This window comes from Candidatus Nanohalobium constans (assembly GCF_009617975.1).
GTDB classification, from domain to species: Archaea; Nanohalarchaeota; Nanosalinia; order Nanosalinales; family Nanosalinaceae; genus Nanohalobium; species Nanohalobium constans.
In genome coordinates this window covers 704625-759217 of sequence record NZ_CP040089.1, presented here as the reverse complement: position 1 = coordinate 759217, position 54593 = coordinate 704625, and the positions used below count along the sequence as shown (strand labels likewise).

The following is a 54593-nucleotide window of genomic DNA, read 5'->3' as shown; positions in this document are numbered from 1 at the left end:
GTCAATTCCAGGTCTTCCATTAGGTCCGTGTAAGTTTCTTTGCGCTCTGAAACATCTTCCTTCAAGTCTTCATAATTTTCTTTCTGCTCTCTAGCTGATTCATATGTTTCTTCTACTGACTCCAGTGCTGCAATCTTTGTTGCTGTCCATGTCTTCTTAACTTCTCGCTCCTGTTCTGTATGTTCGAACTCCGACTTACCAGGATCTCTATTGTCTTGACCTTCTAAATGACTTGCTGCCTCATCCTTCAGGTCTCTGATCAGCTGAGCTCCTCTTTCCGTGATGTCAGGGTTCTTCTCTGAATCAGCTTCTTCGTATTCTCTGATGCTTTCTTCTGCTTCGTCTCTTATGTCCTGATACTGAGATACTCTTCTTGAAAGGTTTTCTACAAGACTGATATCTCCTGAAGCTTCTTCAGAATCTCTTGATGTCAGGTGAACTTCATCGAAAAACTGAGTCAAATCTTCGCTCAGGTGTTCAAACTCGTCTCTATGATGGCTTTCCCAAGTGCTTCTAAAGTCACTCATTGCGTCAGCTGATTGAGCAGCGGACTTGTTCCTATCTCCCGTCTCTTGGAAGTGAGCATCGAATATTCCTTTATACAGTCCTTGATCCTCTGCTCCAGCACCCCATCTCATTGCCGTTCTCTCAATATGATCAAGAGAATCAGCCATCGAAACAGGGTCAGTTCCAGCAGTTTTGGTTGAGAAATCATCAATCCATTCTTGATCTCGTTCTTCAATATCTGCGTTGAAGTCTAGAGCTGTTTCATCGTCAATTCTCCAGTAGTTACCTGATTTCTCAACTTCTTCTTTGACTCTTTCCGCCTTTTTAATCTCTTCCTTTGTCTTCTCATCAAAGTCCTCTTGATTAATGTGATTAATCTGAGATTCCTGTTGAGCTACCTTCCAAGCTCTTTCTTCTCCTGACTCATCTGCCCCAACTCCTTCTTCTAAAGAAGAAACACTTTTTCTATTTGCTGTTCTCGCTCTATCCAAAGGATCTCTCTGAGATTTGATATTATCGTCTGTCAAGTCTCCAGGTTCTCTGCCTGAAGATTTTTCTGGGTTTTGACCGGTGTCTCCACCTTCTGTATTTTGTTTCTGGCTAAGTATGTCTTCTGTACTTTGACCTACATCTTCGGGGTTTTCGTCCATGTTTGGTTACACCACAAATGTATATATGATGTGTAGCTTTTTATTGATGTGGTTTTAGTGACAACATTCTAAAGCAAAAGATATTTAATACTTTTACCTATAAGTAACAACAGGTGGACTTGAAAATGCCAAATGATAACGATGATGTCAATAATATAATCGGTGAGAAAGCTGTCATTGAGGCTTTTGATACGAACCGGTGGACGGTGGAGATAACGGAGAATCTCTTTGACCTGTTTGAGGACAGCCGTTTCATTGATGATGAGACGAGAGAAAGAGTAAAGACATTACATGAACAGAAGGAAAATGCTAAAGAAGAACTCTGGGATGAAGAAGACAGATCTTATAGGGTTGAACATATCCTAAATATGGACGAAGACAAGCAAGAAGATTACGCAAGAGCATTACAGTCTAACACTCAAGAAGCTGTCAGATACGCAGCTGATTTCTTTGATTCTGTTGGCATGTATCAAAATGTAGTAGCAGATATCGGGGATGTAGTTTCAAATGAGGTCGCTGCTGCATTCGAGAATTATGAGGGTGGACCTGTAAATATTGATCCTGACTACAGTACTTTTGCCCGGCATCTTGAGCAAAACATAGATTATGATAGATTAGATGCTGATATTGATACGAATGAGCTTGCTGCGCTGGTTGCTGCTGAGTTGGGTGTTCCAGGGGTAGATGAGTCCAGGATTGCGGCAGAAATGGATGTAGATGAAGAAATAGTTGCGAGCTACCTAGATGAAGAAGAAATTGCAGAGCATATAACGGTGGACACAAGGTTCAATGGCACAGTAAATGTTGGTCAAAATACATTGGAGGCAGCAATTGAAGGAGCCGATATAGACTTTGGAAGTGATGTGGAGTACGATAGAATACAGAGAATGCTTGACGAAAGTCTGGAGGTAGAAGTAGTTGATGTAGACAATACTGACTACGATAGGATAGAAAACATTGTAGCTGAGCATGTTGGAGATAGAGAGGATACCTACGGGAAAGGATTTGCCAATATTCTTGATGGAGAAAAAACTAGAAGAGGGTATCTCAGAGATGGCGCTAAAATAGGTGTGTTTGGGCTTTCAGGGCTAGCTGCATTATTCTCTGGATTAGACTATATGAATAGTGACACAGATGATAGAGATAATGGTGGTAGTGGGACAGGTACTCAGCCAGACTTCGTTTATGGTGAAACATATGAGGGACAGGATTTTGTAGATAGTTGTCTTTCAGATAGTCAGGCTGGCAGAATAGAAGAAACTTTAGGTGATCCTGAAAACTTCAATTATGAAATTGTACAGAGCAGTGAAAGTGAATCTGGTGAAGTCATCAACATTTATGATGGTGGGACAAAAGAAGGTCAGCTTTACGATGAAGGAGTTAGATGTGAGGTGGGACAATGAACCATTGCAAGTTACTGATGGTTTCAGTATTTATGGTTGTTGCTGTAGGATCAGTTTCAGCTGATCTGGCTGCAGTATCTGAGGTATATTTTGAGAACAGTGACAGCATACCTGATTCCATAGGATTGGATGAGGGAGTTACACTTGAAGGTGCTGCAGAAGGCAGCAGCCTCACATACATTGAAATAGCTGTTAGAGACGGTCCAACAGGAATATGGGAGCCTATAGAATCAGAAAGTTGTGACAACTCTAATACCTGTAATGTCGGAGTAGATGACTACAGTCCGGACCATTCGGGAAGTAAGCAACTCCACGTTTATGCAGAAGCAGAAGGAGTAGACACACTAACTGATGTATCAAGTATGAAAGAGGTTGAATTCACAAAAGCAAGTCCTAAAGTTGATATTGATTTGAAAAGTCCTGAAGGCAGTATCGATGATGAGTCTCCGGAGTACAGTTGGGAGGTTGAGTATGAGAGACCGAATGTGGACAAGGTTACATTGGCTGTAGATGATGATAGTTCTCCCTTTGATGGTTCCTTACATAAGGAGACTTTTCAGGACTATAATTCTGAGGCTGATGTGAATAGAGTGATTGAGTATCAACCTTCGAACGATTGGAATCTTGAAGATAGGGGTGATTATACATGGGGCATCAAAGTGGAGGAAGATGGAGAAACCTATGAGGAAAAAATGTCATTCAATGTCAATCTAGATAGTAACGATGATGATTCTGATTCTGGTGACGGCGATAATGGAGACAATGACGATGATGATTCCGATAGCAGCGATGATGAGAATGATGTTCCGAATGTTGATCTTCGTAGTCCCGATGGTGATATCAGTGATCGGTCTCCGCGGTATAAGTGGATTGTTTATGATGACGATGATCATGATATGGAGGATGTTAGGCTTGTTGTGGATGATGATGGTTATCCGTTCAGTAATCCTATTCACAGCAGGAGTTTTGATGAGTATGACAGTGAGGGCGATGCGAATGAGTTTATCCGTTTCCAGCCTCCAAGCAGTTGGGATCTTGAGAGAGGTGAGGACTACACCTGGGGTGTTGAGGTTGATGATGGTGAAGACACTGATTCTGAGACGGAGTCATTTTACGTAGAGTCCAGAGATGACTATGACAGTGATCCTGATGCGGATTTCACGTACAGTCCTTCAAGTCCTGAGGTCGATGAGGAAGTAAGTTTTGATGCTGGTAGAAGCAGTGATGATGAGGGGATTGTTGATTATGATTGGGAGTTTGGGGATGGTTCCTCCAACTCCGGTAGAGAAGTAACACATAGTTTCGACAGCAGAGGAAGTTATCCTGTGACTTTGACTGTTGAGGATGACTCAGGTCAGACCGACTCCAGAACCAGGTATGTGGATGTTGATAGACCTGAAAGAGTGTGCGGTGTAAGTGAAAGAGATATCTCGCTTTCACTGGAGGACTACACTATAACGGAAGGAGAATCGACTGACGCTGAGGTCCGTGTATTCAACTCGGCAGATCAGCCACAGGATATTGAGGTCAGGTTCAAGGTTGACAACAATGTAGTAGATGAGCGAACTGTCACGGTATCATCCCATGATTCCCGGACTGTCACTGAAAGAGTTAGCCCGGATAAGGACTCGTTCATCCGTGCTCAGGTCTCCACTGAGGGAGATCCTTGTGGCAGCCTATCCTTCCCACAGCTTAACAAGCAACTGGTAGTGCTTCAAGACACTGAAGAGGACGCAAACCTTGACGTAGAAGTCGAAGACGAATACGGAGACGCAATCAGAGGAGCTGAGATCAGAGTATCAGGTCCGGAAGACAGAACCAGGTACACTGACAGAGGAGGGAACGCAGGATTCGGTCTTGAACCAGGAGACTATGAGGTAACTGTCTCGCACAGCGACTACAGAACAGAATCTGAAGACATAAGGCTTTACGAAGACGACCAGGAACAACTTGAATTCACACTCGAGAAGAGAAGATCCAGAGATACCGGAACGTTAGAAGTAACAGTGCTTGACGAGGATGGGGACTGGGTTAAATCCCGTGTCGAAGTTGACGGACCTGAAGACCAGACCAGGCTCACTGACTCACGTGGATTCACACGATTCAGGCTTGAAGAAGGAAGCTATGACATCCAGGTAGAAGAACTTGGAGGTAGATCAAGAAGCAGAACAGGAACCGTCTACATAGATGAAGACGAAGTAGAGAGAAGAACATTCAGACTAACCGACAGGGAAGATGGACTGGAAATCACATCAGTCGACTACCCGGACTCAGTCTGCAGAGGCGACACGCTTTCAGTAGACTACACAGTAAGAAACAACGAGGACTACGATGAATCTGCACAGACAACAGCCTCAGGATTCGACTCAAACATAATCACAAATACGTATGTAGTCGAGGAAGGAGACACTGTTTCAGGAACCCTCAGATTCACAAACGTCCAAGGATCAGGAACAGAGAGATTCGACATAAGAGTTCAGAACGGCACCACAGATAGAGCATCAAGAACTGTCACAGTAGAAGACTGTGCTCCGACAGAGCCACCGAGAACCGATCCAACCTCCCTATCAATGAAGCTATCCTACCCATTAGATCCGAACAAGGCTTCAGTAGGGGACACCGTCAAGGTATCAGGTTTCGTCGACGGAGTAACCAGCAGAAGCCAGGTAACCATCGATGTAAACGGTGACAGAAAGGCTAAAGTAAGCACACAGCCAGACGGATACTACCAGACGTTCATCAGGATGGACTCTATAGGCATGAAGACAGTGACAGCTACCTCAGGAGACGCATCATCCTCCCGAGAAATAGAAGTATTGCCTACAGCCAACGTAGGCTATGTAGATGCACCTCGCAAGGTATTCGAAGGTGAAAGCTACGAAATATGCTCGGAAGTAAACTCCCAGATCAAAGCCAAGGTAATACTTGTCAGAGATGGCGAAGTAGTTCAATCAACCAACGACAAAGGCAAAGTATGCTTCGATATCCAAGCCTCCGACCCAGGAACACACACATACGAGGTAACAGCCATAACTCGAGGAGAATCAAGCACATCAAAGACAACAGTCAACGTCTTGGAGACAGATGTAGAGGTATCCTCGTTCCCAAGCCAGGTAGCATCAGTAGAATCAGGGGACGGAATGGTAAAAGCAGAGCTTTACAACACTCAGAAAGAACAGACACGCTACAACCTTGAGCTACAGGACATTCCAAGTACTTGGCTAAGCCAGAGCAACCAACAAGTAGTCCTGGACTCGGGTGAGAGAAAGACAGTCTACTTCTACCTCACCCCAAGAGAGGAAGGAACTTACACGCCAGAACTAGTAGTTGACGCAGATAACCAGGATGTCTACAGAAAAGAAATAACCCTGGAAATCGGCGGACAGAACCAGCCTAGGTCAAGTTCGTTCGTTGAGAAAGTTACAGGTTTCCTAGGCTTTTGATTAAACGCCTCAAACCCTTTTTCTCCATTTATTTTTGTTACTTCTTACTCACCTTTGTCTGTAACTATCGACGAATATAAAAAAGTTGTTTCGAGTGTTATTGTATGGTGACAATTCCACAAATGAATTTCCAAAAATTAACAATACTTGCAACCTTGATACTTGCAACGACGACACTAGCAGCCGCCTCACAGGCAGAAATCACAGTTTTCCCTTCTGAGTCAAGCACGAGAATTGACTCATTCACATCTTACGAAGCCACAATTGAAAACGTAGGTCCTGTAGAAGACACATATACGTTCACAAGTTCTAACAACGAAGAAATAGACATCGCACCTCAGAGAGTAACACTTGGAGCAGGACAGGAAGAAACAGTCAATGTATGGTACAACCCTTCACAAGACCGTGAAGAAGGAACATATAGTTTCTCTGTAACTGCTGAAAGCCGAGCAACAGGCAGCACATACAACGGAGAAATTGTAGCAACAGTAATCAGAGAACACGACGTAGAAATGGAAGTAGACAGAAACAGTCAAACAGTCTGTAGAGGACAAACAGCAACCTACGACGTAGAAGTAACCAACAACGGAATCCAACAAGAAGAATTCCAGTTAAGCACAGACCAAGGAACACTATCACAAAACACAGTAACTCTGGAAGACGGAGAAACCAAACAAGTAACACTAACAACAAAATCAGACACAGAAACCAATCAAAACTTCAACCTAAGAGCAACAAGCACAACAAGCTACGCACAAGACATAGAAAACATGCAATTCAACGTAGAAACCTGCTACTCATCAGAAACATCGGTAACGCCGACAGAGCAGGAGACAGCAGGAGGCACAACAGCAGAATTCGATGTAACAATCAGAAACACAGGAACACAGGAAGATGAATTCACACTATCAGCAAACACAGGAGAATTCACAGAAAACCCTGTAGAAGTAGACGGAGAAACAACAGAAACAGTTCAACTAGAAGTAACACCTGAAGAACTAGGCAAAAACAAGATCAACATCGAAGCAAAAGGAAGAAGCAGCACGTCAACAACAGCAACACTCAAAGCATACAACGGCAACGACATGGAAATCACATATCCAACACAGTCCGTCAATGTATGTGAGAACGAAAGAGCAGAAGTACAGACAAACATAGAAAACACAGGAGAAACAACAGAAACATTCAACCTCGAGACCAACAGAGGAACACTACAGACACAGGAAGCAGAAATCCAACCAGGAGAAACCGCAGAAATAACCACGCTAGTCGACGCAACAACACTAGAAACAGGAAACTACAAAGTAAAGACAACAGCAACAGCATCAACATACGAAGAACCAGTCAAGACAGGGACAACCACAGTAAATGTAGAAAACTGCTGGGATGTATCAATGAACGTCGTACCTGAAGTAGCAAGCGCAGGAGAAAACCGTTCAGTAGTCTACGAAGTCCAACTAGAAAACACAGGAACACAGGAAAACACCTACGAACTAGCCTACGAAGGACCAGAATGGGTCAACATCAAACCAAGCAACCTGACAGTTGGCGCAGGACAGACAAGCACTGCCTACATGTACGCAGGAATCCCATTCAAGAAAGAAGGAAACGTCCAAATCACAGCAACAGCAACAGGAACCAACACCACAACAAGTCAGACAGTAGAACTAGTCATAGGCAAAGAAATAGAAGAAGCAATCCAAGACAACTCCAACCAACTAAGTAACGGAATCACAGGACAATTCAGCCAAGCACTAGGAAACCTACAAACATCAGGCAACCTAGTCAAACTAACAGCAGCTATCCTACTAGCACTAGTAATCACAGCAGCCATCCTAGTAAGAGAATGGTAAAAAGAGAGGAGAACAAATTTTTCTCCTCAATTTTTTATTTAGCTGTATCTTTCGCATTGTTGTCTGTTTCTGCTTCCCTCTTCGTATATTGTGCAGTCGTTTGATGATGAGCTGTCCTCACCACTTTTGAAGTTGCCTGGGACATCGACTGCCACATGGGTTCTTGACTGATAACTGTTACATCCGAGAGGAGGTCTCTCATCGTACGACTTATCTCCATATCCGTTGATCCCTACTCTTACCAGGTCTCCATCCTCAAGTTCAACATTGAACGAATTTGAGCCTCCGCCGCCAATATTTGCAGATTTTACCTCGTCTTTGTTAACCTCTATAATAAATTCCTGCGGGTCATGGTTACCTCCCATTTCAACCATTTCGGCATCAAAGGTGTATTCTCCTTCCCCGCCGTCAAAGTTGTTTTCAAAGTAAATTCTGCCGCAGAAGCCCGAGTCCCCGGTGTTAATTTCAAGTGTTCTGTCTTCATCACCATCTGAACTACTGACAGATGAAATAGTATGGATCACACTCTGCTCTGCTTCCAAACTCCATCCTGTCTCATCATGAATATCCTCAACTGAATCAGATAAACCTTCGTTAACTTCAATACAATCATCAAACCCTGTAATACCATACTTATCATGGAAACTGCTGTAAACATGATCGGAGCCACAACGACTGATATCTACTGTACCTATATCATTGATTATCTGCCTCTTCCAATGGGCATCTCCACTCTCGCTTCCCTCCATCTCTAAATCAAAATTCACATCATCTTCCCTTTCTCCATTCCATATATCACTCCAAGGAAACTCAACCGTTCCTTCATCCCACTTCACAGAAATCGAAGAAACCTCCTCACCATCTCTCATAAGATTGAAAGTCGGTCTCGAACCATAATCCCTAACCTCATCACCTATACTAACATCCAACTCAACAACCAGGTCGCTGCCATCCCCAACCTCAGAAGACTCTATCCGGGTACCACCCTCATCCAACTGAAGGTAATCATCAACCTCAGCGTCCCCTGGATCAGAAGAATCTTCCTCATCATTATCAATATCCAAAACCTCTTCCACGCCCACTGGCATGTCTTCCTCGTAACTATCTATGCAATCTCCCAATGTTTCAATATCATTCAGAAGGTAGCAGCTTGATAGTGTCTTCAATGTCTGAAGTTCGTTATCCGTCGTTCCAGGTATTGTTTCGGTTGAATATGTTTGAATAAGTTCTAAACCACTTTCACCGCCATCTAACGGAGTATTATATGAGAAGCCTGCAGCCAAGGCAATAGAAGTAAGTAAGATAAAAAATAAGCCTAGTGATTTTTTTCTACTTTCCATCATTCTTCACTACAAAGTTCTTCAAATTTGTCTTCAGCCGCCTCGGTGTCAGTATCTCTGAGCGCAGGACAGGTTTCAGACGGATCGCTTCCATCTTCTATATCCTCCCAACTTGTTTCAAGTGCTTCATAATCATTACTATCTAAATCAGCACTGTCTTTGTACTTCCATGTATCCCCATCTTCTCCGTCTGAGTTGGATGAGTCGCCTCTTCTTCCTTCTACTGTGGCGGATGTGCTGGTTTCTTCTTTGTAGTTGTATTCTGCTGTTATGAGGGTGTTTACGTCTGTTTCTGAGTTTTGTAGGCTTTCTTCTGGGCGGAGTGTGAAGCATTGCCATCCTTCGGTACCTTCTATCAGGTTGACGTCTACTCTTGCTTCTTCTCCGTTTCTTGCGTTGTTTTCTACGTCTGTGTTTTCTTCTGGTTCCATTTCCATGCCGGCTATTTCGTCTATTACTAGTTCAACTGTGTCTTTTTCTGCGTCGTTGAGGTTGTATTCTCGGCTTTCTGCGTTGTCTCCGTCTGTGAATGCTTGTCCGCTTCCTGTGTTTTCGACTGTTATGCAGACTTGTTCGCTTGGGTTTCCTTCGTTGCTGTCGAAGGTTATTGGTGTTGTTCCTCTTATTCCTATTTCTATTGGTGCTTCTGAGTTTTCTATTGTTGCTTCTCCGCGACTGTAGTCTTGTTCTCTGAATCTTTCTCGTGATACGAACTTGAATTCTGTGTCTGCGCGTGTTTCGTATCCGTAGAATATGTTGGCGTTTATGTCGTAGTTTACTTCACGGTTGGAGCTTAGCTGATTTGTGTTTATGCTCCAGCTTGTGCGTCCTGGGAATGAGGTATCTGATGAAGATCTCAGGTTGCCAAGTGATTTTGTTCTTTCTCCGGCGCTTTTCTGGTTGATTACAGATGGTCCGAATATTCGTGCGGCTACGTCTTCTGCTTCTGCGTCTCCCGTGTTTTCAAGTTCCATGTCTAGAGTGATTTGTTCTCCGGATGGAACGGGGTTAGGTATTGCTTCAAAAGTATTAACGTCGATGAATGTCGTGGTTGACTGGGAGTCTGTGTTGCTTGGCGTTGTGTTTGCGCATCCTGATGCTGCTACTGCTATCGTGAAAAGGATTATTAATTGTTTTGTGTTGTTCATCAGTTGTTTACGACCTCTATGTCAAGGTTTGGATTCTTCTCGTATTTATAATGTGTGGAGATAAAGATGTTCTGGGTGCCTGTTAGCTCTGTTTCTGCGTTTAAATTGAATCTTGTTTGGTCTTGTATCGGGGTTTTTTCTTGTGGGCATTCTGAGAACAGTTTTTCTGGGCTGCATTTGATTTTTATTTTGCCCTTTATGCTGCCTACTCCGGTGTTTGCTGTTTTGACTGTCAGGGTTTCTGGAGTTGTTACTGGTGAGGGTGTCTGTGTTTCTATGCTCATTTTTAGGTCGTTGTTGCTTGCTGTGGTTTTTATTGGGCTGCTTTCCTTGATTTCTGACATATTTTGGAAGTTTATTTTCAGAGGTTGGTTGTTTTCGACTGTGGAGCTGTATCTTATCTGAAGTTTGACTGAAAGAGGTTTTGAGTCGAAGCCTTCTATGAAGGATTTTCCAGGTGCTTCTACATTCCAGGTGCATCTGATGACAGGGTTTATGTCTTGGTCGGAGTTGCTGATTTTCTTGGGGTTGCAGTTTTTGCTGTCTTCCTGTACCTTTAGTTGTCCGGTGTTGAATAGGGTTATGTTCTCGGAGTTCAGGGTTGTTGGGGCTTTGTTGTAGTTGCGTATTTTTGCTTCTATTACTGTTTTCTGATTTGGATTTAGTGTGTCATCTGTTATGGAGAATTTTTCTACCTGTATTCCGTTTCCGCTTCCTCCACCAGGGTTTGTGCTGTCCATGCATCCTGATGCAGCTAGGGCTAGAATGGCTGTAAGGATTATTTTGTTATCCATTGTATTTCACCTGGATTGATTTTGAGCCTAGGTCTTTCACAAAAGTGTAGTTGATCTCTGCTTCGACTTCTCCTCTAATGCTTGGTGTATCGAATTCATCATGTTTTATCTGGCATCTGTATATTTTCTCTTTTCCTGATGCTAGGTCTACGCTTCCTTTTTCACCGCAGTCCTTGTTTACCTGGATTTTGCCGCTGGAGCTTATACTGATGTTCTGTATCTTGATTAGTCCTCTGAAGCTGCTGTCTTCGTCGTCAGTGTTGTGTGCGGTAAGGTAGATTGAGGCATTGTCCCGCTTCAGTACTGTGTCTCTCTGGTTTGACGTGCTTCCAATGACTTCCATGTCTATGCTTAGAGGACCTTCTGAAATATCGCTTCCTAGGTTAGGGCTGCCATCTGCTTCTCTGTCCTGCTTGACCTGTATCTGTTTGTATGCCTTTACTGAGTAGTTGAACGGTAACTGGAACTTGAGGTCGCATGGATAGCCCTGTAAAGGTATTTCTCCAGGTTTGTTTTGGTCTAGCATCCAGGTTAGTCTAAGCCTGTCACCTGTCTCTAACTTGTACTGGTTTTCGTTACTGCTTGGTTTTGTTGCGGAGGATCTGAAATCTTCTATTTTGAATATGTCAGAACAGTAGTTTGTCATTATTTCCGTGCCGTTGGAACCGGTATTGACTTCTCCAGCCAGGTTTCCGTTGTTCACTGCTTCGAAGTTGACTACTGCGGTGGAGTCAGCGCTGATTTGACTTGGCTCCACGTTAAGCTCTTTGATTGAAATACCTGTTCCGCCTCCTGTGTCAGCACATCCGCTTGCTATGCTGGCTAACGCAATCAATATTATTACTTTGCTATCCATACCTAAGGTTATGGAGGCTTGGATTAAAAGATTTCTGAGAAATCAGACTCTTCTACGGCTATTCCTGTATTCTGGATTGGCTGCCGCAGTCTCCCTCCAGCTCGGTTTTCTACACTCGGTAATCCAGTTTGGTTTAACAGGTCTTCTCTTATCGGCTGTTGCAGCAGCTATCCACAGTTTAAACCAAAATTTTGGTCTGGATGAAACATTTTTACTGGCAATATGTTTGTTTGTTGCTTCCTCAGGTTTTGTCCCTGAGTTCCTTGCATCTGTTTTCGTTTTTGCCTTTCTGTTCGTCCCAATCAATTTTTTTGAGAGAAAACTTTTTGCTGCCGCGCTTTTTTCACACGTCATGGATATTGTCTCTACTTTTTCACACGGTTCTCTACGTGAAGCCAATCCGTTCGTAGCCTATTTGATGAGCCAGTTTGGAATGGTTCCTGGTTTGATTATTCCTAAGGCTTTGCTGGTTTTCTTGCCGTTGATATGGGCTGATAAAAACTTTGGCAGGGTTGAGGCAGACATACTATTCAAACTGGTTTTTGTCCTAGGTGGTTCTATGGCATTAAGAAACTTCACTCTCCTGCTGCTCTAAAAGTTTGTTATTTGCAGGTTATGCCAGGTTTCTCTAAATCAACCATATCCCAGTCTCCTCTGCTGTAGTTCAAAGCTTTGTTCCCTACTTCATCAATAGCATCTATTAGTTCATCTGGTTCAAACTGCACCACAGAGTTATTGAAGCTCTTCTGTTTGGCGTCGCAGGTAAATGCCTTTGAATCATCGATTGCGGATGTCTTAACCGCAATATTTCCTTCTTCAACCACTAAGTCTGCACCATTTTCTCTACTTTCTTCCTCTCTATTTTCTTCTACCAAGCTGCTTCTATCTTTGAACCCGTTTTTTAGCACGGAACATCCGTCTTCATCATCTTGAGGTCTCCCGCAGATAGCATACTGTTTGTCTCTGTAATCTTCGCTGCTACGGTTGATGTCTTGGTCATCTAAGTCTGTCTGCACTATAGTATCCAGGTTCTCGCTGACAGGTTTGAGCATTGGACAGTTCTCTGTAGTACATCTAGTGTTTCTAACTTTGAAACTGGTTCTGTGCTCTGAAAGCTTCAATTGGTAGTCTGCTTCAGCTGTAAATGTCAAGGTCTCGCCGGTGGCGCTTATTTCCTCAGGGTCATTAAATTCGAAGTTGCAAAACGCTTTTACGGCGCTACTCCTCTTATCGAACCAACTGTCTTCCTGCCTGTCACCGATATCTTCTTTCACTGATTTATTAAGCTCAAACATGTTCTCACCGCCCTCATCAGCCTTAACAAGTCCTGAACACTCTGATTCCACGTGGTCGGTCAGGGATGAGTCTTTGAACTCAAAGCTTTCAGCATCTACCTTGTACGATACATCATTTTCGTCAGTGCTGATTCCTACTTCAAACTGTTGAGGTCTATCAATCCTATCGCCGTTTACTTCGCTAAATGTCATAGGGTTCCGAGTAGCAATATATGACTGGACAGGAGTATCCACTGCATCAGAGTTCTTCCTATCCCTCTCTATGTTCTCCTCATTCCTGTGCCTGTTGCTCATAGCATCAATCTGAAGGATCGAATGAGAACTGTAATTGTACTTTACCTGCAGCAAAGCATCAAAACTGTTACTTGGACCAGGCTGAAGCAGACCACAGTCCGCCAGACTCATGTCCTCCTCCTGCCAGTTCAATGGCTCAGCACTCTCACCAGGCAAAAGCAAGTTGTTAGCGTTACCTTCTCCAAGACCATCCACATCCTGACCGTATTTCTGCAGAGAAATCCACCCACTACTACACTGATCATCACTTCCACTGGCAAACTTGGTCTCAGTAATACGCAAACGGTAAGAAACATTCCTAGCATCAATACCCTTCAACTGATGCCTAGTATTCTTCAACAAGAAAGAAATCGGTATCCCTGTCCCGGGAGCCTGGTAAGCAACATCAAAACTTTGATCAGCACCGAAAACATTGAAACCATCAACCCTCAACTCATACGTCTCACCTACATCATTAGACCCAGGCTCCTGAGTATTATTCAACTCCCACTCCTTGATACAACCCGCATCACCAAAACAACTCAACGTCTTACCAAACTTACCTGCCTGAAAACCAATAACCTCACCAAAATCAGAAAAAGCATTGCCCGCCTGACTAGTCTCACTACCAAACATATCACCAAGAAGACCCATATAACCGCCTCCACCACTAAACATCAAGATTCCTCCACCAATCAAACCTAGGATCAATACAGGGATAATAGCTTTCGATGCTAACCTATAACCTGTAGAAAAAATGGATCTCAACCATTCAACACTGTGACGCTCATCATCATACCTTAACTCATTTCTCCTTCTAACATTACTTTCCGGGTATTGTTCTCCACCGTCTGGCACAACTGTTTGTCCGTTATGCTGGAATTTATTCTGTGCTTCCTCTTTTGCTTGTTCCTTTGCTTTTTCTTTGATTACATCCGGTAGCATTGAGTCCAGTTTTCCGGCTTTATTCACTATTGATTTTGGCAAGTATTTCTTTGCCAGTTTTAGAACTTCTTTATCTATGCTTGGGATAAATAAACCTGCGCCGCCAGTTCCAAAAATGGCTATAATGTCGTCTATAAACCACGTTAGATTTATTATAAAGTTTTTTACGTTATTAAGCCGGTTTGGACCTAGGAAAATTCTCTTGAAATATATGAGAGCGTCTCCTACTTCTATATTGAGGGGGGTAAAAGAAATAAATATTAGAAATAGTGTGTTTTCAGTAAGCCGTTGATATAGGCTTTCTTTGTTTTCGCTGTTAGGTGGTCGTTGTCTTCTGTTTCTCATTTGAAGTCATCAGCAGGCATGATTGAGTGGTTTATTCTTCTTTTTCTGAGATTATTTGCATATCATCTACTGTGAATGTCTGGTTGCTGTTTAGTGTTAAAGTGTTTTCTCTTTGTAGTGCGTCGCTGTTTATTTCTACTGTATTAAATCCGTTTTCTGGTTTTATTTGTTGGTATTGGTTGTTTATTTGGAGTTGTATTGGTTCTGCGGTTGTTGTTTTTTGGTATTGGAATCTAAGCTCTTCTTTGGTGTTGTCTCTTTGTGCGTAGTTTAGTGTTTCTTCGTCTAGGTTGAATTCGAAGTTTGTCTGTGCTGGTTTTACGTTTACTGAGTATCGTGTCTGGAGTTCTGCGTTTTGGATTCTGTAGTATGATTCTCCGTCTGTGGAGAATTTTATGGTGTTGTATCCTGTTGAGAGGTCGGCGTTTTGTGGTGTGACTGTGACTTGTTGTGTTGATCTTCCTAGCTTCTGATTGAATATTTCTTGGTTGTTGATCTGTATTTCGAGTGGTTTTTGCGGTACTGATTGGTCTAGTGGTACTTGGAATGTGAGGTTGCTGGGTCTGAAACTGTCTAGTTCGTGTTGGTACATTTGGAAGTATCCTGTGTAGTCATGGAATTTTCTGTCCTCTACTGTGACTTCGATATCTTCGATGCTGTAAACTGCTTTCTTCAGTGGGTTTGGTTGGGTGGTTCCGATCACGACCTTGTTCTCCCCGTTTTTGAAGTGTCTTTTTGATATATTGATTTCCGGTGTTGCTCCTGAAACTGTTGCGGCGCTGAAAACCTGGTTGCCGTTTACTTTTACGAATATCTCTCCTTTGGCTTCTCTTCCGAGTACTTCGAAGCTTACCTGTCCTTGACCGGGCTGTGTTGCATCGTAGTTGACGGTGATTTTGTCTCCGCTGAATAAGCCGTTTGAAAGCCTGAAATCTTCTGCGGTGTATGCCTGGACATTTCCTCGTGCCTCTCCTACCGTGAAGCTTCCGAACTTGGTGGTTCTGAAGTCCTCATTAGACTGGCCTATTGTGCCCGGGTTTTCGGACAGTAGTATCATGCTTTCGGCGTCGCTTCCGCCTAGGTTAAATCCGTCTCCTGCCTCTGTGCCAACCCATATCATTCCGAAAACTGCCAGTCCTAGAACCACTACAATCGGAAAACCGTCGTCCATAACCGGTTTTTCCCGTCCATGTTTTTATTTTACCCGTCCAATTCCAAGTGTATGAAGCTACTCAAAAAAGATAGAGAGGAAGGATTTGCCCAGGTTGAGGTTGAGAATCAGGATGATCTCTGGTTCCTGAAGGAGATAGTCCAGGAAGGTGACAGTGTCAGGATGAAGACGCAGAGAACCAAGCTCGACGGCAGAGAGAAGAAGACCTGCACCCTCACACTGAAGGTAGAGAAACTGGAGTACCAAGAGGACAGGTTGAGAGTTACTGGAGAGATCTCAGAAGGAGCAGAAGACATCGAACTAGGATACCACACATTCAACATCGAACCGGGAAAAAGATTCAAACTGTACAAAAACTTCACCGACGAAGAATGGGAAAACCTTCTGGAAGCTGAGCAGAAAGAACCTTACACAGTACTGTTCTGCCTGGTACAGAAAGGAGAAGCCGACTTCTACATAGTGGAAGAATCAGGAATCAAAGACCTATCCAAGATGGATCAAAACATCCCAGGAAAACTCTACGATGACCAAGACAGCGGAGCATCCTTCTTCCAAGAAGCCAAAAAATATATCGAGAGAACAGCCGAGAAAGTTGACAAAATAGTACTAGCGGGTCCAGGATTTTCTAAAGACCGTCTGGAAAACATGCTGAATGATCAAGTCAGTGAAAAAATCATGATGCAGGATACATCGGTAACAGGAAAGACAGGGCTTCACGAAGCAATTAAGCGTGGGGCTTTAGATAAGGTTGTTAAAGACTCCCGTATCTCAGATGAATCCGCCATAATGGAAGAATTCTTGGAAGAGCTGAGGAAGGATGGGCTAGCCTCTTATGGAGAGCCTGTCGAGGACTTGGTTGAGATGGGTGCTGTCGAAGAACTACTGGTTACGCCTAAAAAGAAGAGGGAGGACAAAAAACTGGTGGAAAAAGTAGAGCAGCAAGGTGGACAAGTGCAGGTAGTCCATACAGACCATGAAGCAGGGGAAAGACTGGAAAACTTTGGAGGCATAGCCGCTTTACTAAGATTCAAGCCATAAAATTAGTCTTCAGGTCTTGACTCAAGAGTTAGAGGAATATTCATCCGTTCACCGTTTCGAATAATAGTTAATTCAACTTCTTCATCTACTTCGGCATCCTGAGCCAGATAGTTCAGTATATCATCCAAGTCACGCATCTCCTCTCCGTCGATACCTACAACAACATCCCCGCCTACGACAAAGGTCCCTGTTTCAAGCCGAACTGTCTCTTTCCCGCCTTGGAGCCCTGCTTTGCTGGCAGGACTGTCTTTAGAGACGTTCATTACAAGGAAGCCTTTCGTAGAGTTTGTCTCCATTTCTTTGGCTAGGTCACGGTTCATGTTGGTGCCTGAAACACCTATCCATGGGTGTTCGGCATCACCATCGCTGATGATGTCAGGTGCTACTCTTTTTACAGTGCTAGCAGGTACTGCGAAGCCTATCCCTGAGAAGCTTCCAGTGTTGGTTTCTATAGCTGTGTTTACACCTATGACCTCTCCTTCTGTGTTGAGTAGTGGGCCTCCACTGTTTCCAGGATTGATCGATGCGTCTGTCTGTAGTACATCTCTTATACGAAACCCTTCAAGCCCTACCTGTTGAACTGGTAGACTTCTACCTTTTTGAGAGATTATGCCTGAGGTCATTGAACCTCTTAGTCCGAAAGGATTGCCGATCGCAACTACTTCCTGACCTACACGGACATCTGATACATTACCGAGTTTTAATGGCTGTAAATTATCTTTTTGAACTTTCAGAACTGCTAGATCGCTGTAAGGGTCTGTCCCTACTATGGTGGCTTCTCCGGTTGTTCCATCGGTAAAGCTGACTTCAACATTATCTGCGTCGTCTACTACGTGTTCATTGGTTATTATGTGTCCTCTGCGGCTGTAGACAAAGCCTGATCCTTGAGAAGACTCTTCGCCTTGTGCTGAAATATACACGACTGATTGATCTGCTTTCTCGAATATAGGTGCCAGGCTCTGGTCGCTGCCATTTACGTACACAATCTGTGTATCCGCATCGTTCTGATTCTCCAGATTTTCCTCTAAACTGTCTAACTGGCTGCTCATCTGGGTGTATACAAGCCCTGAGCCAAGGGCTCCTCCAGCAAAAATCGCAGCAACAATCAAAAATGAAACTCTATCGGCACTAATATCCATAGTAGTAGTTGAATCTTCGATTTTTTTAATCTTCGAAAATACTTAAGCCCTCAGCATCCAAATACTGAATGTGAAAAACAAAATCTTTCGACTCACCCCTCTTGGAAGAGCCGATGGACAGATAAGAGACTTCCTAGAAAACAAGCTGGAGGATCACCAGTTTGAACGGTACAACAAAGCACTGATGAAGTACAGAAACTTCAAACTGATCCAGCAGTTCATAAGAATACTATTCTACGCCTCCATAATAACCTCCGTAGCCGCCACATTCAACCTAAACCTATCCCTAATCAACCAGATAGCATCCTACCTAGGATTCACAGTAATACTCATAATCTACGGAATAGTAAACTACCTAACCATGATCTACAGAGAAGAATACCACGTACAAAGAGATATACTGATAGCTACAGCATCAGAAAACAGGTAAAACAAATAAGACGCCGGAGCTGGCTACGAAAATCTCAAGAAGATTTTCTAGACGCAACTTTGAGAGTTGCTTGAAACAATTTGATCTTACAAATTGTGGAACAGAAATTCTTTCAGAATTTCAAGACTTGAAAAATCCCAGCTCAGAAAGTAGTGGGAAACGCCGGAGCTGGGATTTGAACCCAGGAGAGGCGGGTATGCCTCACCGGTTCTCAAGACCGGCACAATTAGCCAGACTCTGTCACTCCGGCAAATCTCTCGATTTGCTGTGGGTCGAGAAAACTCTTTTGAGTTTTCGACCTCCGGCATAACTGGAAATCCAGTTAGCAGATTTGGATGGATTCTAAAGAACCATCTCTCGTAGAAAGTAATGACCTGTAGAATCTTTAAATGAGGAAAGGATAGAGTAAAGAAAAATTTTATTCCATTAGTTCGATTTCAATGTCTACGCCTTCTGGTACATGTACACGCATGACCTGTCGAAGTGCTCTTTCCGAGTCTTTGACATCAATAAGTCTCTTGTGAACATGCATCTCGTATCTTTCAATAGTGCTGCTTCCTTCTCCGTCAGGAGCTTTTCTGGTTGTGATGTTCATGTTCTTTGTAGGCAACGGTACTGGTCCTGAAATCTCGGCTTCGTACTCATCGCCAATCTCTACAATTTCTTCTGCCAGGTCATCAACTTTTTCCTGACTAGTGCTTCTAAGCTTTACACGCGCCTGCTGCATATCAAAACATACTGAAGTTAACTATTATAAATGGTGTTAGATTATTCTCGTTCTCTCTGAAGTTCCCTATCTATATCTCTAGTAGAGTCATTCAAGGTAGCATCGTAAAAGTTATCTTTATCCTCCTCTTCCTTTGGCATACTAGGGTTTTCAGGATCTATAAAATCATAGTATGGACTTTGTCCAATAATTGTGGTCTCATATTCCCTTTCTCCATCATATTCTATACGATCAGATATTGGAGCGCCGTCTAAGATTTCTTTTGGTAACACGCCTTCTTCTTGAGCGATTTCATTGGCTATTCTCTTTCTCTGTTCATAAGAAATATCAGGTCCAGCAGGATTGCAGTATTTTCCTCTTAAACCAATAGTGAGAAAAGGGTTGTCTCTTTTGTCTTCTACTCCTATGTTGACTTCTTCCGAGTTGTCTATTATTATATCTTTCTGAATTCTAGCCGTTTCATAGTCTAATATTTCGGTTTTTTCAGAATCAAAGTATTTGATGGCGAACTTATCTTGTTTATCGCCAGCTCGGCTCTGAGACAAAAGAGTTGTCAAGTTTTCAGAGCTATATCCAAATCTGCTCAATGTGTTGAGCAGTCTGTAAAGTCTAGGCTGAGCAGGAGGTTGTTCAATTTGGGAGATAGCCTCCTCCAATGTTTCTTCTATTCTATCTTCGGTAAAAAATTCTTTCGTCCAGTTGCTATCTGGCGAGGTTTGTTCTTCACCAAATAGATTAATCATATGTTATGTATTAGTAGTGACAATATTTAAATGCTGGGATAAGTGTAGAGAATGAGATAGTGAGATAAGTAAAGAAGGTAAGAGAGAAAGAAATTTATTCCTTCTCGTTGACTTCTAGTGCTTGTCCTGCACCGACTGTCTGTCCCATGTCTCTGATAGCGAATCGTGCCATCTGTGGGATGTCGTCGTTTTCTTCGATGACTAGTGGCTGCTGTGGTGTGATTGTTACCTTTGCTGCCTGACCCTGTTTGATGTAGTCTGGGTCTTCTTCGAGTGTCTCTCCTGTCTTTGGATTCATTGTCTCGTGAAGATCTGTGAATGTACAGCTGACTTGTGCTGTGTTAACGTGGAATACTGGTGTGTATCCTTCGCTGATGACATTCGGGTGGTTTAGGACGATGACTTGTGCCTTGAATGAATCTACGACTGTTGGTGGGTTGTCTGCTGGTCCTGCGACATCTCCTTTCTTGATGTCGTCTTCTCCGACTCCTCTTGTGTTCCATCCGATGTTGTCGCCAGGTTCTGCACTTTCTACTTCTTCGTGGTGCATTTCGATTGTCTTGACTTCTCCACCGATGTTTCGGTTGAGTCTGTCACTTGCTGGCTGGAAGACGATGTCGTCTCCCTGTGAAAGGTCTCCTGTCTCTACTCTTCCGACGGATACTGCTCCGATACCGGAGATTGTGTATACATCTTGGACAGGGATTCTTGTTGATAGTTCGATTGCCTTTTCAGGTTCTTCGAAGTCGTCTAGTGCGTCGACTAGTGTTGGACCACTGTACCAGTCCATTTCGTTGTTTTCTACTACTCCTTCTCCGTCAAATGCGGAGATAGGTACGAAGTCGATGTCACTTGTGTCGTATCCGACCTGCTGGATCATTTCGGAAACTTCGTCTTTGATGTCGTTGTAACCGTCTTCTCCGTAGTCAGCAAGGTCCATCTTGTTGACTGCGACTGCTAGCTGGTCGATTCCCAGTGTCTTTGCAAGGTATGCGTGTTCCTTGGTCTGTGGCTGGATTCCGTCGTCTGCAGCTACTACGAGTACTGCTGCGTCTGCCTGGGAAGCTCCTGTTATCATGTTTTTGATGAAGTCACGGTGCCCTGGAGCGTCGATGATTGTGAAGTGGTAGTTGTCAGAATCGAATTCCTGGTGAGCCAGGTCGATTGTAACTCCTCTTTCACGCTCTTCTTCAAGGCTGTCCATTGCGAATGCGAAGTTGAAGCTTTCTTTTCCTGCTTCTTCAGCAGCCTCCTCAAGCTTGCGCATCTCTTCTTCTGGAAGGTTTTCAGTATCCCACAGAACTCTACCGATTGTAGTAGACTTTCCGTGGTCAACGTGTCCGATAAATACGAGATTAATGTGTGGTTTGTCTGCCATAATTAAGGTTTCACCTATAGCGTATAATAACCGATAACCCGCTAAAACTTTAAAAAGGACCGGTGGTTGAGATTGTAAAGTTTCTTATTCTGGGTCTGACCTTCTTTCTCCTAATTCCTGTGAGGAAGGTATTTCTGGATAAGCGTCGTCTATTCTTGATCTGTAAGAGTCATCTTCATTTTCTAATGCTGCTTCTATGTACTCGTCCTTTGTATCATAGCACTCAAGTACTCTGTCTATCGAATCTTCGGTAAGTTCGTGGTCTTTATCCTCTGCTACAGCTCTAGTTCTTGAAAGTAAGGCTTCTGGATTTTCTCCAGGAAAGTCTTGTCCTTGATGAATCTCTTTTGCAAAATAGTGGGATACTTCATCGTTTTCCACATAGATAGGGTCTACATCTTGTTCATTACTTCCTTGGCTGGTTGATGGTCGTGCCGTATTTATATCTTGAGCAGTTTCTTCAGATCTCATGAATCCTTCTGTAAGGAGTTCATCTTCTGTTTTTGTTGAACCGAGATAGGGTATTTTATCTCTCCAATTGAACATACATTAATTTGTCACTTTTTAGTTATAAAAGTTTGTGTTTTTGGTCTTGTCTGGTGGAAACTTTCTTTAGTTTTCAATAATAGTTATTGGTTATGGCTGTAAGTACTGAACTGCCTGAGGAGCTTGAACGTTTTGTTGAGGAAGAGGTTGAGCGTGGGCGTTATAACTCGAAGTCTGAGCTTTTGCGTGATGCCTTGCGTTTGAAGATGGTTGAAAGAGAGTTTGATACAAGAGGTATCGAGGGCAGAATTGGAGAAAAGTTGGAAGATGTTTTGAAGGATGTTAATGTTGAGGATGCTGAATCTTAGAGTAAAGTAGAAGAGTAAAAAAATTATTCTTGGTCTATGTATCTGTTCGCTTCGATTGAGACGTGTATCATCTCTTCTGCTATCTTTCTGTCTCGCTCTGCTGTGGCTTTGTAGCCTTCCTTTAGCCGCTCTTCCAGGTTTTCTTCATCTGTCTCCTCTAAGTTCATAGACTATGCTCTATTTTATGGGTTCTATCTCCAGGTTTTCTATTCTTTCGAAGTGTTTCGTGTTTGTGGTTACTACTGGGTCCTGTTCGAGCAGTGCTGTGGCGGCTATTATGCAGTCCTCTCTGTCGATTCTTTCTCCTTTATTGGCAAGGTTTCCGGATATCTCCCCTGCCTTCTTCATCACTTTTCTGTCCGCCTGGATAATGTTCTTGGAGTTAAGTACGTTCAGCACCTGCTTTCTCTCTTTTTCCGGCTTACTGGATCTAGCAACTCCTTCGTGAAGTTCCAGAACCGTAACTGAGGATATCTTCTCCGGTTCGCCTTTTAGATTCTTTAATTTGTTAATTGCTGCCTTGTTGCCGTCCAGAAGTTCTATAATGAATGAGGTGTCCTGGATCACTCTTCATCACTTAGCTTCTCCGCTATCCTGTCGCTTCTACCTCTTGATCTCTGTCTACCTTCTTCTACAGCTTCTCTAATTTCCTCTGTCTCGTTTTCCCAGATGCCAGCTACTTCCAGCCAGGACTTTTCACTCGTCACATTCTTAACTACGTCCGAAAAGCTTTCTCCTTCACTCTTCAGTTTCTTCAACCTGCTGTAAGCCTCGTCATCAAGGGAGATATTTCTAGTCGCCATACATACACACTATGTGTGTAGATTGAAATAAGTTGGGTAGTTTGGATCGATTTGCAACATTGTAGTCTGAATAGAATGTAGAATTGAAAATGAAAAAATGAGGGAGGAAAATGTTATTCCTCTAGGCTTGGCATTTCCTGCTTCATGCCTTTTCTTTCTCTGATGTCCATGATCTTTTCTTCTTGTAGGTTCATTGGCATTGCTTCGAAGATCATGTCTTTGGCTGAGAAGAAGCCTTTTCCGTTGGTTGCTCCTTTGAGTGCGGCTTCGAATCCGAACATTTCTTCTACTGGGAGTTTACATTTGAGGATTGTGGAGTCTCCTTCTTCTTCCATGTTGAGTACATCTCCTCTACGGTTGCTGACTTCTGTCATTGCGTCTCCCATGACTGTGGTTGGTACATCGATTCGCAGGATTCTTACCGGTTCGATCATTCTTGGTGTGCTTTGTAGGAATCCTCTTGTCATTGCGTCTCTGGTACATGGAACCATCTGTGAAGGTCCTCTGTGGATTGCGTCTTCGTGCAGGCTTGCGTCGTGAAGCTTGACTTTGAGTCCGATTACTGGTTCTCCTGCCATCGGTCCTTCGTCGCAGAATTCGTGGAAAGCATCAACTAGGTATTCTTGGATTTCTCTCAGGTTCTTGATACCTCTGGATGCGTTGATGAACAGGTTCTCTTCGTATGCGTCCATGATGTTGTCTGCTTCGTCCTGGTCTAGCCCTGCGTCTACTAGTGCGTCTCTTACTTCTGTTTCGTCGTCTGCCTGTGCTTTGAGTTCTGCGTAGTCTTCTTTGAGGAATTTACGGACTTCTTCGTCGATTGGTTCGACGCTGATTTCTAGTTCGTTGTGCCGGTTTGGTGATTTACCTGACACTGGTTCGCTTTCATCTTCGATACCTTCTCTGAAGACAACGATTGGTTCGGAGACATTGATGTCGATTCCTTTTTCTTCAAGGTGTCTTTCGATCTTGGCTTCGATGTGGAGTTCTCCGAGTCCCGATACGAGTGTTTCTCCTGTGTCTTCGTCGATGTCAACCTTGATTGTATTGTCTTCTTTCGCTCTCTTCCTGAGTGTTTCGATCAGTTTTGGAAGATCACTTGTTCTCTTTGGTTCAATTGACTTTGTGACAACAGGTTCGAATACATGTTCGATTTGCTCGAATGGCTGGATTTCTTCGTCTCCGTCTAGAACGAATGTTTCTCCTGTTGAGAAGTCTGGTCCTGTGATTGCTGCGATGTTTCCACATGGTACGGAGTCTACTGTAAGTTTTCTTGGACCTGAGTAGATTCCGACCTGCTGCGCTCTCTCTGTCTTCTGACTTCCGATCCCGTACAGTTCGTCTCCTTCGTGGACTGTTCCGGAGAAAAGTCTTGCTGTTGCTATTGTTCCTGCGTGTTCGTCGTCTTCGACGTTTGTGACGACTCCGACCGTTCTTCCATCTTGGTCGTGCTCCATCATGTCCTGACCAACTTCGCTGTTGACATCGCCAGGCCATACCTTTGGAATCCTCCATGCTGCGGATTCTCGTGGGTTTGTCAGATGTTTTACTACCATGTCGAGTACTACTTCTTCGATCGGTACATCTTCTCTGAGTCCTTCGTGGTCTCCTTCGTTGACACGGTCGATTAGGTCTCCGAAGTTGATTCCTGTTTCCTGCATGTAAGGCATGGAGATTGCCCAGTTCATGAGTGCGGATCCAAATGCGACTGTTCCGTCTTCTACACTCATCTTCCATTCTTCAGCTGTTTCTTCATCAGCGTACTTTCTGAGTGCTGCATTGACTCCTCTAATGATTTCTTTGAATCTTTCCTGCATCTCTTCAGGAGTTAGCTGCATCTCTTCGATTAGTCTATCAATCTTGTTGATGAATAGGACTGGCTTGACGCCTTCTTTCAGTGCCTGTTCCATGACTGTCTCTGTCTGAGGCATTACGCCGTCAACTGCGTCTACAAGGACTACTACTCCGTCGACTGCACGCATTGCTCTTGTAACATCTCCTCCGAAGTCAACGTGGCCTGGAGTGTCGATAAGGTTGATCAGGTAGTCGTCGTCGTTCCATTCGTGGACCATTGAAATGTTTGCAGAGTAGATTGTGATTCCTCTTTCTGCTTCCTGGTCGTCAAAGTCCATGAAACGCTGGTCTCCAGCGAGTTTGTCCGAGATCATTCCTGCTCGGGCAAGAAGGTTGTCTGTTAGTGTTGTTTTTCCGTGGTCGATGTGTGCTGCGATTGCGATGTTCCTGATGTGTTCAGGATCTTCAATTACACTTTTTATTGCGTCAAGTTCTTTGTCAGACATTTTCGAAATTCACCAATTGGTTTATAACTAGAAATCCTCTTGCAAGATTTAAAAAAGGCTTTAGCCATAGGTCGTTTTCTTCAGAATATCAGCTTTGTTATGAGGTAAACAAGGCTTAATGGTAGTCCAACATAGAGAAAGTATCTGAAGTATGCTCTACTAGTGCTTGCCTCAATTTCGGAGTTACTGGTGTTCTCAAATTTAATTTCCCCCGAATTTTCCTTAATCTTCTCTGGCGCAGATTTAGGTATCATCCCGCGATATTCACATTCTCTGCAGAGCCATTGATCGCTTTTTGAGATGATTCCACCAATCATGTTTGTTCTACTGCTATCAGGCTCAACTTTCGTTGAACCACAGTTGGGGCAGAATCTAATCTCGGAACTCATTAAGTAGTAGAAAGGAATGAAGGAAATAAAAGAGCAGGTCTTATCGTGCGCCTTCTGCTTCTCTTTCTTTACGCTCTTTGGTTCTGACGGCTCTTATTTCGTTGTTGCCGTCTGCTGCACCGATTAGTTCGTTAGTCAAAGTCTCGACTGCGTCTTCGCTTTCTGCTAGTCGTTTTTCGTATGCTCCTTGGACGAGTAGTCTTAGCGCTACATCTACTCTTCTCTGAGGAGCCATGATGACTGCTTTTCTTGCTCGTGCTCCTCCTCTCTGGTAGGTAACTACTTCCTCTACGGGTGCAGAGTTCTCAATAGCATCTACGAGTACCTGGATTGGGTTCTCATCGGTCTGCTCGTAGATGTTGTCGAAGACTTCTTCGATTATATTCCAGAGTTTCTCACTTTTTCCGGTGTTTTTACCGGATGTGATGTAGTGTTTGTTTCCTCTGTGACCGGCTACATACATGTGAGTTAGCAGCCGCTCTGTGATTGGTACTTCTGCTTTGTAGAACTGTCTTTCAGTATGTCTTCCTTTGCTTCTCGGTGAGAGGATGTTTTCTAGGTTGATGTACCTTACTAGTCCGTCGTCGCCGATTTCTACTTCTTCTGCGTCGTATTTTCCGAATGTGAGTACTTTGTCTTCTACTTCTATTTTTGCTGGATTGCTCATTTTATGATCACCGTGTTGGTTTCTGCTGGTTTCCAGCAACTAGTTCTTTTAGGCTGACACCGTTTACTTTGATTACTTTGTATCGGACGGTTGGAATGTCTCCTTTTGGTCCGGAGTCTGCTCCACCGATTCCTTCAATCATTACTTCGTCGTGCTCGTCGATGTGATCGATTGCTCCGTCTCCTGGAACAAATGCTGTCAACTGTTTACCGTTTTTAAGAAGTTGTACACGCACACATTTACGCAGTGCGGAGTTAGGCTGTTTTGCCTCGATTATTCTTTTTTCTAGTACGATTCCTCGTCCCTGTGGTGATCCTTCTAGTGGATCTGCTTTTTCCTTCAGGTTGAGCATTCTTCGTTTATAGTCTTTGTCGCTCCAGCGGTAACTCTGCCGCTTTTTCCGCATTTTCCGTGCGTTGTACAATCCCATATCCCAACTAGATAACTTAAGTTTTTTATACCCGGTTAATCAATTCTCAGTTCCTTGCTGTTAGGTATGCCCCTAGTAGTAGTTCCGCTATTCCGGGGTAGAGTAGAAGTGGTTGGATAGTTGCTCCAGCTGTTATCAGAAGGGTGGAGGAGAGTATCAAGACTGCGGGGAGTAGATTTGTGCTTTCTTTTTTGATGCTTATTTCCTGTTTGCCTTGTTCGTTGCTGTTTTCTAGGTATGAGTTTATCTTGGACGGCAGTCTGCTTATCATGTCTTTGTTGTTTATGAGGTCGATAGCTAAGTCTTCGCCGATATCCTCGGGACTGTTTTCATCGTATAGTACTTCCTTTATGGTGTCTTCGTACTGGTCTGAAATCTTGAAGTCCGGGTAGATTGTTAGTCCGATTCCTTCTACAGTTACTAGGTTTTTGCCTAGGAGTGTTAGGCTTGAGGGCATGTAGATGCCGTGTTTACTTATTTCTACGAACAGGTTGAACATTTCCTGTGTTATGCTGTTCTGTTCCAGTGTCGTGTTTCTGACAGCCATTATCTTCTGGTTGACAGCTGCTTTCACGCTTTCCTTGTCATAATCGTCGGTGGTTCGTCCAATCTTCTCCAAACACTCTACCATTCCTTCTGCATCTTCTCGGATTAAGTATAGCAACATTATCCCTAGTGTTTCTCGTGTTTCTTGGTCAATTTGTCCCATCATGCCGAAATCAAGGTAGACCAGTTTTTCTTCCTTGGTTATCAGGAAGTTTGATGGGTGTGGGTCGGCGTGGAAGAATCCGTCCCGCATCGACTGTTTTATTCCGGCTTCGATAGCTGTCTCCGCGATTTCTTTAGCATCTATATCCCATTCATCCAATTTTTCCTCATCTGTGCATTTTACTCCGTCGATGTACTCAAGTACAATTACTTTCTCAGTGTTGAGTTCTGGATATGTCTTGGGTGCTGTTACTCCATCCATCTGTTCCATGTTGTTGCGGAATGTCTGGGCATTCACTGCTTCCTTCTTGAAATCCATTTCTTCTCTAGTCCAGTTAGAAAACTCCTTGGTAAAGTCATGTATATGCATGTCTGAGAGTCTTTTGGAGTGTTTCTCTGCTTTCCTGGCCAGATAGTCTATTATCTGTAGATCGGTTTCAACCTTGTCTTTTATTTCAGGTCTTCTGACTTTGATTACTACTTCTTCGCCGGAGTTTAGGGTGGCTTTGTAGACCTGTGCAATTGATGCTGAGGCGATAGGTTCTTCTTCGATGTTCTGGAATTTTTCTGTTCCTATTTCCTCTTCTATTATTCTGTGGGCTTTCTCATTGTTGAATTCTGGTGCATGGTCCTGAAGTTTGCTTAATTCTTCTGTGTATTTTCTTGGCAGTATGTCTGGTCTTTCTGCGAGGACCTGCCCAAACTTGATGAATGTGGTGCCTAACTCTTCCAGTGTTTCTCTGAGGGCTTCAGGTCCTGGTCTTGACTGTCTCCTAGCCTTCAAACGGTGAGAAAGAGGGAGGTGTTTGATTAGTTTGGTTTCTGTAAGAAGGTGTCCTGCTCCATTTCTAACTATTATCTGGAGTATCTCCTCGAATCTTTCGAGGTTCTGTAGTTCTTGTTTTGGATGTCTCACAGAAAGACTGTTTGAGATGCTGGAATAAGAATACTTGGAAGAAAATGTGTTGCTTACTTGACGGTTACTTCGTTGACATTGTGCGTCCTTTTCAGGATGTCTCTGATTGAGTCGATGTTTTCTCCGTCTCTTCCGACTAGTTGTCCTTTGTTGTCGTTTGAGACATTGATTTCGACTGTTTTACCGTCTTCTGTGTCTTGTATGTCTAGGCTTCTGATATCGACGCTTACTAGGTTGTTTACGAATGCTCCTAGGTTGTCTTTGTATTCAAATATCTTGACATTTTTGCCTAGTTGGTTCTGTACTTTTTTGACTACTTTTCCGCCTTTTCCGATTGCCATTCCTGCTTTTCCTTCTGGTACGATGAAGTATGCTTCATCTTCCTTCATCATGCAGTCTCTGGCTTCTACATCTGTGAGTGATTCGAACATGCTTAGTGTTCTAATCATTTCTGTGTCGTAGGTTGCTGTTGCCATTTATTTGATCACGCTAGTGTAAGAAAATCTGTGCTCTGTAATTGTTAAATTGTCCCTAGGTTTTATAAAGGGTTGGAGGTTATTGACCCTCCTCGCCAAATTTAGGTTTTAACTCGACATTGCCGGTACCCATTGGAACGGGCTGACCTGTGACAATGTTTTCGACCACTCCGTCAAGAGGATCTGTCTCGCCTCTAAGAGTTCCTTCACGCAAGTGCTTCTTCGTCTCTTCGAAGACAGCTCGTGCCAAGAGCGATTCCTTGTCGCCAACGATTCCGTAACGGGTTGTTCCTTCGAGTTCTCCGTCCTTGGTCATCATGTCTGCAAGAAGCATGATATGTCTATCATCGATACCAATTCCCTGCTTCTCCAGTGTAGCATTGGTCTCATCGATAATCTTTCTACGCAAGGCTTCGACCCCTAGAACTCTCTTAACCTCGAATAGGTGGTTGGATGTGGTTCTTGTGTCGTCCACTTCCTTCATCTTCAAAGTTTTTCTCAGTGCTGTGCCGGCTGTCTGAAGCTGCCAGTCACCGTCATCTTCGTTAATAACAACCTGTTCGATTCCCTTTAGTCCTTTGATTCTTGCTTCTTCTGTATCGTTCTTCAGATCCTTCAGGTCTCTTAGGTCGTAGTCATCTTCTGAAGAGGTCAAGATGATCTTGTTGCCTTCAATCCTGATCTTGGCTTTTCTGACATCTTCTTTGACTCTCTGCTTGACATCTTCCATGTCAACATCGTAGTCCTCAAGCAGATCCTCGTTGAGAACATATTCTACTTCCAGCTGCATGATGTCAAGTGTATCCTGTTTGACCAGATCCTCGAACTTGATCTCACGCAGTTTCCGTGCTACTTCCTTGGCACCTTCTTCATCGTTGAAGTCTTCAGCTAGGTAGACATCCATCGCCGGTGTCTTTGGCTCTCTTCTAGCGTCTACAATCTCGATAAGTCTTGGAAGTCCTGCGGTAAGGCTTACCTGTGCTCCTCCTGCTTCGTGGTATGTCTCCATCGTAAGCTGTGTAGCTGGCTCTGCAAGAGACTGTGCAGCGACGATTCCGATAGATTCACCGGGTTCGTATTGCATCTGTTCGTATCTTTCTTCGATTTTTTCTCTTGTCTCTCCTGTCAAGCCCAGTTTCCGGTACTTTGGAGGAAGTTCTTCTGTCCTGTCTTTCCAGTGTAGTTTTTCTGCCATTATTCCGAAACACCTCGTGTTTCTTGGAATGCCAGAAATTCGTGTTTGAATTTCGTCATTTTATTCACCTTGGTTTGTGGAAATGTTTGTTGAGATTTTACCTCTGTCGGACTTGCCTGGATCGATTCCGTCTTCACCTGCACGGAACTGGATGATGTCTCCCTGTGCGTTGCGGACGGATTGGTCGTATTCGACTTTGAGGTCCTGTAGTGCGTTGGAGACACGCCTGTACATGTATCCAGATGTCTTGGTACGGAGTGACTTGTCCATCAGTGCCTTTCTCTGGCTCATCTGGTGGAAGAACATCTCCTGTGCATCCAGTCCTTCCAGGATACTGGAGGATACGAATCCTTTGGATTTAGCTGAAAGCTCACCTTTCTTGAAGTGTGAAAGGGTTCTTCCTTTGTATCCTCTTTCGATTCTCTGGTCTCTTACGGAGTTCTGTCCGATGACTCCTGCCATCGCTACAAGGCTCTGCATTGAACCTCTTGCTCCGGAGTCTGCCATGACGAATGCACTGGAATCTTCATCGAAGTTGTCTGTGATGATTTCTCCTGCCTCTGTGAAAGCACCGTTGAGTGCTTTGGTAATCCTGATCTCTCTAGACTGCTCTAGAGTCTTACCTGTGATTGCCTCCATCTTACCTTGTTCGTATTCCTGAAGCAGATCTTCTGTCTCGTCAAGTGCATCGTCGATTTCTGCTTGAATCTTCTCTGTTGCTTCGTCTGATACTTCTAGGTCTTCGAGTCCGATGCTGAATCCTCTCTTTGTCAGGAAGATTGCTCCGACTCTTGAGACACGGTTGATGAATTCTGCAACCATGTCGCTTCCGTATTCGATGCTTAGCTGCTGGATGATTTCTCCACCGTAGTCACTGACTGCGTCGTCGTCAAGTATTCCTTTGACGAGTTCACCGTCTTCGATTACTACTTCGTTGTCTTCTCCTTCATTGATTGTCAGGGAGATGTCATCTGGGATGAAGATTGATACAAGGTCTCTTCCTGAGACTGTGTCTCCTTCTGGAAGGTCTCTTGTGTGTTCTCCTGCTTCAGCCAGGATGTTGAATGCTTTCTCTCTGTCAAGTTCTTTGTCTTCCTGTGTCAGTAGGTAAAGTCCTGATACATAGTCCTGAAGCATACCGATGATCGGTCCTCCCATCTTTGGAGATTTGACATGTTCCTGGACCTTCATCAGTTCTTCTGCTTCTGCCCGTGCTTCCTCCGTCTGTGGGACATGCAGGTTCATCTCGTCACCGTCGAAGTCTGCGTTGTAAGGTGCACAGACATTCAGGTTCAAACGGAATGTTCTATGAGGAAGAACTCTGACCTTGTGAGCCATTATAGACATTCTGTGCAGAGATGGCTGACGGTTGAACAGTACTGTATCACCGTCTGAAAGATGTCTCTCAACTTTCCATCCTTGTCCTGGTTCAATTGCTTCCATTATTTCTTCTTTGTTTTCTTCAGTCAGTCTTCTCCTGTTGCCATCGGGCTGGAATACATAGTTGGCGCCTGGATGGCTATCTGGACCGTTTTCAATCCATTCCATCGCCTGATCGTAGTTGTCCTCTGTGATTTTCTTCGGAACTGTCAACTTTTGTGCGATTACATACGGCACTCCGACTTCGTTGATCCCAATGTTTGGATCTGGAGTGATTACTGTACGGGCGGAGAAGTTGACTCTCTTTCCGATCAGGTTCTGTCTGAAACGTCCCTGCTTTCCTTGGACTCTTTCAATCAATGATTTGAGGCTTCTGCCGGATCTGTGTCGTGCTGGGGGCACGCTGCTCATGTCGTTGTAGAATAGTGTTGCAACATGGTACTGCAGCAGTTCGTGAAGGTCGTCGATGATGAAGTCAGGCGCCTCGATCTCGATGTTGTTCTGAAGTCGCTTGTTAATCCTGATGACATCTACTAGTTTGTGTGTGATGTCGTCCTCACTTCTTTCACCTGTCTCCAGAGTGATTGAAGGTCTCATCGTTACAGGAGGTACAGGTAGATGAGTGAGTACTAGATCTTCCGGTCTACATCCTTCCACTCCTAGCTTGGCTGCCATCTCGTCAGGTATTTCTGAAAGCCATTCCTGGATCTCCTGAGGTGTAATCTTCTCACCGTCTTGATAGTATGTGTATGGTTTTTCGAAGTCGATGTCTGAGATTTCTTCTCCTGTCTCAGGGTCTTCGTTCATCCTGTTGCTTTTTCTCAAGCTCTTGTCTTCGTCCTTGAGTAGGCATGAAACACTGCCGTCGTCGTGGACATTTGTGAATCTGAGAAGGTTTCTAACTTTCTTGGAGTAAAGCACATGGACTACTGGCCGTGAAAGGGTAATTAGGCCGAAGTGTCCTTTACATTCCCTTATTTTTCCTCCACATGTCTGGCAGGTCATTCCTGGGTCGATGACTCCGAGTCCTGGATCCATTACTCCGTCTTCTACAGGGTATCCGTCTGCGTCGTAGACTTCAGCCTGATCAATTTCCTTTACTGCGATGTTTTGAAGCTTTTCTGCGCTCATTACTCCGAAGTCAAGTTCTTTAATGCTCTTCATGAATAATCACCTCTAGTTGTCCTCCAGTTCGATCTCTGTATCCATCATCATGGATTTTAGCTCGTTCATCAGTAGGAGGAATGCATGTGGGATCTCTGTCTCGTCCAGATCTCCGGATTCACAGTTTGGACAGTACTCTTCATTCTCTTCTCTGTCATGGATCGCTATCTCTCCACAGTTCTCACAGACCTTGATTTCTGTCTCGTCTGCTCCGAATCTTTCCTTGAGTAGCAGGGATGCTCCGTGTCCTACGAAGACATCCTTTTCCATCTCTCCGAGGCGGAGTCCACCTTCCTGGCTTCTTCCTTCGGTCGGCTGCTTGGTTAGAAGTGTGACAGGTCCTCTTCCTCTTGCGTGGACCTTGTCTCCAACCATGTGGCTTAGCTTCATGTAGTAACCTGGACCGATCATGATCTCTGCTTCCATCTCTTCACCGGTTACACCGTTGTACATCGTCTCTTTACCGGAAGATTCAAATCCTAGCTCTTCCAGTTGGTCTCTTAGTTTGTCTTTGTCTTCGTTGTGGTATGCTGAACCGTCTACTGGCTCTCCACGAAGCGCTCCGACTTTCCCTCCGATTAATTCGATTATCTGTGACACTGTCATACGGCTTGGGATAGCGTGAGTCGACATGATCATGTCAGGGGTAATTCCCTGCTTTGTGAATGGCATGTTTTCTTCCGGTGCAAGCATTCCGATTGTACCTTTCTGTCCGTGTCTTGTTGCGAACTTGTCACCGAGTTCCGGGATTCTGTACTCTCTCATCTTTGTCTTGATGAGTTTGTCTCCGTCTCCTGTCTCTGAGACCATTACTTTGTCGACTTTTCCTTGTTCTCCGTGTCTGACAGTTAGAGAGGTTTCTCTTCTGTCTGCCAGTCCCATCTGTACTTCTTCTGCTCCTCCGGATCCAAGGAATTTTGGTGGAGATGTCTTTCCGACTAGTACATCGTCTGAATCTACTTCTGTTTCTGGGTTGGCTAGTCCGTCTTCGTCTAGGTGGCCGTAGACTTCTTCTCTTCTGTATCCTCTGACATCTTTGTCTGGGATTCCGATCTCGTCTTTCTGTCCTCCCCAGTATCTCTGAGCTTCTGTCTTGTAAGTACGCATGTAGGTTGATCGTCCTGTTCCTCTTTCGACTGAGGCTTTGTTCATTATGACTGCGTCCTCGATGTTGTATCCGTCGAAGGATGCTAATGCGATAACCATGTTCTGTGCGATCGGATGGTCTCCGAGAATACTGTTGAATGTATTTGTCTCAACGATAGGCTGCTGAGGGTATGTTAGGATGTTTGATCGTGTTTCAAATCTTTGGTGGAAATCTCTTGTAGGCATTCCCAGGCTCTGTCCTGACATCTTAGCACCGAAGTTTACACGGTCACCACGATTGTGTTCAGGATAAACAACTAGGGAAGCAGATAGCCCGTTGATGATCTCTGGGTCGATGTCTAGGTGTGTATGTTCTTCTGTGATTTCTTCTCTTTCCATGGCGACATAGGCGTTCTCCTCTTCCTCTGCGTCCATGTACTCGATTTTTCCTTCTTCCTCGAAGTCTTCCAAGGTAACTTCTCCTTCAGCCAGTTTTTCAACATCTTCTTCTGTAAGCTGAGGTTCTCCGTCCTCAACGATGATTACAGGTCTTAGTACTCTTCCTGCATCTGTGTTGATCCGGATCTCATCCTTGTCTTCTGCGTAGTAGATTGAGACTTCTTTCTGGATATCTCCCTGTCGTCTTCTATCGATGATTTCTTCTCTTATTTCTTCAGGGTCGTCGATATCGCCAAGGATTTGTCCGTCTAGGAATACATCTGTCATCAGTGAAGCACCTCACTGAATCGTGTCTTAAGATTTCCAATTTTCGATTTAAGCTTCATAGTATCAATTTTGCTCATTTTAATCAACCTCTATTCGACCTCGATCCCTGTTTCTTCAAGCTTCATCTCTAGAGAGTTTTTCTCCATCTTGCTCATTCCGGTTGAAACATTCGCGGACATCGCTAGGTGGGTTCTCAGTCCGATGTTCATACCTTCCGGAGTCTTGATTGGACAGATTCTACCCCAGTGTGTTGGGTGAAGGTCTCTTGCCTCGAAGTGCTGTCTGTCAGCTGAAAGCGGTGAGACGATGTTTCTGAGGTGTGCCAGCGTCTTGATACGATTGTTTCTCTCCAGGCTCTGGCATACTCCTGTTCTTCCTCCTACCCAGTTTCCTGTTGCCATTGCTCCCATAATCTGTTTGTTGAGCGTGTCTGATACAACTGTGGACTGAAGGCTTGGTAGTCTTCCTCTTTTTGCACTTTTCTGGAAGTTGTATTTCATTCTTGCGACCAATCCCCATTTTCCTAGGAAAACAGATCTGAACTGCATTTCTAGGAGTTCTCCTGCCAAGTTTAGTCTTTTGTTGGCATAGTGGTCCATGTCGTCTTCTGTGATGTCGCCTTTTCCGAGCGCGATCACATTTCTGATCATGGATGCAAGAAGCTCTGCCTTGTCTTCTCTCGAGTCTGGTTCCTGTCCTAGGTGTGGTAGAAGATATTCGTCTAGTATTTTGTCGACTCTCTCCTGGACATCTGATGTGATTCCTGCCTGTCTTCCTACATATTCATATGCTTCTTCCTGGTTCGAGGCATCTACCTCGTACAGGTTGAGGTATACATCTGAAGAGTATTCTTCTCCGATCGCTTCTACGATTTCCTTGTCAGTCTCGTAGCCTAGAGCTCTGATCAATGCGATCGCTGGAGTATTCTTCACATTAGCGAATGAGATCTCTACAATATCCTTGTCTCTGACTAGTTGATGTCTCTGGACATATCCTGAGTTCTCAGAGTTGATTCTACAGGTCTGTTCTCCATCGTCTTCTTGGTAGATCGGCTTGTTGTCTGCCATTTCTTCCATGGAGACGATTGTCTTCTCGGAACCGTTAATGATGAAGTATCCTCCTGTATCTTCCGGATCTTCACCATTTCTCCGCTTTTCTTCGTCGTCCCATTCTGAGGTCCAGCAAAGGTCGGATCCAATCATGACTGGGATTTCTCCGATTGTGACTTCTTCGGATTCCTGTTTGACTCCTTCGAAGATCGGTGTCATCTGGACCTTGATCTCTGAGGAGTATGTTAGGTCTCGCATTCGTGCTTCTCTAGGTGTAATTTTTCTTACAGAACCGTCTGCTTCGTTGATCTTAGGTCTTTCGATATCAACATCTACTATCTTTATGACGAGGTCCTCTCCGTCTGGAAGTTCTGGTTCGATTGAACCAACTTCGTTTAGAATCGCTTGAATCCTTTCTTCAACAAAACGGTTGTAGGATTCAATCTGGTGTTTTACAACATTTCTATCAATCATCTGCTCTAAGAACTCTTCCTTCATTATTTTTTCACCTGAGAAACTCGGTTATCTTTCGATAACTCTTCTGTAGTAAGTGGTTTTTCCGGCTGTAGGACTGTCTCTTTCTATCTCTATAACATCGCCAACTTCGACATCCATCTGCTTTAATGCGGCGTCAGTGCGCTCTATCTTCGGCAAATCACTTTTGTCCGCATCATATTTCTCGAGAACTTCTTCGATCTCGTCTTCAGTCATTTTGCGATGGTCTGGAACAGCCCGGTGGTCACGAATGTCTATCGCCATGGTTGGAAATCAACTCTTGACAGCCTTAGAAAACTGTTTTAGCTACATATAGGACCGCTCGAGTAAACTTTAAATAGGGTGGGGAAAACCACCGAAAGGTATATAATGAGACCTATTTCCAGAGAGCAGAACTCTTCCTCAAACTGGTTATGTCATCTCCAACAACCGTATGATCCAAAATACCGATATCCAACTTTTCTCCAAGATTAATTAACTCTTTGGTAAACTCTAAATCCTCTTCAGTAGCATCAGCTTTACCTGAAGGATGATTATGCGCCAAAATCAATGCAGAAGCATTAGACCTCAGACCTTCTTCAAAGATTTCACGCATCTCAAGATCCACTGAAGAAACACTGCCATCAAACTCCTTTTCGGCCACTATTTCGTTCCCGGAGTTCAGATAGAAGACTCGTGCCCTCTCACTCTCCAAGAACTTCATGTCCTCAACCTGAGACTCGACATCACTGAAACTCTCAATCCTCTCCTTCTCGGTCCTCTTCATCCTTCTACCCAGCTCTCCAGCAGCCAGTAACTGACCTGCCTTCACTCTTGAAATGCCATCAAAATCCTTCAACTCATCCAAACTCCTGTCAGCCAAACCATCAAGAGAAACCTCATCCAAGATCTCACCCGACAACTCCTTCACATTCTTACCCTGGATCCCAGTCCTAATGATAATCGAAAGAAGCTCGACATCCGAAAGAGCAGAAACGCCTCGTTCTTCTAATTTCTCTCTAGGTCGCTCCGACTCTGGTAGTTCCTTGACTGTGTAGTCCATGATTTAGAATAGAAGATTAGATGGATAAAATGGAAGGGAAAGAAGAGTTAGAGATTAGTTCTGTCCTGCAATGTTGCAACTTCACCAAGTGCAGTTTGAACCTGTTCGATAGGTCTAAATTCATCTCCTGGTTCTTCTATCATCTCGTAAGTTTCTGAATCATGAACTTCGTCCCAGGCTTGTACAGCCTGCTCAAAGTCGTTATAGGTAAATTCACCGTTGAATGGTTGTGTAGACTCATAGACCGAATTTACTTGATCTCCAGGTATTTCCTGAGTTGCTATTTCGTCTGATGTTGGCCTGCCTAGAATTTCTCTTACTGTATCCAGTCTTCCCCCTTCCTCAGTTTGTTCTGCCAAATCTTCACAGTATTCAGCTGCTTCTCTGAGTGCAACAGGCATCTGAAATACTAAAGGTCCAGGATTTGTAGGTTCGCTCATTGAACTTGGACCGTAGTTCACTGCACCATGAGTTAGTCCAGACTCAGCTCTTTGAAGGTTTTCTGATGATTCACGAAGTTTATTGGTATAGTCGTTCTGTCCCATTTTAATCGCCTTATTAGATCCAAATAAATAAACTTTTATATATGTTGTCATTGATAAGTGATATCTGGAAGATAGGGTTTATCTCTCTTAATTTTATCTAACTATTAACATTCATGGAAAAACTAATTCAAAACCCGGATTTCTCAGAAGCAGAAGAAATTCTCTCGGAGTATCTGAAGAGGGAGTACACTGTCCAGATTAATGGTCTCTGCGCCGTCAATTATCAGGGTAGGGCTAAGTCGAAGCTTGATAGGGGTGAGCGGTTGGTGATTAAGAAGCAGGATTCGGCGATTCTGGTGCATGGCCCGGATAACTATCAGCCGAAGAACTGGCAGCCGGAAGTCGATTCCTACACTGTAGAAATTGATGAGGAAGAAAAGCACCTGATTCTGGAGGCGAAGAGAACTAATCCGGAAGAAGTAGTTGAGATCCGTTTTGAGGAGATTGAATTGTTGACAGTTGATCAGATGGTGGACAAATCTGAGTTGAAGGTTTCTGGTGATGAAGTAGATATTCACGAAGCCATAGAAGAGGAACCTGGGATAGTTGAAGAAGAGCTGAAGGTTATTGAAAGGGAGAAGGAGACTCCGGCCGGTTTCATCGATGTGTTCGCCCGAGACAGTGATGACAGCTATGTAGTTATTGAAGTTAAGCGCAACCCGGACTACAACACTGTTCTCCAGCTACAGAGATATGTCGATGAAATAGAGGATGAATTTAAAGGAGGTATCCGAGGTATACTTGTTGCACCAAAGATGACGGATAAGGTGTTAGATTATCTAGAGGAAAGAGATCTGGAGTTTGTCGACGTGGAAATGGCGGATGTGATAAACTCCTATGAAGCTATTGACAACAGTCAGAAAGGTTTGAGTGACTTTGGTGCGGATTACGAGGTTTGATCCAGAGCAGGGATATCTCGTAGAGAAAAAGAGTAAAATTGTTTAGAAGTCTTCGTGAATCCAGTATCTCTCTACATGGTCAGGATTTAGCCAGTGGATTTCGTCGTCTCCGTCGACTTTAACCATTCCGTTCTCCAGAAAATCAGTGTTGTGGAGATGTAGTTCTCTGTCCTCACCTGAACTCAGTCTGATCATGATTTCACCGTTCTCGTGTAGAGCATCCCGTAAAATATCGTACACTTCAAATTCACCTGGAGAAAACTTCAAAGTGGAAACTCAAAAAGATTCCCTGCAACAGAAACCAGTATGTGTGGGATAGCAGGAGCAGAAAACCAGGAAACAGTAGAGAAACTTGTCAATGAGATGCAGCATAGAGGCAGCTCCTGCCAAACACAAAAGACAGAAAACTTTACTCTAGGCCATGTACTGCACTCTGTAGTCGGAGAACTGGAACAGCCGATCGAAGAGGAAGGTATTCTTTCCGCAAACTGTGAAATATACAACTGGCAAGAACTGAACAGAAAAAATGGCTGGGAGACAGAGAATGACGCAGAAACACTTCTTAAAGTTCTGGAGGAGAAAGGAGTAGAGGGTTTAGAAGAGATAGATGGAATATATGCATTTGCCTATATTCGAGACGGCGAATTAATTTTAGCTCGAGATCTTTTAGGAGTTAATCCGATCTGGTACAGTGAAGACCCTTTTGTATTCGCCTCAGAAAAACAGGCACTGGAAAAACAAGGTGTGGAGTCGAGAGAACTTCATCCTAGGCAGATTCTAAAATACGATATCGAAGAGGAAGAGATGAGTTTTGAGCAGCGAGAATTCTTTGAAATAGATGTCAAGGAGGAAAAGGAATTAGAGCAAGCTGCTGAGGAAATTAAGGAAAAATTCTTGGAAGCAGTTGAGAAAAGGATTCCTGAAGGCGGTGTAGGACTCCTATTTTCTGGTGGTGTTGATTCCACATTGATTGCGGCAGCTTTACAGGAACTGGGCAAAGATTTCACAGCTTATACTGCTGGAATACAGCATGGGAATGTCAATGCGCCTCGTGATATGGACTGGGCAGAAGAAGTCGCAGAAGATATGGGCATAGAGCTGGAAAGCTATGAGGCAGACCTAGAAGAAGTAGAGAGGGAAATTCCCAAAATTACGGATTGGATTTCATCTACTTCAGTTGTGAAAAATGGTGTCGCACTGCCATTCCACTTTTCGCTGCAAAATTCCTCAAAGAGCGAAAAAGTGGTTTTCTCAGGTCTAGGCTCTGAACAGCTTTACGCAGGTTACCACAGGCAACAAGGTTACTTGAACAAGGAGTGTCTCTCTGGTCTGCGATCAATTTTTGAAAATGATCTATACAGAGATAATGTCGTCAGCTTCAGGAACGGCTATGAAATAAGGCTTCCATTCCTTGATCAGGAACTTATTGAGCATGCTCTAACTATTCCAGAAGAGTACAAAGTGAAGGACGATTACAGGAAGTATGTGTTGAGGAAGGCTGCTGAGAAACTTGGGGTTCCGGAGAAAGTTGCCTGGAGAGGTAAAACTGCTGCTCAGTATGGCAGTAACTTCGATAAAGCTATTTCCAGATTAGCGAAGGATAATGACTACGATCACAAGCAGGAATACTTGAATAGTTTCCGTGATAAGTTGAATAGGAAGCTGGTGGCTCTTACATCGGGAGGCAAAGACTCAAATGCAGCACTTTACCGTATTCAGAGAAGAAACAATAAGATTTCATGTCTACTGACTTTGAGATCGGAGAACAAGCACAGTTACATGTTCGACTCCAAGAAGGAGAGGAAAGATATTGAATGGCAGAGCGAACAGTTGGATATTCCTCTGGTTGTGCAGGAGACTGAAGGCGAGAAAGAAGAAGAGTTAGAGGATCTCAGAGAAGGTTTAAAGAGAGCCAAGCAAGAGTACGGAGTTGAAGGAGTAGTTGCTGGAGCTATAGCCTCTACTTATCAGCGTGACAGAGTCGATAGAGTTGCAGAGAGGTTGGGCTTGAAGGTTTTTGCTCCGCTGTGGCAGGAGAATCAATCGAGATATATGAAATGGCTTATCCGTGAAGGTTTCGAGGTTGAGATCACTGATGTCGCGGCACGAGGTCTTACAGAGGAGTGGGAAGGCAGAGTTCTAAAAGAGGAGAATATTGATGATTTATTGGATTTGGCTGAGGAGTACAGATTTAACGCCGCCGGTGAGGGCGGCGAGTATGAGACGAAAGTGGTTGGTTTTCCTAATCAAGTTCAGTGATTTGTATTCCAAATTCTTCAGTCCAGGTGTTTTTTCTGTTTCTTGAGTGTTCTCTGTTTCTGGCAGTGCGTATGCCGTATTCTGCGAAGATGTTTCCTAGTCCATGATTCAATATTTTCTCCGCATATTCTTCGGCGCTTTCCCTGGAGTCGAAAATGTTGTTAGGTAGATCATACTTGTTTGGCTGATCTTTGTTTTTTGCTGACATTGGTTCGTAGACTGTAACCCAATTTCCATCATTGTTTCGTACTATATCTAACTTCGAATGATGCGTTATAGGATCCTCCATCATTACATAAGCGCTTCCGGAATCGCTCTGAAGTTTGATCCAATCTTCGGGAATACTTGACTCAGATTTTAGCTCGTTTTCAGAATTTCCAGAGTACTCTTGTGCTGGCAATATAACCCCTGGGAGAATAGTTTGATTCTACTTGATTAAAAATCGAACCGAAAAATTAAGTGTCGAAGTTTCCAATTATTCACTAAGTACCTCAGTTATAGGAACCTTGGCTCTTCAAATTCGTGACTTTGAATCTCGTCTCCTTCTTCATCGAAATAGAAACGAGCCAGGAACTTCTCATCCTTCAGCATCTTCGGCACCCAGTACTTATCATCAGGCCACATATCCTCGTAAGGCAGATTCTCGGTTTCAAACCATTCTGGCCTTGCTTCCTCTGTCTCTTCAGGTTCTCCAGAAAAACCTGAAGCCTTGAATACATGGACGAACTGGAAAGGATCTTCGCCGAATATAAACTCTAGTTCACCGACTTTTTCAACATCTTCTGGAGCCAACTTCAGTTCCTCTTCTGTCTCTCTAATTGCACATTCTTCCGGTGTTTCGTCGCCTTCAAGCTTGCCGCCTGGACCATTGAACAGTCCTTCGCCAACACCTCGCTTCTTCTCGATAAGCAATGCCTCTCCATCTTGGATTATGAACAGCAATGTGGCCTCGGTAGCCTCTTCCCTAAATTTTTCTCTTTCCATTACCTTAGAATTTTGTCTGCAGCTTCGTAAATATTTTCCGTCAGTAAAGACTCAATTGTGTTCTAACTTGACTTTGTCTCCATCCTCTAAATTAAATTTTTTCCGCAACTCAATAGGTGCCACAACCTCTGCAACAGACTTGGGATGATCAGTAAACTCCAGTCTAAGAAGACCACACTCAACGCCTTCAATCTTGCATGGTGTTACATCCACATCGCTTAGCCGTTCACCGTCTTCGTAGATTTCTCTAATTTCTAAGGTTTCAGAGTTCTCCTCGAACGCCTCTCGTGTTTTTTCCTCGACTTCCAGGTTTAATGTTCCGGGAAACGGCCTGAATCCCAGTGTTTCATCAAATGCTTCTTGGTAAACTTCCTTCCCAATATAGTACTCTCCGTCACCCATGCCAGAAGTCACTGTTCCTTCTAGCTCCAATTATATCACCATTGAAATCAGGAAAGCAATGAGAATCGAAGCAGTCAGTACTGCTTGGACAATGGAAGAACCTAGAACTCCGATAGTAGCGTACACAGCTGCTTTCAAACTATCTCTTTCGCCTCCATGAATCAAGTATTCACGGATTAGAACTGTTAAAGCTACTCCTGCAGCTAAACCAAGTGGATTACCTGCAGTCACTATAAATCCTATTAATCCTCCTATTCCCGCAGCAAGGCTTGTCTTACTCGATGCTCCTCCATATTTAGCTGCTATAGAGCCAGCAAACCAATCGACCAGCAAGGTAAAACCAGCAGTTAAGATTCCAAAAACTGTGAACAAGATACTTGGATCTTCTGTACTGAAGAAATAGATGATTACTCCGGCTAGTGAGAATAGTGCGCCTGGAGCCATGGGAACAATGCTGCCGATCACCCCTGCAAAAAGCAAAATTATTACAATTAGAGTTGTTATTTCCATAATTTCAATTGGTGTAGAAGGTTTTTGAGAATGGTTGCGGGTCCGGCGGGATTTGAACCCGCGACGACCGGCTGCCTTTATTCGAAGAGCGAAGCTCTTCTCGATCCTCGTCCCAGATGGGGCTTGAGGTTTAAAAGGCCGGCGCTCTGCCAGGCTGAGCTACGGACCCAACAAACTTCTGAAAGTTTGATCATCAGAGACCATTCAAAGAATGGTCTTCAAAGTCTAGATTGTTTCCTGTGTGAATTCGCCGTGTTGGATTGCTTCTACGGCGTGGTAAGGGATGAATATTTGGTCTGCTTTGACGAGTTGTGCTTTCTCGTTTTCGTTGAATATGTATGGGTCTGTTATTTCTACTCCGTTCTCTGTGCGGGTGACTTGGTCTTCTGTTTCTGTTAGGTAGTCGCCGCTCTGTGAGAGAACGATGACTGAGAAAGCTTTTTCGTCTTCCATGGTTTATTCTTTGCGTGGCTTGGCTTTGTCAAAGTCGTTTCTTTTCTTTGTTTTGCCGAATCCGCAGGAAGCACATTCGCTTTTACGTAGGTGGAAAGATTTTTCTCCACATCTGCGGCATTTGCCGTGTACTTTCTTGTTTCGTTTTCCTTTGTTCAGTGCCATTAATTAGTTCACCTATTCTGGGCTGACGAACAGTACATTGTCTCCACGGACGAATAGTTGACCGTAGTCTGTCTGTCCATCTTCGCCTGTTACTCTAGCGTCTTCCAACCAGATGTTCAAGTGTTTGTCAAAGGCCTGAAGCTCTCCTGAAACCTGTTTTTCTTCATCTCCGTATCCTTTCAAAGTTACTAGTACTCTTCCGTCTTTTGCTTCGTTTAGTACATCGAATGGCCTTCTATTTTGATCTCCCATACAGTTTATACACCTGTAACCGTGGATTCCGCGTCAACTTTAATAAACCCTTTCAGATTCAGGGATATCCCTGATTGGTTCTGCGTGTTTTTATAAGATTTCACAGGTTCTCTATAATATATTATGGCAGTTTGGCAAGATAATTCGACCACAAAGAAGACGGGAGGTAAAACCCGCAAATACCGGAAGCACAAGAAACACCAGAAAGGCGGAGAGTTCTCCGAGCCACAGACAGGAGAAACCACTACAATCAAGAAACGGACAAGAGGAGGAAACCAGAAGACAGTAGCAAAAAGCTCCGACACTGCGAATGTAGCAGCTGACGGCGAAGTAGTAGAAGCGGAAATTGAATCAGTCGAAGAGAACCCGGCAAACAAAAACTTCGTAAGAAGAAGTCTGCTGACAAAAGGAACAGTTATCCAGACAAGCGAAGGAAAGGCAGAAGTAACTTCACGCCCAGGACAGGACGGCGTAGTCAACGCCAAACTAATCGAGTAAACCTCTTTTTACTCTTTACTTACCTTCACATTTTCCTGAGTTATTCTGTTTTGAAGTTAAAGAGAATAGAGAAAAAATTAGGTTGTGTTTCTTATCTTCTGGTTACTAGCTCCTTTAAATTGGAGGAGATCCTCATGAAAAGGCTCTTCTCCTGGAAGTCAACCGGTATATGCTGACCGGTTTCATCCACAAAATCGGATGCCATCAAATACGAATAACCTTTGAAACCTTTAAATACTCTTTGATTTAAAACGCTTAGAATGTTTAAAACAGTTTTTAGAGGTTTCTAAGCTCTCCTTTATATGTGCCGCAGATTTAGTTCAAGAATATCTTCGTCCATCAGTTCATGTTCTACACCGACTTTCTGCTCAGGGAATTTGGAGCTCTCGCCTGTCACCTTCGCCTTTTTGAAACGGTCCTTCATATCGCCTGGCAGTATCTCCAATGCGTCCTCGACTGCGTCGCCCTCTGTAAGGATTAAAGGCTCATCCTTGTCAGGATCCTCGCCTTTCTCCTTCATGTAGACGCGGATTAAGCCTAGACCTTTGAAAATTTCGTCTTTCAAATTTTCCAGGTTTTTCTGTTTTTCGGCAGAGATCAGTAAATCATACTTATCCTCATACTCCTTCCTTGTCTCGGAGTCCAGCATATCAGCTTTGTTAACTACAGTTATTGCCGGAACATATTTTCTGTTCCTCATCAGTCCGTCGACGAAACGGTCTAGGTCTAGTTCTTCTCTTATTATTACTTCGGCATTTGTGTAGCCTCTCTGCTGCATCATCTGCTTGATAGTCTCTTCTTGGATATCCAGATCGACTGTGGTGGAAATATTTATTCCTCCACGTCCTTTCTTCTCAACTTTCATATCTGGTGGATGCTTGTTTATCCGGATTCCGGCGTTGTACAGCTCGGACTTAATCTCGTCTTCCCTCATCTCTTCAGGATCAAGCATAATTACAACAAACTCAGCGTTCCTCACAACTGAAAGAACCTGTGTTCCGCCACCTCTTCCATCTGCAGCACCGCCTATAAGCCCTGGAACATCTAAGACCTGAATATTTGCTCCCTTGTGCTTTAGCATTCCTGGATTGACATCTAGTGTTGTGAACTCGTATGCTCCGGTGTCTGAGTCAGCATTAGTCATATTGTTGAGAAGCGTGCTCTTTCCTACTGATGGGAATCCTACGAGTGCGACTGTTGCATCTCCTTTCTTCTTGACTGCGTAGCCTGAGGTGTCGCCGGTTCCTTTCTGCTTTTTCTGTTTTTCCTCCTTCAACTCAGCGATTTGACCTTTCAAACGGCCTCTTTCTGTCTCCGTTGCCTTGTTCACAGGAGTCTTCTCAAGTTTCTCTTCCAGTTCCTGGATGCGGTCGTCGATACCCATCTCTAAGTAGAAAGGACTTCTGGAGTTTTAAATTAGAAAGGAAAAACTAGTAGAGAAAAGTAGTTTTTTTGGGAAAAGATGAGTTTTATTCGACTTGTTCGATGTCTCCGTCTCTCCCGATGTTGAGTTGGATGTCGTCTGCCCATTCTCGGACATATGCTCCGGTGATGTGGACTTCTGCTCCTTCTTCGATTGCGTCGATTTCTTCCTCCCATAGTGTCAGGTCGATAGTTCCTGTCTCGTCCTCGAATACTACGGTTGTGATCCGTTTCTGTCCGTACCGTGTTGATACGGCTCGAGGTGTTGGAAGTTCTTTAATTGTTCCTTCGATTTCAACATCATCTGCTTCTGGATTAAGTTCCTCAACTGTCATTTCAGCCATTATTTACCACTACAAGAACTGTTAACCCGATGAGTCTTAAAAAGTCTTCCCATGCTTCAACACAACCGTCAAAAACCCTCCTAACCCAGAGAAATACATGAAACTGCCCTGGAACCAGAAACAAGAAATAGAAGAACTACAGCAAGAGAAGAAGGAACTTCAAGAGAAAATAGAAGCACTGGAAGAAGACAAGGAAAGCTTCAAGGAAAGGTTCCGAGCAGAGAAAGAACGCCGCTCCAAACTCTCAACACAGAAACAGGAGGCAGAAGAAAAAATAAACAAGCTGGAGCAGAAGATCCAGAACCAAGGCACAAGCAGAGACGATTCTACGGATATGGAGGGTCAAGAGATAGAGAAAATCTCTTTTAAACAGGGAAAAAGAATTTTGAATAAATTGAGGTCTATCGAGTCTCCTGAAAATGATCTCTTAACTATTTACTCTCCTCAAACAGTTCGGAGATTAAGTGATCAACAGGGTCTCAAGTCGTCTATTTCCAAAGAGAACTTTGAGTTTCTGTCTGATGATAAAGGCTTCGCTGCTTTCATGGATGAAGACTTTCTACAGGTTAAATTCAAGATGCGAGCGTTCTTCAAGCCTAAATGGGTGGTTTCAGATAGCTTTGATGCTTCAAAGATTTTTTCATTTGTCGAGAAGAAGAAAAAGTGGGCTGCAGTCTCAGCAGGCGAAACAACAATATTTGAAGAGAAGGATGGTGAGATATTAGTTAGAGAGGAAGTTTCTTCGCGTGTTGACAGCAAACAGAAGAAAGGCGGTTTCTCACAGGGTCGTTTTGAGAGAAAGCGTCAGGAACAGATAGATGAGCACCTTGAACTAGTGGAAGAGAAGATTGATGAGGATACTCTCCTGGTTGGTGAGAAATCCCTATGCAAGAAGCTTCCGGGCGATTTCCTTGGCGGTTTTGACGGCGATAGAGGTTCTGTAGACGCACTTTACAACTTCCGCTTGGTTCTAAAATAGATTTTAAAACAGTCGTCCGGAGACTAATTTTTTATGGTAGAATCTGATGAGGAGAAAATCCGAAGGATAAATCAGGAACTTAAGGAGTACTATGGAGAGCCAGAACAGCCGACAGAGATGAGTGGTATCGACTACCTGGTCGAAACAATCCTATCCCAAAACACAAATGACATTAACAGGGATAAAGCCTTTCAGAACCTGAAAGAGAAATACGGCGACAACTGGAAAACAGTAGAAAACGCAGATTATGAAGAGTTGACTGATACTATCAGAATTGCAGGGCTAGGTCCTACTAAGGCAGAAAGAATACAGAAAGCACTGGAAATCATAAGAGAGGATCAAGGAGAATACAGCATCGACTTTATAGAGGACATGAGCATAGAAGAAGGCAAGAAATGGTTGACAGAAATCCCGGGTATTGGTCCTAAAACTGCAGCAATAATCCTCTGCTTTCACTTCGACAAACCGGTTATGCCAGTTGACACACATGTCCACAGAGTCTCCAAAAGACTAGGAATTATACCAGAAACTGCTTCTAGGACCAAAGCACACGACATACTCGAAGAAAAAGTCCCTGATGACATAAAATACGAATTCCACCGATTACTGATCGACCATGGCAGAGAACACTGCAAAGCACAAAACCCAACATGTGAAGAGGGACCACTGGGTGAGGAATGTGCGCCGATTGGAGAAAAGTGAGCTCCTCCTTTATATTAAGACATTTATTGGTTTATGCCGCCCTATAGGGATACCGATAGGTATAATTACTATGCTGGCAGCCATAGTATCTGCCAATGGTTTTTCCCTCTCGATTCTTCCCATTGCAACGCTTGTAACATTGGTTTCTTTTTATGTTGGTTTTGCCCCAAACGACTACTTTGATTCAGAGACAGATGAAAATAATCCTAGAAAAGGCGGGATACAGGGAGAGGTCGTTGACCAAAGAAAAGAGATGATAGCAAAGTGGGTAACAATATTTTCTATAATATCTGCCTTCATTCTATCACTTATTCTTCCTAGGACTGCAAGTATAGCATTAATAATCCTGACAATACTCAGTTTGATGTATTCAGCGCCTCCAATAAGATTAAAAGGAAGACCTTTTCTTGATTCCTTCGTAAACTTCTTGATGGCCTATGCAACATTTGCCATAGGTGTTGGATTAACTGGAGCTTCTTTCAGCGATATAATTCCAGGAGCTATGTGGTTCTCACTTATCTATGGAGGAGGAGGTCATGCGCTAGCCGCAGTAATGGATTATCAACCTGATAAAAGAGCTGATATAACAACCATAGCAGTTGAATCAGGTAAGAAAATACCTATCGCACTATTTCAACTATCTATTCTGCTTGCACTTGCATTAGAGGCGTGGAGTCAGGAAACAAAAATTTTCCTACTACTGACATTTCACGGTCTAACATTAGCAGCTCTTAAACCACAGAGAGAACATATTGAGAGACTCGTGTATATAGGAACGGCAATTATGATGATATATGGAACAATATGGATCTACCTAAGAATCTAATTTCCCAATAAATATGAACAAAAATAAAGAGAGAAAAATGAATAAGCGGCTAGAAAACTCGAACTAATTATTCCAGTTCGTCTTCTAGGTCTTCTGGGATGCCGCCTTCGCCATCTGCTTGCTGTTGCTGCATCTCTTCGACAATGCTCTGTGCTTCTTCGTTTACTTCTTCCTGGTCGATAACGTCTTTTTCATCGAGTACAGAGAGAAGTGCGTGCACAGTAAGTTCTACATTACCGAGTTTTTGCTGCATCATCTGCATAGCTTGCTGAGCGTCCATCTGCTGTGGTTGATCTGCCATAAATAAATTTACACCTCAAATAGAGAAGTCCAAACAACTAGCTCGAACCTCCTAAAATCAACATATACCTCCAACCTTTTTAAACCAGCGAACTTTTTACGGTTCTCCAAGAACATTCAACTTCCTGTTCTGCTTTCCTCACAGCGTCCAGATAATTTCTCTCGGCCGCTAAAAGCTCATTTCTAGCATCTACTCTTCTCTGCACCTCATCTTTATCTACTGATTGAGCCTCTTTCGCTAAAACCTGCGGATCTTTCCCCAGTAATTCATCATCGTATTCTTCAGAATCATCTTGCCACTCATCTATAGTTTCATAGGCTCTAACAGCTACTCTATTGAATTCGGTTGCCTTTCTGAACTGTTCCTCGCCGTCATACATCTCAACAGCGGTTTCCAGCTTAGAAGCATACTCGCTGAGAACCTCTGCTAATGCTTCCAAATTCTCAACTCCAGCATCAAAAACTCTGCCTCTTCTAGGATCCTCAACAGGATAATCCATATGTAACTACTTCAAAGAAACAAATAAAAGAATTATGTTATAGAGAAGTCCGGGCACCACAAGCCTGACATTTCATAATCTCAACGCCCTTCTCCTTCTTAATCTCTGTATCAGGACGCCCGCACTCAGGACAATACACATACTCATCAACATAATTCTCCAGACGCCCCTGAACATTACCACGGCGGAACTCTCCATTAAGAACCAGTTCATCGCCTTCAATATGTCCAGCAGTACCAAGCTCATTCTGAATAAAGTTGGACAGAACCTTCTCCTCCCTGCCCAGCTTCTCAGCAATACCGGAGAAATCCTCAATAATCGTCCGGGAACCATCCTTCCTCGTCTTCAACTCAGGGACTTCAAATCTCTCTTCCTTCTCCAAGTCATCAGGAGTTTCCTCCTTACCTTTTTCGAGTAATTCATCGTAGTTGTTCATAGTTCTCTTACTGTGGGTGATCTTCTTAAGTTGGATGCTCTTATATAGAAGAGTATAAAGAGGATCTCTATCAACTACTCATAATTAGTTGTTTATTTTATCTTTTAGTTTTCTTAGTGCCATGCGATTTGCTCTAAAGTTGGCAGAGTTAGTTTGCAATTTTTTGTCATTCATCTTTCTAGTGTTATAATCTTTGGATAGCAGAAAACCCAAATTGTGAGTTGCTCCCATCACGACTACTGCACTCCCTTTATGGTTATTAAGTTTCTTGTCTATGTATGATTTATAGGATACATCTCTCTTGAATGTATGATCAGCCAGTAATTTGATCATCTTGTCTGGTTCTGAAGTTTCTCCTTTTTTCTGTAGTTCCTTTATCTTCTCTCCTTATTTCTCCTCCATAGGCTGGCGATGGATATATCTTATCAATTTTATTCCTGTAATTATATGATTCAGATAGTAAGCAGTGTAGGCTAGGGGATAAATGGACAGTTTCTCCTTTGTATTTTAAGGAATTTTTATCTAATCTGGCTTCACCTTTAAGCAGTTGTTGTAATAAGTATTCCCATCTGTCTCTATGTTTGATTTGGTATGAAATGGACTCAGGGAATACTTTGATGTTTTTCCCTTTCTCTAAAGATCTAACTATTGATTTTTTGTATTCAGGGGTGGCTTGACTGTGAGTATTGTCATTTACATAGTATATTTTAGTATCTCCTGAAGAACTGAAATAATCCTCAACTTTGTCCAATACAGGCATGATAGTTAATTTCTATGCAAACCTAATTAGGTTTTTTGTCGGCGTGATAATCTTCTATCTAGCTATATTGCCAATTAAGTCATAGTTTCTTTATTTTGCCGGGTTGTGGTTCGTAGCAGGTTCCGTCGCTGAGTAGGTTGTTGATTGTTTCTTCTAGTTGGTCTTCTGGTTCGTCTATTTCGTTGATTATGTCTGCGTAGTCTGCGCCGTCGCCTTCGTCGAGGTTTTCTACTGCTTGGAGTACTTCTCTTTCGAGGTTTTCTCTGTCTTCTTCTGTTTCTGCTTGTGTGAATGTTTCTCCGAAGCTTTGTAGTAGTGCGTCGACTTCGTTTTCGTTTAGTTTGCCGGCCATTTCTTTGTTGATTTCTTCTTGGTCTTTACCGCTTTCTTTGAGTTGTTTGACGGTTTCGTGTATTGTGCTCCATTCTTCCTGTGTTTTTTTGTAGCGGAGTTGGTGGAGTAGTTCTGCTTCGGGATTGGTGTGGGTCAGGATTTCTCCGTCTAGGTAGATCTGGCCCTGGTACTCTCTTACTTTGCCGACTACTTCGATGATGTCTCCTTCTTCGAATCCTTCCATTAGTTCGAGTTCGTTGAAGAACTTGACTTGTGTAGTATCGTTTCCGTCGTCTAAAGTAATGCTGCCGTATGTTTCGTCGTCGTTGATGAATCGGTCTACCACAGTTGCGACGATCCGTGCACGAGACAGTCTCTTTCCTTCCGGAGTCAGTAGGAAGTTTGGTTCGAAGCCTTCTCTCTGAAAGTATTTTCCGGTGTTCAACTCGTGTGTGTTGGTGATCTTTGCGACCTGTCTCTTCTGCTGTGGCATGTTTGTTACTTTGTCAAAAAGACTTTAGTACATGACCTGTGTCAGGGTCTTAGCTTGCCGCTCCCCACTATTCGAGCAAAGTTTTATAAAGTTTTACTTAGTATACTTGTCTATGAGTTCGGTTGTCAGTTTCAAAGCTCCGGAAGACATGATTGAGGAATTAGATGAATCTGTGGAGGAAGGAAATTTTACCTCCAGGGGGGAACTTCTAAGGAGTCTGGTCCGGAATATGGAGAACAAGAAACTTTCTGAGAAAGCCAAGGAAGATATTGAAGAAGCTAGAGATCAAGAAGGTCAGCCTATAGATGAGCTATAAAGTAACCCGGACAAAACGATTCGACGAAAGGCTCACCGAACTAGAGAAACAAACTCAGGATAGAATCATTTCTAAACTGAAAGAATTCCAGAAACAAATCAAAGACTATGGTCTAGATCCGAAGCAGCATAACAGCACCAAATTCATAGCAGAAAAATCTACCTGGAGACTCAAAATAGGAGATTACAGAGCATTCTTCGACATACTAGAAAACGAAATAAAGTTTACAACAGTACTTCCAAGAGACAAAGCATACAGATAAAACTTCTAGATCTTCTGAATATGTCCTTGCTGGGGCTCGAATAGTTCTCCTTCTCGCTTCAACTTTTCAATAATTTCCTCAGCTTTGTCCTCCTCAATTCCATCTTCCTGAGCATGCTCAAGTACTTCCTCGATCTCAGCTGAGTCATCGTCCCCGGCCAGTGTATCGATCAACTGTTTGATGGTTTGCAGCCGGTTTCTCTGGCTGTTGGATACACCGGATTCGATGATGTCGATGTCGAAGTCGCCTGTCTCTGGATCCATTCCAACCTGCTTCAAACAGTAAGTCAATAGATCAATCGCTTTCTCGGCGTCGGAGACATCAACTTCTTCCTTTAGTTGTGCTCTTGCGGCTGCCTCGGAGATCCTGATCAGTGCTTCAAGCTGTCGAGCGGTTATCGGTACACTTCCTTCGTCTCCCTTGGAACGCATATTTACATAGAACTCCTGAATCTTCTGACTGGCTTCCTCAGTCAGCTGTGGTCGTACATTTTTCTTGGCGTACGCGATGTATTTTCTCAGCTCCTCCTGCTGGATTTCCGCATCCGTGTCCTCTGGATCTATGTGGTTCTGCAGAATCGTCCCTGCCAATTCCTTGTCTTTCTCCTCATCCGGCTCATCCAGAACAGGGAATATCATGTCGAAACGGGAAAGAAGTGTGTCGCCGATGTTAATCTGTTCGGGGATCGGTTCGTAGGGATCGAAACGCCCAAACTTAGGGTTACCAGCAGCCAAAATACTTGTCTCAGCATTCAAGGTAGCCTGGATATTAGCCTTGGAAACCGAAATCTGCTGCTGTTCCATCGCCTCGTGGAGGCTAGAACGGTCTTCTGCTGCCATTTTGTCTATTTCGTCTATGGCGGCCATTCCTTTGTTAGCCAGGACTACTGCACCGGCTTCAAGGCTGAACTCTCCTGTAGATTCTTCTTTAACGACAGATGCTGTGAGTCCTGCGCCTGTGGAGGATTTACCTACTACATAGCGTCCTTTTGGTGCTAGTTCTCCTGTGAATTTAAGCATCTGGGATTTACCGGTTCCTGGTTCTCCGATTAGTAGTAGGTGGAGGTCTCCACGGCTTTTGACTCCATCTTCTCTTGTTTTCTTGACTCCTCCGAATATTTGTAGTGCTATGGCCTCTTTGATTCGGTCATGGCCGAAGATCGATGGTGCAATAGAGTTTACTATTCTTTCGTATATGTTGCCTTCTTCTGCCATGGCTCTGATCTCTTCCGCTTCGTCTCCGGATAGTTCGAACTCTTCAAACTCTTGCTGTGTGGGTTCGACATGGTTGGCTTCCATGTAGATGTCGAATTTCTTGGAGTTCTTTTTCAATGGTCTTTCACGCATTATACCGGTTACTTCGACGACATTACCTGGTACAATTTTCTTCTGGAAGTCAGGATCAACCAAGTCGCCCTCTAATCTTACTGAAAGTGATGAGGGCTGCTCAGATCCTTCCCTTGACTCCGGATCTTCTTCCAGTGTCACCATCTGTGTATCTGTCATGTTTTTCTCGATAGCATCAAACTTTTTGCTGCCACAGTCACACTTGTAAGGTGACTTCAGCTCAGAGGAGTCCTGTTCTTTTTCGTATCTGTCACCACAGGCTGTACATTCAAATATTGCGGATACTACTTCCGGTTTGACTTGTGAGGCTCTTTTTATCATGCCTTCTACTGGTATGAATTTGCCTATGTGTTCTGATCTCAGGTTCTTGAGTAGTACCTGGTCTTCTTCAGGCATGTTGACGAATCGGACTGAGAAATCTTCGCCAGTCACTTGTTCGTGGCTTTGAACACCTTCTTCTGCAGCATCCACTCCAGAAACCGGGTTTTCACGGAGATAGTCAGTAAGTTCAAAGCTGAACATGTCAAGTTTCTCAAACTCTACTACGACGCTGTCTCTCCCGTCTTTAGCGGCTTCTACGACTTCCTGGAAGTATCTCTCTGAGAAGAATTCCTCGAACTCGGTCACTGCCTCCCCGTAATCCATAATCACCATTGCGCTGACAAATGATAAAAATAATGAAAACTCTCCGCATCCCAACCGTAAATATGGCAAACGCGGAAACACTTTCAGACGACGATATAACGGAAAAACTAGAGGAAACGCAGATATGGAGCCGCAGCGACAACAAACTGGTGACCCGAGTAGAGTTTGACAACTACAAAGACTCGGTATTCTTCGCCAACACAGTATTCACGCTGGCAGAAGCCCATTTCCATCATCCAGAAGTCACTGTAGAGTACGGGGCAGTAGAAATTGACTTATGGAGTCATGAAGAGGACGGTATTACAGAGGCTGATTTTGCACTAGCTGAAGAGATAGAACAGAGATTGGGCGAGATAAAATGGAGTTAAGAGTTCCTGAAGGAGCTAGAAGAGACTTCGTAGCAGGATGTCTGGTCGTGGAAGACGGGAAACTTCTCCTGCTTGATCACAGCAAATACGGCGTCTGGCTGCCGCCTGGAGGACATGTAGAGGAAAGAGAGACTCCTGATGAAGCAGCTAAGCGAGAAACAATGGAGGAAACAGGACTTGAAGTTGAACTACAGCATTCTTCCGGCGTTGTTGAAGAGGAGTTTATCGATATTCCGCGGCCTTTCAATGCAAATCTGCATAAGGTTGAAGACGGCCATTGGCACTGTGACTACCTCTACCTGGCCAGAATCAAAAATGAGGAAGAAGCTACTCATGACCATGAACACGATGGAGTGAAATGGTTCAGCAAAGAAGAACTAAGTGATGAAAGTTATGATATTCCTGAGTATGTTCGTGAAGCAGGTAAGCAGGCTAT

At 43.7% G+C, this 54593-nt stretch carries 62 protein-coding genes and 2 tRNA genes (2 of these 64 cut by a window edge); 17 read left to right on the top strand and 47 right to left on the bottom strand.

The window, feature by feature from the left end:
* Positions 1-1157 carry the 5' portion of a midas domain-containing protein gene (locus LC1Nh_RS04660; RefSeq protein WP_153550545.1) on the bottom strand. Its footprint begins 559 nt before the window's first position, so 1157 of the gene's 1716 nt are visible here — the first part of the coding sequence; the start codon lies at positions 1155-1157; its stop codon lies beyond the left edge, outside the window.
* 125 nt (positions 1158-1282) lie between these two features.
* On the opposite strand from LC1Nh_RS04660, the gene LC1Nh_RS04655 reads away from it, so the two are divergent.
* The 3 genes from LC1Nh_RS04655 (at position 1283) to LC1Nh_RS04645 (ending at position 7856) form a co-directional block, all read left to right on the top strand.
* Positions 1283-2560, top strand: coding sequence for a hypothetical protein (locus LC1Nh_RS04655; protein WP_153550544.1), 1278 nt, complete (start codon positions 1283-1285; stop codon positions 2558-2560).
* Positions 2557-6003 (top strand): PKD domain-containing protein, encoded by a 3447-nt coding sequence (locus LC1Nh_RS04650; protein ID WP_153550543.1) that lies wholly within the window; start codon positions 2557-2559, stop codon positions 6001-6003. The genes LC1Nh_RS04655 and LC1Nh_RS04650 overlap by 4 nt, the downstream gene beginning before the upstream one ends.
* 104 nt (positions 6004-6107) lie before the next feature.
* Positions 6108-7856 carry a COG1470 family protein gene (locus LC1Nh_RS04645; protein WP_153550542.1) on the top strand — a complete coding sequence of 583 codons (1749 nt, stop codon included), beginning with the start codon at positions 6108-6110 and terminating at the stop codon, positions 7854-7856.
* Positions 7857-7894: 38 nt separating this feature from the next.
* Here the strand turns inward: LC1Nh_RS04645 and LC1Nh_RS04640 are convergent, their stop codons facing one another.
* From LC1Nh_RS04640 to LC1Nh_RS04620, 5 genes are read right to left on the bottom strand one after another with little or no spacing between them, the layout of a single operon-like run.
* Entirely contained in the window at positions 7895-9196 is a 1302-nt protein-coding gene (locus LC1Nh_RS04640; protein WP_153550541.1) for a hypothetical protein, read from the bottom strand.
* A complete protein-coding gene (locus LC1Nh_RS04635; RefSeq protein ID WP_153550540.1) occupies positions 9196-10344 on the bottom strand; it encodes a hypothetical protein in 1149 nt (382 codons plus the stop codon). The genes LC1Nh_RS04640 and LC1Nh_RS04635 overlap by 1 nt, the downstream gene beginning before the upstream one ends.
* A complete protein-coding gene (locus LC1Nh_RS04630) occupies positions 10344-11138 on the bottom strand; it encodes a hypothetical protein (protein WP_153550539.1) in 795 nt (264 codons plus the stop codon). Before LC1Nh_RS04630 ends, LC1Nh_RS04635 begins: the two co-directional genes overlap by 1 nt.
* Positions 11131-11994, bottom strand: coding sequence for a hypothetical protein (locus LC1Nh_RS04625; protein ID WP_153550538.1), 864 nt, complete (start codon positions 11992-11994; stop codon positions 11131-11133). The genes LC1Nh_RS04630 and LC1Nh_RS04625 overlap by 8 nt, the downstream gene beginning before the upstream one ends.
* Before the next feature lie 42 nt (positions 11995-12036).
* Complete coding sequence (locus LC1Nh_RS04620; RefSeq protein ID WP_153550537.1) at positions 12037-12348, bottom strand: hypothetical protein; 312 nt, start codon at positions 12346-12348, stop codon at positions 12037-12039.
* On the opposite strand from LC1Nh_RS04620, the gene LC1Nh_RS04615 reads away from it, so the two are divergent.
* Positions 12347-12589 carry a hypothetical protein gene (locus LC1Nh_RS04615; protein WP_153550536.1) on the top strand — a complete coding sequence of 81 codons (243 nt, stop codon included), beginning with the start codon at positions 12347-12349 and terminating at the stop codon, positions 12587-12589. The genes LC1Nh_RS04620 and LC1Nh_RS04615 overlap by 2 nt on opposite strands.
* Before the next feature lie 7 nt (positions 12590-12596).
* On the opposite strand, the gene LC1Nh_RS04610 is transcribed toward LC1Nh_RS04615, so the two are convergent.
* A complete protein-coding gene (locus tag LC1Nh_RS04610) occupies positions 12597-14549 on the bottom strand; it encodes a hypothetical protein (RefSeq protein WP_153550535.1) in 1953 nt (650 codons plus the stop codon).
* Positions 14550-14883: 334 nt separating this feature from the next.
* Entirely contained in the window at positions 14884-16023 is a 1140-nt protein-coding gene (locus tag LC1Nh_RS04605; protein ID WP_153550534.1) for a hypothetical protein, read from the bottom strand.
* 51 nt (positions 16024-16074) lie between these two features.
* On the opposite strand from LC1Nh_RS04605, the gene LC1Nh_RS04600 reads away from it, so the two are divergent.
* Positions 16075-17061, top strand: a complete 987-nt coding sequence (locus LC1Nh_RS04600) for an mRNA surveillance protein pelota (protein ID WP_217907020.1) — start codon at positions 16075-16077, stop codon at positions 17059-17061.
* Between the two features lie 2 nt (positions 17062-17063).
* Here LC1Nh_RS04600 and LC1Nh_RS04595 read toward each other — a convergent pair whose 3' ends face one another.
* On the bottom strand, positions 17064-18200 hold the full coding sequence (locus LC1Nh_RS04595; protein WP_153550532.1) for a S1C family serine protease: 1137 nt from the start codon (positions 18198-18200) through the stop codon (positions 17064-17066).
* A gap of 70 nt (positions 18201-18270) precedes the next feature.
* On the opposite strand from LC1Nh_RS04595, the gene LC1Nh_RS04590 reads away from it, so the two are divergent.
* The gene (locus LC1Nh_RS04590; protein ID WP_153550531.1) at positions 18271-18630 is read left to right on the top strand and encodes a hypothetical protein; all 360 of its coding nucleotides are present in this window, start codon (positions 18271-18273) and stop codon (positions 18628-18630) included.
* 160 nt (positions 18631-18790) lie between these two features.
* Here the strand turns inward: LC1Nh_RS04590 and LC1Nh_RS04585 are convergent.
* From LC1Nh_RS04585 to LC1Nh_RS04565, 5 genes are all read right to left on the bottom strand, one after another.
* A tRNA-Ser gene (locus LC1Nh_RS04585) sits at positions 18791-18880 on the bottom strand.
* Positions 18881-19048: 168 nt separating this feature from the next.
* On the bottom strand, positions 19049-19357 hold the full coding sequence (gene rpsJ / locus LC1Nh_RS04580; protein WP_153550530.1) for a 30S ribosomal protein S10: 309 nt from the start codon (positions 19355-19357) through the stop codon (positions 19049-19051).
* 41 nt (positions 19358-19398) lie between these two features.
* A complete protein-coding gene (locus LC1Nh_RS04575; protein WP_153550529.1) occupies positions 19399-20100 on the bottom strand; it encodes a hypothetical protein in 702 nt (233 codons plus the stop codon).
* A 94-nt stretch (positions 20101-20194) separates the two neighbouring features.
* Positions 20195-21478 carry a translation elongation factor EF-1 subunit alpha gene (gene tuf, locus LC1Nh_RS04570; RefSeq protein WP_153550528.1) on the bottom strand — a complete coding sequence of 428 codons (1284 nt, stop codon included), beginning with the start codon at positions 21476-21478 and terminating at the stop codon, positions 20195-20197.
* 84 nt (positions 21479-21562) lie between these two features.
* The gene (locus LC1Nh_RS04565) at positions 21563-22024 is read right to left on the bottom strand and encodes a hypothetical protein (RefSeq protein WP_153550527.1); all 462 of its coding nucleotides are present in this window, start codon (positions 22022-22024) and stop codon (positions 21563-21565) included.
* A 92-nt stretch (positions 22025-22116) separates the two neighbouring features.
* Here LC1Nh_RS04565 and LC1Nh_RS04560 point away from each other — a divergent pair, with 92 nt between their 5' ends.
* Positions 22117-22332: a type II toxin-antitoxin system ParD family antitoxin gene (locus tag LC1Nh_RS04560; protein ID WP_153550526.1), complete on the top strand. Its 216-nt coding sequence runs from the start codon at positions 22117-22119 to the stop codon at positions 22330-22332.
* A gap of 23 nt (positions 22333-22355) precedes the next feature.
* On the opposite strand, the gene LC1Nh_RS04555 is transcribed toward LC1Nh_RS04560, so the two are convergent.
* The 16 genes from LC1Nh_RS04555 to LC1Nh_RS04480 all read right to left on the bottom strand — a co-directional run bounded on the left by LC1Nh_RS04555 (position 22356) and on the right by LC1Nh_RS04480 (position 37703).
* The gene (locus LC1Nh_RS04555; protein WP_153550525.1) at positions 22356-22499 is read right to left on the bottom strand and encodes a hypothetical protein; all 144 of its coding nucleotides are present in this window, start codon (positions 22497-22499) and stop codon (positions 22356-22358) included.
* 10 nt (positions 22500-22509) lie between these two features.
* Positions 22510-22899, bottom strand: a complete 390-nt coding sequence (locus LC1Nh_RS04550; protein ID WP_153550524.1) for a PIN domain-containing protein — start codon at positions 22897-22899, stop codon at positions 22510-22512.
* Positions 22896-23135 (bottom strand): antitoxin VapB family protein, encoded by a 240-nt coding sequence (locus LC1Nh_RS04545; RefSeq protein WP_153550523.1) that lies wholly within the window; start codon positions 23133-23135, stop codon positions 22896-22898. Before LC1Nh_RS04545 ends, LC1Nh_RS04550 begins: the two co-directional genes overlap by 4 nt.
* A 113-nt stretch (positions 23136-23248) precedes the next feature.
* Positions 23249-25435 carry an elongation factor EF-2 gene (locus tag LC1Nh_RS04540; protein ID WP_153550522.1) on the bottom strand — a complete coding sequence of 729 codons (2187 nt, stop codon included), beginning with the start codon at positions 25433-25435 and terminating at the stop codon, positions 23249-23251.
* Positions 25436-25515: 80 nt separating this feature from the next.
* Positions 25516-25824, bottom strand: coding sequence for a hypothetical protein (locus tag LC1Nh_RS04535; RefSeq protein ID WP_153550521.1), 309 nt, complete (start codon positions 25822-25824; stop codon positions 25516-25518).
* A 40-nt stretch (positions 25825-25864) separates the two neighbouring features.
* On the bottom strand, positions 25865-26491 hold the full coding sequence (locus LC1Nh_RS04530; RefSeq protein WP_153550520.1) for an uS7 family ribosomal protein: 627 nt from the start codon (positions 26489-26491) through the stop codon (positions 25865-25867).
* A gap of 7 nt (positions 26492-26498) precedes the next feature.
* Positions 26499-26921: a 30S ribosomal protein S12 gene (locus LC1Nh_RS04525; RefSeq protein WP_153550519.1), complete on the bottom strand. Its 423-nt coding sequence runs from the start codon at positions 26919-26921 to the stop codon at positions 26499-26501.
* Between the two features lie 46 nt (positions 26922-26967).
* Positions 26968-28545 carry an ABC1 kinase family protein gene (locus LC1Nh_RS04520; protein WP_217907019.1) on the bottom strand — a complete coding sequence of 526 codons (1578 nt, stop codon included), beginning with the start codon at positions 28543-28545 and terminating at the stop codon, positions 26968-26970.
* A 53-nt stretch (positions 28546-28598) separates the two neighbouring features.
* Positions 28599-29021 (bottom strand): NusA-like transcription termination signal-binding factor, encoded by a 423-nt coding sequence (locus tag LC1Nh_RS04515; protein ID WP_153550517.1) that lies wholly within the window; start codon positions 29019-29021, stop codon positions 28599-28601.
* 79 nt (positions 29022-29100) lie between these two features.
* Positions 29101-30216, bottom strand: coding sequence for a DNA-directed RNA polymerase subunit A'' (locus tag LC1Nh_RS04510; RefSeq protein ID WP_153550516.1), 1116 nt, complete (start codon positions 30214-30216; stop codon positions 29101-29103).
* A gap of 60 nt (positions 30217-30276) precedes the next feature.
* Positions 30277-32760: a DNA-directed RNA polymerase subunit A' gene (locus LC1Nh_RS04505; protein ID WP_153550515.1), complete on the bottom strand. Its 2484-nt coding sequence runs from the start codon at positions 32758-32760 to the stop codon at positions 30277-30279.
* 12 nt (positions 32761-32772) lie between these two features.
* Positions 32773-34572: a DNA-directed RNA polymerase subunit B gene (gene rpoB, locus LC1Nh_RS04500; RefSeq protein WP_153550514.1), complete on the bottom strand. Its 1800-nt coding sequence runs from the start codon at positions 34570-34572 to the stop codon at positions 32773-32775.
* An 89-nt stretch (positions 34573-34661) separates the two neighbouring features.
* Positions 34662-36119, bottom strand: a complete 1458-nt coding sequence (locus tag LC1Nh_RS04495; RefSeq protein WP_153550513.1) for a DNA-directed RNA polymerase subunit B'' — start codon at positions 36117-36119, stop codon at positions 34662-34664.
* 24 nt (positions 36120-36143) lie between these two features.
* Entirely contained in the window at positions 36144-36380 is a 237-nt protein-coding gene (locus tag LC1Nh_RS04490; RefSeq protein ID WP_153550512.1) for a DNA-directed RNA polymerase subunit H, read from the bottom strand.
* Positions 36381-36492: 112 nt separating this feature from the next.
* Positions 36493-37158, bottom strand: coding sequence for a RadC family protein (gene radC, locus LC1Nh_RS04485; protein ID WP_153550511.1), 666 nt, complete (start codon positions 37156-37158; stop codon positions 36493-36495).
* 47 nt (positions 37159-37205) lie between these two features.
* Positions 37206-37703 carry a hypothetical protein gene (locus LC1Nh_RS04480; RefSeq protein WP_153550510.1) on the bottom strand — a complete coding sequence of 166 codons (498 nt, stop codon included), beginning with the start codon at positions 37701-37703 and terminating at the stop codon, positions 37206-37208.
* 113 nt (positions 37704-37816) lie between these two features.
* On the opposite strand from LC1Nh_RS04480, the gene nucS reads away from it, so the two are divergent.
* Positions 37817-38602 (top strand): endonuclease NucS, encoded by a 786-nt coding sequence (nucS, locus tag LC1Nh_RS04475; RefSeq protein WP_153550509.1) that lies wholly within the window; start codon positions 37817-37819, stop codon positions 38600-38602.
* A 42-nt stretch (positions 38603-38644) separates the two neighbouring features.
* Here nucS and LC1Nh_RS04470 read toward each other — a convergent pair whose 3' ends face one another.
* Positions 38645-38842: a hypothetical protein gene (locus LC1Nh_RS04470; protein ID WP_153550508.1), complete on the bottom strand. Its 198-nt coding sequence runs from the start codon at positions 38840-38842 to the stop codon at positions 38645-38647.
* 66 nt (positions 38843-38908) lie between these two features.
* Between LC1Nh_RS04470 and LC1Nh_RS04465 the strand changes: the two genes are divergently transcribed.
* Positions 38909-40861 carry a diphthine--ammonia ligase gene (locus tag LC1Nh_RS04465; protein WP_153550507.1) on the top strand — a complete coding sequence of 651 codons (1953 nt, stop codon included), beginning with the start codon at positions 38909-38911 and terminating at the stop codon, positions 40859-40861.
* Here the strand turns inward: LC1Nh_RS04465 and LC1Nh_RS04460 are convergent.
* The 8 genes from LC1Nh_RS04460 to LC1Nh_RS04425 all read right to left on the bottom strand — a co-directional run bounded on the left by LC1Nh_RS04460 (position 40845) and on the right by LC1Nh_RS04425 (position 43627).
* The gene (locus tag LC1Nh_RS04460) at positions 40845-41261 is read right to left on the bottom strand and encodes a hypothetical protein (protein ID WP_153550506.1); all 417 of its coding nucleotides are present in this window, start codon (positions 41259-41261) and stop codon (positions 40845-40847) included. The two genes, LC1Nh_RS04465 and LC1Nh_RS04460, sit on opposite strands and share 17 nt — an antisense overlap.
* A gap of 95 nt (positions 41262-41356) precedes the next feature.
* On the bottom strand, positions 41357-41845 hold the full coding sequence (locus LC1Nh_RS04455; RefSeq protein ID WP_153550505.1) for an 8-oxo-dGTP diphosphatase: 489 nt from the start codon (positions 41843-41845) through the stop codon (positions 41357-41359).
* A 51-nt stretch (positions 41846-41896) separates the two neighbouring features.
* Positions 41897-42277: a DUF120 domain-containing protein gene (locus tag LC1Nh_RS04450; RefSeq protein WP_153550504.1), complete on the bottom strand. Its 381-nt coding sequence runs from the start codon at positions 42275-42277 to the stop codon at positions 41897-41899.
* A complete protein-coding gene (locus LC1Nh_RS04445; protein ID WP_153550503.1) occupies positions 42278-42757 on the bottom strand; it encodes a DUF456 domain-containing protein in 480 nt (159 codons plus the stop codon). It abuts the gene before it with no gap.
* A 37-nt stretch (positions 42758-42794) separates the two neighbouring features.
* Positions 42795-42926 (bottom strand) — tRNA-Lys (locus LC1Nh_RS04440).
* 56 nt (positions 42927-42982) lie between these two features.
* Entirely contained in the window at positions 42983-43210 is a 228-nt protein-coding gene (locus LC1Nh_RS04435; RefSeq protein ID WP_153550502.1) for a hypothetical protein, read from the bottom strand.
* A gap of 3 nt (positions 43211-43213) precedes the next feature.
* Positions 43214-43375 (bottom strand): 50S ribosomal protein L37e, encoded by a 162-nt coding sequence (locus LC1Nh_RS04430; RefSeq protein WP_153550501.1) that lies wholly within the window; start codon positions 43373-43375, stop codon positions 43214-43216.
* A 12-nt stretch (positions 43376-43387) separates the two neighbouring features.
* On the bottom strand, positions 43388-43627 hold the full coding sequence (locus tag LC1Nh_RS04425) for an LSm family protein (protein WP_153550500.1): 240 nt from the start codon (positions 43625-43627) through the stop codon (positions 43388-43390).
* Positions 43628-43750: 123 nt separating this feature from the next.
* Here LC1Nh_RS04425 and LC1Nh_RS04420 point away from each other — a divergent pair, with 123 nt between their 5' ends.
* Complete coding sequence (locus tag LC1Nh_RS04420) at positions 43751-44125, top strand: 30S ribosomal protein S8e (protein ID WP_153550499.1); 375 nt, start codon at positions 43751-43753, stop codon at positions 44123-44125.
* 298 nt (positions 44126-44423) lie between these two features.
* On the opposite strand, the gene LC1Nh_RS04415 is transcribed toward LC1Nh_RS04420, so the two are convergent.
* Together LC1Nh_RS04415 and LC1Nh_RS04410 are read right to left on the bottom strand one after the other, a co-directional pair.
* Complete coding sequence (locus LC1Nh_RS04415) at positions 44424-45509, bottom strand: OBG GTPase family GTP-binding protein (protein WP_153550498.1); 1086 nt, start codon at positions 45507-45509, stop codon at positions 44424-44426.
* A gap of 85 nt (positions 45510-45594) precedes the next feature.
* Entirely contained in the window at positions 45595-45891 is a 297-nt protein-coding gene (locus tag LC1Nh_RS04410; protein WP_153550497.1) for an OB-fold nucleic acid binding domain-containing protein, read from the bottom strand.
* A 97-nt stretch (positions 45892-45988) separates the two neighbouring features.
* Between LC1Nh_RS04410 and LC1Nh_RS04405 the strand changes: the two genes are divergently transcribed.
* Genes LC1Nh_RS04405 through LC1Nh_RS04395 form a run of 3 tightly spaced genes read left to right on the top strand, consistent with a single transcriptional unit; the run spans position 45989 to position 48398 of the window.
* On the top strand, positions 45989-46870 hold the full coding sequence (locus LC1Nh_RS04405) for a Vms1/Ankzf1 family peptidyl-tRNA hydrolase (protein WP_153550496.1): 882 nt from the start codon (positions 45989-45991) through the stop codon (positions 46868-46870).
* A gap of 33 nt (positions 46871-46903) precedes the next feature.
* Complete coding sequence (locus LC1Nh_RS04400; RefSeq protein WP_153550495.1) at positions 46904-47572, top strand: endonuclease III domain-containing protein; 669 nt, start codon at positions 46904-46906, stop codon at positions 47570-47572.
* Positions 47559-48398 carry a UbiA family prenyltransferase gene (locus LC1Nh_RS04395; RefSeq protein ID WP_217907018.1) on the top strand — a complete coding sequence of 280 codons (840 nt, stop codon included), beginning with the start codon at positions 47559-47561 and terminating at the stop codon, positions 48396-48398. The genes LC1Nh_RS04400 and LC1Nh_RS04395 overlap by 14 nt, the downstream gene beginning before the upstream one ends.
* A 67-nt stretch (positions 48399-48465) precedes the next feature.
* On the opposite strand, the gene LC1Nh_RS04390 is transcribed toward LC1Nh_RS04395, so the two are convergent.
* The 5 genes from LC1Nh_RS04390 to LC1Nh_RS04370 form a co-directional block, all read right to left on the bottom strand.
* Complete coding sequence (locus LC1Nh_RS04390; protein WP_153550493.1) at positions 48466-48699, bottom strand: hypothetical protein; 234 nt, start codon at positions 48697-48699, stop codon at positions 48466-48468.
* Positions 48700-48778: 79 nt separating this feature from the next.
* Positions 48779-49198, bottom strand: coding sequence for a hypothetical protein (locus LC1Nh_RS04385; protein WP_153550492.1), 420 nt, complete (start codon positions 49196-49198; stop codon positions 48779-48781).
* A 37-nt stretch (positions 49199-49235) separates the two neighbouring features.
* Positions 49236-49634, bottom strand: a complete 399-nt coding sequence (locus tag LC1Nh_RS04380) for a translation initiation factor IF-2 subunit beta (protein ID WP_153550491.1) — start codon at positions 49632-49634, stop codon at positions 49236-49238.
* Positions 49635-49947: 313 nt separating this feature from the next.
* On the bottom strand, positions 49948-50394 hold the full coding sequence (locus LC1Nh_RS04375; protein WP_153550490.1) for a hypothetical protein: 447 nt from the start codon (positions 50392-50394) through the stop codon (positions 49948-49950).
* A 79-nt stretch (positions 50395-50473) separates the two neighbouring features.
* On the bottom strand, positions 50474-51220 hold the full coding sequence (locus LC1Nh_RS04370; protein ID WP_153550489.1) for an OB-fold nucleic acid binding domain-containing protein: 747 nt from the start codon (positions 51218-51220) through the stop codon (positions 50474-50476).
* 112 nt (positions 51221-51332) lie between these two features.
* Here LC1Nh_RS04370 and LC1Nh_RS04365 point away from each other — a divergent pair, with 112 nt between their 5' ends.
* Together LC1Nh_RS04365 and LC1Nh_RS04360 are read left to right on the top strand one after the other, a co-directional pair.
* Positions 51333-51536 carry a ribbon-helix-helix domain-containing protein gene (locus LC1Nh_RS04365; protein ID WP_217907017.1) on the top strand — a complete coding sequence of 68 codons (204 nt, stop codon included), beginning with the start codon at positions 51333-51335 and terminating at the stop codon, positions 51534-51536.
* Positions 51526-51798: a type II toxin-antitoxin system RelE family toxin gene (locus LC1Nh_RS04360; protein ID WP_153550487.1), complete on the top strand. Its 273-nt coding sequence runs from the start codon at positions 51526-51528 to the stop codon at positions 51796-51798. Before LC1Nh_RS04365 ends, LC1Nh_RS04360 begins: the two co-directional genes overlap by 11 nt.
* Positions 51799-51803: 5 nt before the next feature.
* On the opposite strand, the gene LC1Nh_RS04355 is transcribed toward LC1Nh_RS04360, so the two are convergent.
* On the bottom strand, positions 51804-53798 hold the full coding sequence (locus LC1Nh_RS04355; RefSeq protein ID WP_153550486.1) for a minichromosome maintenance protein MCM: 1995 nt from the start codon (positions 53796-53798) through the stop codon (positions 51804-51806).
* Positions 53799-53851: 53 nt separating this feature from the next.
* Here LC1Nh_RS04355 and LC1Nh_RS04350 point away from each other — a divergent pair, with 53 nt between their 5' ends.
* Together LC1Nh_RS04350 and LC1Nh_RS04345 are read left to right on the top strand one after the other, a co-directional pair.
* Complete coding sequence (locus tag LC1Nh_RS04350) at positions 53852-54157, top strand: 4a-hydroxytetrahydrobiopterin dehydratase (RefSeq protein WP_153550485.1); 306 nt, start codon at positions 53852-53854, stop codon at positions 54155-54157.
* Positions 54148-54593, top strand: partial view of an NUDIX hydrolase gene (locus LC1Nh_RS04345; protein WP_153550484.1) — the 5' portion only. The gene runs 25 nt beyond the window's last position; 446 of the gene's 471 nt are visible here — the first part of the coding sequence; it begins with the start codon at positions 54148-54150; its stop codon lies off the right edge, out of view. The genes LC1Nh_RS04350 and LC1Nh_RS04345 overlap by 10 nt, the downstream gene beginning before the upstream one ends.

What these genes read in the sequence shown, in the direction of transcription:
- LC1Nh_RS04355 (WP_153550486.1), bottom strand. Translation starts at nt 53,798, where the DNA reads ATGGTGATTATGGATTACGGGGAGGCAGTGACCGAGTTCGAGGAATTC.
- LC1Nh_RS04415 (WP_153550498.1), bottom strand. Translation starts at nt 45,509, where the DNA reads ATGGGTATCGACGACCGCATCCAGGAACTGGAAGAGAAACTTGAGAAG.
- LC1Nh_RS04515 (WP_153550517.1), bottom strand. Translation starts at nt 29,021, where the DNA reads ATGGCAACAGCAACCTACGACACAGAAATGATTAGAACACTAAGCATG.
- rpoB (WP_153550514.1), bottom strand. Translation starts at nt 34,572, where the DNA reads ATGACAGATGTATTCCTAGACGGACAAATCCTTGGCGATATCGACGAC.
- LC1Nh_RS04650 (WP_153550543.1), top strand. Translation starts at nt 2,557, where the DNA reads ATGAACCATTGCAAGTTACTGATGGTTTCAGTATTTATGGTTGTTGCT.
- LC1Nh_RS04430 (WP_153550501.1), bottom strand. Translation starts at nt 43,375, where the DNA reads ATGGCACTGAACAAAGGAAAACGAAACAAGAAAGTACACGGCAAATGC.
- LC1Nh_RS04575 (WP_153550529.1), bottom strand. Translation starts at nt 20,100, where the DNA reads ATGATTAATCTATTTGGTGAAGAACAAACCTCGCCAGATAGCAACTGG.
- radC (WP_153550511.1), bottom strand. Translation starts at nt 37,158, where the DNA reads ATGGACTACACAGTCAAGGAACTACCAGAGTCGGAGCGACCTAGAGAG.
- LC1Nh_RS04405 (WP_153550496.1), top strand. Translation starts at nt 45,989, where the DNA reads ATGAAACTGCCCTGGAACCAGAAACAAGAAATAGAAGAACTACAGCAA.
- LC1Nh_RS04600 (WP_217907020.1), top strand. Translation starts at nt 16,075, where the DNA reads ATGAAGCTACTCAAAAAAGATAGAGAGGAAGGATTTGCCCAGGTTGAG.
- LC1Nh_RS04425 (WP_153550500.1), bottom strand. Translation starts at nt 43,627, where the DNA reads ATGGGAGATCAAAATAGAAGGCCATTCGATGTACTAAACGAAGCAAAA.
- LC1Nh_RS04510 (WP_153550516.1), bottom strand. Translation starts at nt 30,216, where the DNA reads ATGGCAGAAAAACTACACTGGAAAGACAGGACAGAAGAACTTCCTCCA.
- LC1Nh_RS04635 (WP_153550540.1), bottom strand. Translation starts at nt 10,344, where the DNA reads ATGAACAACACAAAACAATTAATAATCCTTTTCACGATAGCAGTAGCA.
- LC1Nh_RS04620 (WP_153550537.1), bottom strand. Translation starts at nt 12,348, where the DNA reads ATGACGTGTGAAAAAAGCGCGGCAGCAAAAAGTTTTCTCTCAAAAAAA.
- LC1Nh_RS04630 (WP_153550539.1), bottom strand. Translation starts at nt 11,138, where the DNA reads ATGGATAACAAAATAATCCTTACAGCCATTCTAGCCCTAGCTGCATCA.
- LC1Nh_RS04435 (WP_153550502.1), bottom strand. Translation starts at nt 43,210, where the DNA reads ATGGAAGACGAAAAAGCTTTCTCAGTCATCGTTCTCTCACAGAGCGGC.
- LC1Nh_RS04410 (WP_153550497.1), bottom strand. Translation starts at nt 45,891, where the DNA reads ATGGCTGAAATGACAGTTGAGGAACTTAATCCAGAAGCAGATGATGTT.
- LC1Nh_RS04605 (WP_153550534.1), bottom strand. Translation starts at nt 16,023, where the DNA reads ATGGACGACGGTTTTCCGATTGTAGTGGTTCTAGGACTGGCAGTTTTC.
- LC1Nh_RS04495 (WP_153550513.1), bottom strand. Translation starts at nt 36,119, where the DNA reads ATGAAGGAAGAGTTCTTAGAGCAGATGATTGATAGAAATGTTGTAAAA.
- LC1Nh_RS04525 (WP_153550519.1), bottom strand. Translation starts at nt 26,921, where the DNA reads ATGGGATTGTACAACGCACGGAAAATGCGGAAAAAGCGGCAGAGTTAC.
- rpsJ (WP_153550530.1), bottom strand. Translation starts at nt 19,357, where the DNA reads ATGCAGCAGGCGCGTGTAAAGCTTAGAAGCACTAGTCAGGAAAAAGTT.
- LC1Nh_RS04655 (WP_153550544.1), top strand. Translation starts at nt 1,283, where the DNA reads ATGCCAAATGATAACGATGATGTCAATAATATAATCGGTGAGAAAGCT.
- LC1Nh_RS04530 (WP_153550520.1), bottom strand. Translation starts at nt 26,491, where the DNA reads ATGAGCAATCCAGCAAAAATAGAAGTAGAAGACAAAGTACTCACATTC.
- LC1Nh_RS04545 (WP_153550523.1), bottom strand. Translation starts at nt 23,135, where the DNA reads ATGGCGACTAGAAATATCTCCCTTGATGACGAGGCTTACAGCAGGTTG.
- LC1Nh_RS04640 (WP_153550541.1), bottom strand. Translation starts at nt 9,196, where the DNA reads ATGGAAAGTAGAAAAAAATCACTAGGCTTATTTTTTATCTTACTTACT.
- LC1Nh_RS04555 (WP_153550525.1), bottom strand. Translation starts at nt 22,499, where the DNA reads ATGAACTTAGAGGAGACAGATGAAGAAAACCTGGAAGAGCGGCTAAAG.
- LC1Nh_RS04625 (WP_153550538.1), bottom strand. Translation starts at nt 11,994, where the DNA reads ATGGATAGCAAAGTAATAATATTGATTGCGTTAGCCAGCATAGCAAGC.
- LC1Nh_RS04350 (WP_153550485.1), top strand. Translation starts at nt 53,852, where the DNA reads ATGGCAAACGCGGAAACACTTTCAGACGACGATATAACGGAAAAACTA.
- nucS (WP_153550509.1), top strand. Translation starts at nt 37,817, where the DNA reads ATGGAAAAACTAATTCAAAACCCGGATTTCTCAGAAGCAGAAGAAATT.
- LC1Nh_RS04595 (WP_153550532.1), bottom strand. Translation starts at nt 18,200, where the DNA reads ATGGATATTAGTGCCGATAGAGTTTCATTTTTGATTGTTGCTGCGATT.
- LC1Nh_RS04400 (WP_153550495.1), top strand. Translation starts at nt 46,904, where the DNA reads ATGGTAGAATCTGATGAGGAGAAAATCCGAAGGATAAATCAGGAACTT.
- LC1Nh_RS04615 (WP_153550536.1), top strand. Translation starts at nt 12,347, where the DNA reads ATGGATATTGTCTCTACTTTTTCACACGGTTCTCTACGTGAAGCCAAT.
- LC1Nh_RS04385 (WP_153550492.1), bottom strand. Translation starts at nt 49,198, where the DNA reads ATGGATTATCCTGTTGAGGATCCTAGAAGAGGCAGAGTTTTTGATGCT.
- LC1Nh_RS04390 (WP_153550493.1), bottom strand. Translation starts at nt 48,699, where the DNA reads ATGGCAGATCAACCACAGCAGATGGACGCTCAGCAAGCTATGCAGATG.
- LC1Nh_RS04645 (WP_153550542.1), top strand. Translation starts at nt 6,108, where the DNA reads ATGGTGACAATTCCACAAATGAATTTCCAAAAATTAACAATACTTGCA.
- LC1Nh_RS04445 (WP_153550503.1), bottom strand. Translation starts at nt 42,757, where the DNA reads ATGGAAATAACAACTCTAATTGTAATAATTTTGCTTTTTGCAGGGGTG.
- LC1Nh_RS04505 (WP_153550515.1), bottom strand. Translation starts at nt 32,760, where the DNA reads ATGAAGAGCATTAAAGAACTTGACTTCGGAGTAATGAGCGCAGAAAAG.
- LC1Nh_RS04490 (WP_153550512.1), bottom strand. Translation starts at nt 36,380, where the DNA reads ATGGCGATAGACATTCGTGACCACCGGGCTGTTCCAGACCATCGCAAA.
- LC1Nh_RS04365 (WP_217907017.1), top strand. Translation starts at nt 51,333, where the DNA reads ATGAGTTCGGTTGTCAGTTTCAAAGCTCCGGAAGACATGATTGAGGAA.
- LC1Nh_RS04565 (WP_153550527.1), bottom strand. Translation starts at nt 22,024, where the DNA reads ATGTTCAATTGGAGAGATAAAATACCCTATCTCGGTTCAACAAAAACA.
- LC1Nh_RS04380 (WP_153550491.1), bottom strand. Translation starts at nt 49,634, where the DNA reads ATGAACAACTACGATGAATTACTCGAAAAAGGTAAGGAGGAAACTCCT.
- LC1Nh_RS04370 (WP_153550489.1), bottom strand. Translation starts at nt 51,220, where the DNA reads ATGCCACAGCAGAAGAGACAGGTCGCAAAGATCACCAACACACACGAG.
- LC1Nh_RS04375 (WP_153550490.1), bottom strand. Translation starts at nt 50,394, where the DNA reads ATGCCTGTATTGGACAAAGTTGAGGATTATTTCAGTTCTTCAGGAGAT.
- LC1Nh_RS04480 (WP_153550510.1), bottom strand. Translation starts at nt 37,703, where the DNA reads ATGGGACAGAACGACTATACCAATAAACTTCGTGAATCATCAGAAAAC.
- LC1Nh_RS04560 (WP_153550526.1), top strand. Translation starts at nt 22,117, where the DNA reads ATGGCTGTAAGTACTGAACTGCCTGAGGAGCTTGAACGTTTTGTTGAG.
- LC1Nh_RS04360 (WP_153550487.1), top strand. Translation starts at nt 51,526, where the DNA reads ATGAGCTATAAAGTAACCCGGACAAAACGATTCGACGAAAGGCTCACC.
- LC1Nh_RS04535 (WP_153550521.1), bottom strand. Translation starts at nt 25,824, where the DNA reads ATGAGTTCCGAGATTAGATTCTGCCCCAACTGTGGTTCAACGAAAGTT.
- LC1Nh_RS04420 (WP_153550499.1), top strand. Translation starts at nt 43,751, where the DNA reads ATGGCAGTTTGGCAAGATAATTCGACCACAAAGAAGACGGGAGGTAAA.
- LC1Nh_RS04455 (WP_153550505.1), bottom strand. Translation starts at nt 41,845, where the DNA reads ATGGAAAGAGAAAAATTTAGGGAAGAGGCTACCGAGGCCACATTGCTG.
- tuf (WP_153550528.1), bottom strand. Translation starts at nt 21,478, where the DNA reads ATGGCAGACAAACCACACATTAATCTCGTATTTATCGGACACGTTGAC.
- LC1Nh_RS04465 (WP_153550507.1), top strand. Translation starts at nt 38,909, where the DNA reads ATGTGTGGGATAGCAGGAGCAGAAAACCAGGAAACAGTAGAGAAACTT.
- LC1Nh_RS04540 (WP_153550522.1), bottom strand. Translation starts at nt 25,435, where the DNA reads ATGTCTGACAAAGAACTTGACGCAATAAAAAGTGTAATTGAAGATCCT.